This window comes from Ancylobacter sp. VNQ12 (assembly GCF_049445835.1).
Lineage (GTDB): Bacteria > Pseudomonadota > Alphaproteobacteria > Rhizobiales > Xanthobacteraceae > Ancylobacter.
Window position 1 is genome coordinate 1 of sequence record NZ_JBMSDU010000023.1, and the last position, 57,157, is coordinate 57,157.

52 protein-coding genes (1 of these 52 cut by a window edge) are annotated in these 57,157 nt (G+C 64.1%); 24 read left to right on the top strand and 28 right to left on the bottom strand.

Going from position 1 to position 57,157, the window contains the following annotated elements:
* Positions 1-939 precede the first annotated feature (939 nt).
* The 3 genes from ACO2RV_RS21535 (at position 940) to ACO2RV_RS21545 (ending at position 3,301) form a co-directional block, all read left to right on the top strand.
* Complete coding sequence (locus ACO2RV_RS21535) at positions 940-1,212, top strand: DUF2933 domain-containing protein (protein WP_423296292.1); 273 nt, start codon at positions 940-942, stop codon at positions 1,210-1,212.
* 21 nt (positions 1,213-1,233) lie between these two features.
* The gene (locus ACO2RV_RS21540) at positions 1,234-1,890 is read left to right on the top strand and encodes a methyltransferase family protein (RefSeq protein ID WP_423296293.1); all 657 of its coding nucleotides are present in this window, start codon (positions 1,234-1,236) and stop codon (positions 1,888-1,890) included.
* A gap of 136 nt (positions 1,891-2,026) precedes the next feature.
* Positions 2,027-3,301, top strand: coding sequence for a class I SAM-dependent methyltransferase (locus tag ACO2RV_RS21545; RefSeq protein WP_423296294.1), 1,275 nt, complete (start codon positions 2,027-2,029; stop codon positions 3,299-3,301).
* A gap of 77 nt (positions 3,302-3,378) precedes the next feature.
* On the opposite strand, the gene ACO2RV_RS21550 is transcribed toward ACO2RV_RS21545, so the two are convergent.
* The 3 genes from ACO2RV_RS21550 to copM all read right to left on the bottom strand — a co-directional run bounded on the left by ACO2RV_RS21550 (position 3,379) and on the right by copM (position 5,294).
* Entirely contained in the window at positions 3,379-4,056 is a 678-nt protein-coding gene (locus tag ACO2RV_RS21550; RefSeq protein WP_423296295.1) for an NrsF family protein, read from the bottom strand.
* 232 nt (positions 4,057-4,288) lie between these two features.
* Complete coding sequence (locus ACO2RV_RS21555; protein WP_423296296.1) at positions 4,289-4,711, bottom strand: hypothetical protein; 423 nt, start codon at positions 4,709-4,711, stop codon at positions 4,289-4,291.
* 112 nt (positions 4,712-4,823) lie between these two features.
* On the bottom strand, positions 4,824-5,294 hold the full coding sequence (gene copM / locus ACO2RV_RS21560) for a CopM family metallochaperone (RefSeq protein ID WP_423296297.1): 471 nt from the start codon (positions 5,292-5,294) through the stop codon (positions 4,824-4,826).
* Between the two features lie 427 nt (positions 5,295-5,721).
* Between copM and ACO2RV_RS21565 the strand changes: the two genes are divergently transcribed.
* From ACO2RV_RS21565 to ACO2RV_RS21580, 4 genes are all read left to right on the top strand, one after another.
* Entirely contained in the window at positions 5,722-5,916 is a 195-nt protein-coding gene (locus tag ACO2RV_RS21565) for a hypothetical protein (RefSeq protein ID WP_423296298.1), read from the top strand.
* A 573-nt stretch (positions 5,917-6,489) separates the two neighbouring features.
* Positions 6,490-8,442, top strand: a complete 1,953-nt coding sequence (locus tag ACO2RV_RS21570) for a heavy metal translocating P-type ATPase (RefSeq protein WP_423296299.1) — start codon at positions 6,490-6,492, stop codon at positions 8,440-8,442.
* Between the two features lie 229 nt (positions 8,443-8,671).
* Entirely contained in the window at positions 8,672-10,450 is a 1,779-nt protein-coding gene (locus tag ACO2RV_RS21575; RefSeq protein ID WP_423296300.1) for a DUF3141 domain-containing protein, read from the top strand.
* Between the two features lie 382 nt (positions 10,451-10,832).
* A complete protein-coding gene (locus ACO2RV_RS21580; protein WP_423296301.1) occupies positions 10,833-12,071 on the top strand; it encodes an MFS transporter in 1,239 nt (412 codons plus the stop codon).
* Positions 12,072-12,134: 63 nt separating this feature from the next.
* On the opposite strand, the gene ACO2RV_RS21585 is transcribed toward ACO2RV_RS21580, so the two are convergent.
* The 4 genes from ACO2RV_RS21585 to ftsH form a co-directional block, all read right to left on the bottom strand.
* Positions 12,135-13,262 (bottom strand): ABC transporter permease, encoded by a 1,128-nt coding sequence (locus tag ACO2RV_RS21585; protein WP_423296302.1) that lies wholly within the window; start codon positions 13,260-13,262, stop codon positions 12,135-12,137.
* A gap of 2 nt (positions 13,263-13,264) precedes the next feature.
* On the bottom strand, positions 13,265-16,030 hold the full coding sequence (gene rbbA, locus ACO2RV_RS21590; protein ID WP_423296303.1) for a ribosome-associated ATPase/putative transporter RbbA: 2,766 nt from the start codon (positions 16,028-16,030) through the stop codon (positions 13,265-13,267).
* Complete coding sequence (locus ACO2RV_RS21595; RefSeq protein ID WP_423296304.1) at positions 16,020-16,916, bottom strand: HlyD family secretion protein; 897 nt, start codon at positions 16,914-16,916, stop codon at positions 16,020-16,022. Before ACO2RV_RS21595 ends, rbbA begins: the two co-directional genes overlap by 11 nt.
* A gap of 153 nt (positions 16,917-17,069) precedes the next feature.
* Positions 17,070-18,944: an ATP-dependent zinc metalloprotease FtsH gene (ftsH, locus tag ACO2RV_RS21600; protein WP_423296305.1), complete on the bottom strand. Its 1,875-nt coding sequence runs from the start codon at positions 18,942-18,944 to the stop codon at positions 17,070-17,072.
* Between the two features lie 425 nt (positions 18,945-19,369).
* Between ftsH and ACO2RV_RS21605 the strand changes: the two genes are divergently transcribed.
* The 8 genes from ACO2RV_RS21605 (at position 19,370) to ACO2RV_RS21640 (ending at position 29,644) form a co-directional block, all read left to right on the top strand.
* Complete coding sequence (locus ACO2RV_RS21605; protein WP_051443749.1) at positions 19,370-20,398, top strand: ribose-phosphate pyrophosphokinase; 1,029 nt, start codon at positions 19,370-19,372, stop codon at positions 20,396-20,398.
* 48 nt (positions 20,399-20,446) lie between these two features.
* Positions 20,447-22,816, top strand: a complete 2,370-nt coding sequence (locus tag ACO2RV_RS21610; RefSeq protein ID WP_423296306.1) for a xylulose 5-phosphate 3-epimerase — start codon at positions 20,447-20,449, stop codon at positions 22,814-22,816.
* 8 nt (positions 22,817-22,824) lie between these two features.
* Positions 22,825-24,183 (top strand): MBL fold metallo-hydrolase RNA specificity domain-containing protein, encoded by a 1,359-nt coding sequence (locus tag ACO2RV_RS21615; RefSeq protein ID WP_423296307.1) that lies wholly within the window; start codon positions 22,825-22,827, stop codon positions 24,181-24,183.
* Positions 24,180-25,706 carry a thymidine phosphorylase family protein gene (locus ACO2RV_RS21620; protein WP_423296308.1) on the top strand — a complete coding sequence of 509 codons (1,527 nt, stop codon included), beginning with the start codon at positions 24,180-24,182 and terminating at the stop codon, positions 25,704-25,706. Before ACO2RV_RS21615 ends, ACO2RV_RS21620 begins: the two co-directional genes overlap by 4 nt.
* Before the next feature lie 20 nt (positions 25,707-25,726).
* The gene (locus ACO2RV_RS21625; protein ID WP_423296309.1) at positions 25,727-26,227 is read left to right on the top strand and encodes a cytochrome b; all 501 of its coding nucleotides are present in this window, start codon (positions 25,727-25,729) and stop codon (positions 26,225-26,227) included.
* A 43-nt stretch (positions 26,228-26,270) separates the two neighbouring features.
* Positions 26,271-27,548 (top strand): MgtC/SapB family protein, encoded by a 1,278-nt coding sequence (locus ACO2RV_RS21630; RefSeq protein WP_423296310.1) that lies wholly within the window; start codon positions 26,271-26,273, stop codon positions 27,546-27,548.
* 129 nt (positions 27,549-27,677) lie between these two features.
* Positions 27,678-28,055 carry a hypothetical protein gene (locus tag ACO2RV_RS21635; RefSeq protein WP_423296311.1) on the top strand — a complete coding sequence of 126 codons (378 nt, stop codon included), beginning with the start codon at positions 27,678-27,680 and terminating at the stop codon, positions 28,053-28,055.
* A 104-nt stretch (positions 28,056-28,159) separates the two neighbouring features.
* Positions 28,160-29,644: a multicopper oxidase family protein gene (locus ACO2RV_RS21640; RefSeq protein WP_423296312.1), complete on the top strand. Its 1,485-nt coding sequence runs from the start codon at positions 28,160-28,162 to the stop codon at positions 29,642-29,644.
* On the opposite strand, the gene ACO2RV_RS21645 is transcribed toward ACO2RV_RS21640, so the two are convergent.
* A complete protein-coding gene (locus ACO2RV_RS21645) occupies positions 29,626-29,817 on the bottom strand; it encodes a hypothetical protein (protein ID WP_423296313.1) in 192 nt (63 codons plus the stop codon). The two genes, ACO2RV_RS21640 and ACO2RV_RS21645, sit on opposite strands and share 19 nt — an antisense overlap.
* Before the next feature lie 148 nt (positions 29,818-29,965).
* On the opposite strand from ACO2RV_RS21645, the gene ACO2RV_RS21650 reads away from it, so the two are divergent.
* Both ACO2RV_RS21650 and ACO2RV_RS21655 read left to right on the top strand, forming a co-directional pair.
* Positions 29,966-31,006, top strand: a complete 1,041-nt coding sequence (locus tag ACO2RV_RS21650; protein WP_423296314.1) for a type II glyceraldehyde-3-phosphate dehydrogenase — start codon at positions 29,966-29,968, stop codon at positions 31,004-31,006.
* 39 nt (positions 31,007-31,045) lie between these two features.
* Positions 31,046-32,644, top strand: a complete 1,599-nt coding sequence (locus ACO2RV_RS21655; RefSeq protein ID WP_423296315.1) for an ABC1 kinase family protein — start codon at positions 31,046-31,048, stop codon at positions 32,642-32,644.
* Positions 32,645-32,656: 12 nt separating this feature from the next.
* Here the strand turns inward: ACO2RV_RS21655 and ACO2RV_RS21660 are convergent, their stop codons facing one another.
* The 9 genes from ACO2RV_RS21660 to ACO2RV_RS21700 all read right to left on the bottom strand — a co-directional run bounded on the left by ACO2RV_RS21660 (position 32,657) and on the right by ACO2RV_RS21700 (position 40,553).
* Positions 32,657-33,325: a DUF6629 family protein gene (locus ACO2RV_RS21660; protein WP_423296316.1), complete on the bottom strand. Its 669-nt coding sequence runs from the start codon at positions 33,323-33,325 to the stop codon at positions 32,657-32,659.
* Between the two features lies 1 nt (position 33,326).
* Complete coding sequence (locus ACO2RV_RS21665; protein WP_423296317.1) at positions 33,327-34,115, bottom strand: NAD(P)-dependent oxidoreductase; 789 nt, start codon at positions 34,113-34,115, stop codon at positions 33,327-33,329.
* Entirely contained in the window at positions 34,051-34,260 is a 210-nt protein-coding gene (locus ACO2RV_RS21670) for a hypothetical protein (RefSeq protein ID WP_423296318.1), read from the bottom strand. The genes ACO2RV_RS21665 and ACO2RV_RS21670 overlap by 65 nt, the downstream gene beginning before the upstream one ends.
* A gap of 73 nt (positions 34,261-34,333) precedes the next feature.
* On the bottom strand, positions 34,334-34,969 hold the full coding sequence (locus ACO2RV_RS21675; RefSeq protein WP_423296319.1) for a CBS domain-containing protein: 636 nt from the start codon (positions 34,967-34,969) through the stop codon (positions 34,334-34,336).
* 32 nt (positions 34,970-35,001) lie between these two features.
* Complete coding sequence (glgP, locus tag ACO2RV_RS21680; protein ID WP_423296320.1) at positions 35,002-36,696, bottom strand: alpha-glucan family phosphorylase; 1,695 nt, start codon at positions 36,694-36,696, stop codon at positions 35,002-35,004.
* Positions 36,697-36,755: 59 nt separating this feature from the next.
* A complete protein-coding gene (locus tag ACO2RV_RS21685) occupies positions 36,756-36,959 on the bottom strand; it encodes a DUF2934 domain-containing protein (protein ID WP_423296321.1) in 204 nt (67 codons plus the stop codon).
* Positions 36,960-37,069: 110 nt separating this feature from the next.
* Complete coding sequence (locus tag ACO2RV_RS21690; protein WP_423296322.1) at positions 37,070-37,570, bottom strand: DUF411 domain-containing protein; 501 nt, start codon at positions 37,568-37,570, stop codon at positions 37,070-37,072.
* Positions 37,567-38,004, bottom strand: a complete 438-nt coding sequence (gene cueR, locus ACO2RV_RS21695; protein WP_423296323.1) for a Cu(I)-responsive transcriptional regulator — start codon at positions 38,002-38,004, stop codon at positions 37,567-37,569. The genes ACO2RV_RS21690 and cueR overlap by 4 nt, the downstream gene beginning before the upstream one ends.
* Complete coding sequence (locus tag ACO2RV_RS21700; protein WP_423296324.1) at positions 38,001-40,553, bottom strand: heavy metal translocating P-type ATPase; 2,553 nt, start codon at positions 40,551-40,553, stop codon at positions 38,001-38,003. Before ACO2RV_RS21700 ends, cueR begins: the two co-directional genes overlap by 4 nt.
* 154 nt (positions 40,554-40,707) lie before the next feature.
* Here ACO2RV_RS21700 and ACO2RV_RS21705 point away from each other — a divergent pair, with 154 nt between their 5' ends.
* The 3 genes from ACO2RV_RS21705 to ACO2RV_RS21715 all read left to right on the top strand — a co-directional run bounded on the left by ACO2RV_RS21705 (position 40,708) and on the right by ACO2RV_RS21715 (position 42,479).
* Positions 40,708-40,902, top strand: a complete 195-nt coding sequence (locus tag ACO2RV_RS21705; RefSeq protein ID WP_423296325.1) for a heavy-metal-associated domain-containing protein — start codon at positions 40,708-40,710, stop codon at positions 40,900-40,902.
* Between the two features lie 169 nt (positions 40,903-41,071).
* Entirely contained in the window at positions 41,072-41,557 is a 486-nt protein-coding gene (locus ACO2RV_RS21710; RefSeq protein ID WP_423296326.1) for a DUF305 domain-containing protein, read from the top strand.
* A gap of 193 nt (positions 41,558-41,750) precedes the next feature.
* The gene (locus ACO2RV_RS21715) at positions 41,751-42,479 is read left to right on the top strand and encodes an autoinducer binding domain-containing protein (protein WP_423296327.1); all 729 of its coding nucleotides are present in this window, start codon (positions 41,751-41,753) and stop codon (positions 42,477-42,479) included.
* Between the two features lie 46 nt (positions 42,480-42,525).
* Here the strand turns inward: ACO2RV_RS21715 and ACO2RV_RS21720 are convergent, their stop codons facing one another.
* Together ACO2RV_RS21720 and ACO2RV_RS21725 are read right to left on the bottom strand one after the other, a co-directional pair.
* Positions 42,526-44,856 carry a relaxase/mobilization nuclease domain-containing protein gene (locus tag ACO2RV_RS21720; RefSeq protein ID WP_423296328.1) on the bottom strand — a complete coding sequence of 777 codons (2,331 nt, stop codon included), beginning with the start codon at positions 44,854-44,856 and terminating at the stop codon, positions 42,526-42,528.
* Complete coding sequence (locus tag ACO2RV_RS21725) at positions 44,853-45,281, bottom strand: hypothetical protein (protein WP_423296329.1); 429 nt, start codon at positions 45,279-45,281, stop codon at positions 44,853-44,855. The genes ACO2RV_RS21720 and ACO2RV_RS21725 overlap by 4 nt, the downstream gene beginning before the upstream one ends.
* A 540-nt stretch (positions 45,282-45,821) precedes the next feature.
* Between ACO2RV_RS21725 and ACO2RV_RS21730 the strand changes: the two genes are divergently transcribed.
* Together ACO2RV_RS21730 and ACO2RV_RS21735 are read left to right on the top strand one after the other, a co-directional pair.
* Positions 45,822-46,523, top strand: coding sequence for a ParA family protein (locus ACO2RV_RS21730; protein ID WP_423296330.1), 702 nt, complete (start codon positions 45,822-45,824; stop codon positions 46,521-46,523).
* The gene (locus ACO2RV_RS21735) at positions 46,520-46,936 is read left to right on the top strand and encodes a hypothetical protein (protein WP_423296331.1); all 417 of its coding nucleotides are present in this window, start codon (positions 46,520-46,522) and stop codon (positions 46,934-46,936) included. The genes ACO2RV_RS21730 and ACO2RV_RS21735 overlap by 4 nt, the downstream gene beginning before the upstream one ends.
* A gap of 44 nt (positions 46,937-46,980) precedes the next feature.
* Here the strand turns inward: ACO2RV_RS21735 and repC (ACO2RV_RS21740) are convergent, their stop codons facing one another.
* Positions 46,981-48,192, bottom strand: coding sequence for a plasmid replication protein RepC (repC, locus tag ACO2RV_RS21740; RefSeq protein ID WP_423296332.1), 1,212 nt, complete (start codon positions 48,190-48,192; stop codon positions 46,981-46,983).
* Positions 48,193-48,503: 311 nt separating this feature from the next.
* Here repC (ACO2RV_RS21740) and ACO2RV_RS21745 point away from each other — a divergent pair, with 311 nt between their 5' ends.
* Together ACO2RV_RS21745 and ACO2RV_RS21750 are read left to right on the top strand one after the other, a co-directional pair.
* Positions 48,504-48,791, top strand: coding sequence for a helix-turn-helix domain-containing protein (locus ACO2RV_RS21745; RefSeq protein WP_423296333.1), 288 nt, complete (start codon positions 48,504-48,506; stop codon positions 48,789-48,791).
* Positions 48,792-48,910: 119 nt separating this feature from the next.
* Positions 48,911-49,297, top strand: a complete 387-nt coding sequence (locus ACO2RV_RS21750; protein ID WP_423296334.1) for an XRE family transcriptional regulator — start codon at positions 48,911-48,913, stop codon at positions 49,295-49,297.
* A gap of 121 nt (positions 49,298-49,418) precedes the next feature.
* On the opposite strand, the gene repC (ACO2RV_RS21755) is transcribed toward ACO2RV_RS21750, so the two are convergent.
* The 8 genes from repC (ACO2RV_RS21755) to ACO2RV_RS21790 all read right to left on the bottom strand — a co-directional run.
* Positions 49,419-50,651 (bottom strand): plasmid replication protein RepC, encoded by a 1,233-nt coding sequence (gene repC, locus ACO2RV_RS21755; RefSeq protein WP_423296335.1) that lies wholly within the window; start codon positions 50,649-50,651, stop codon positions 49,419-49,421.
* 194 nt (positions 50,652-50,845) lie between these two features.
* Positions 50,846-51,832, bottom strand: coding sequence for a plasmid partitioning protein RepB (repB, locus tag ACO2RV_RS21760; protein ID WP_423296336.1), 987 nt, complete (start codon positions 51,830-51,832; stop codon positions 50,846-50,848).
* A complete protein-coding gene (gene repA / locus ACO2RV_RS21765) occupies positions 51,829-53,052 on the bottom strand; it encodes a plasmid partitioning protein RepA (RefSeq protein WP_423296337.1) in 1,224 nt (407 codons plus the stop codon). The genes repB and repA overlap by 4 nt, the downstream gene beginning before the upstream one ends.
* 602 nt (positions 53,053-53,654) lie before the next feature.
* Complete coding sequence (locus ACO2RV_RS21770; RefSeq protein ID WP_423296338.1) at positions 53,655-53,963, bottom strand: DUF736 domain-containing protein; 309 nt, start codon at positions 53,961-53,963, stop codon at positions 53,655-53,657.
* A gap of 916 nt (positions 53,964-54,879) precedes the next feature.
* Entirely contained in the window at positions 54,880-55,968 is a 1,089-nt protein-coding gene (locus ACO2RV_RS21775) for a hypothetical protein (protein ID WP_423296339.1), read from the bottom strand.
* On the bottom strand, positions 55,965-56,402 hold the full coding sequence (locus ACO2RV_RS21780; protein WP_423296340.1) for a type II toxin-antitoxin system VapC family toxin: 438 nt from the start codon (positions 56,400-56,402) through the stop codon (positions 55,965-55,967). Before ACO2RV_RS21780 ends, ACO2RV_RS21775 begins: the two co-directional genes overlap by 4 nt.
* Complete coding sequence (locus ACO2RV_RS21785; protein ID WP_423296341.1) at positions 56,399-56,677, bottom strand: type II toxin-antitoxin system Phd/YefM family antitoxin; 279 nt, start codon at positions 56,675-56,677, stop codon at positions 56,399-56,401. Before ACO2RV_RS21785 ends, ACO2RV_RS21780 begins: the two co-directional genes overlap by 4 nt.
* 254 nt (positions 56,678-56,931) lie before the next feature.
* On the bottom strand, positions 56,932-57,157 hold the 3' portion of the coding sequence (locus ACO2RV_RS21790) for a hypothetical protein (protein ID WP_423296342.1). 146 nt of this gene lie beyond the right edge of the window; the window shows 226 of its 372 coding nt (coding positions 147-372); the start codon falls outside the window, past its right edge — the gene reads right to left on this strand; it ends in the stop codon at positions 56,932-56,934.

Genomic DNA, 57,157 nt, shown 5'->3' on the forward strand with positions numbered 1-57,157 from the left:
CTTGGTCACCCGAAGCGGCCCCGAAAGGCCCATGCCATTCAATGTCATTGTGTCCACAGTCTCCGTTGTGGACACAGAATCCCTCAATGCTCCGCCAATGAATAGGTGCAGGGATTTTCGCGCTTACGATCAATGAGGCGAGTTCCGCCGATAGTTGGCTTCTGCTCAACCTGCACCGTCCTCATGTGACCTCGACGTCATTGTCGCTGTCCGATCTATGTTTGATCGAGATTAAAGTGCGGATCGCCCGGCTATGCGATTATGGAACATTTGATGACGTGTCCTGCGGATCAGGAATGCCAACGATAGAGTCGACACCGATAGAACGATCGCGCTGGGTCGCGCTGCTCGTCTCGCGCAGTCGGCGCAGAACCCTGTTGAGTCCGTTCTTCGCAAAGTGCGATGGCTTGCTCTTGATTGACCCACTCGCGCCGGTTCGGGAGTTTTGGCCGAACGGCGAGCGAACTAGAGAGTTCACCTGCTCACTCGTCCTCTCGAGTGGCGCCAAAAGGCTGGTCTGCGGCTTTATCGCCTGCGCTGAGCAGAAGCGCCTCGCCGCGGCCGGCATCGATGTGCGCGTCGGTTCGTGTGCGCAGTCGGTGGCTAGCCTGGTCCGCGTATTTGATGCCTTGCCATCGGCCGACTCACTTCAAGGGGACGACGTCCTCCACCACCCGGAGGCGCCTTCGCGCGGCGCGTCAAACCTCCGCCGGTCCGCGCCGCACTGACAGACACTAGCCCGGTCCAAGCCACTTCACGCGGTTTCCTCGACACGGCAACGACAGCACTTTAACCGAGATTAAAGACGCCCGGTTTGCGAGGGTCGAGCATTCGCGGGTGAGCAGAAGCCCGATTTGCCAAGCCTCTTACGGCAGCGGCCCTTCGGGAAGGACAATGCCTGTCGTCATTTGGCAAGGTCACCAACCCGGCGAGCCCGTCATGGAACCGCACACCGACCACATCGACCACCAGCAACAACGGCCGAGCCGCTTCAGCGCAGCGAACATTGTGCTATATGGCTTCCTGGCAATTGCCGCCTTCTATCTGATCGCCGAACATCGTGCGCATCTTCTGGGCTGGCTGCCCTGGCTTCTCATCCTTGCTTGTCCGCTCTTGCATGTGTTCATGCATGGAAAACATGGCGGACACGGTGGGCAAGGCGGCGATAGAAATTCATCGCCGCCGTCTGGTCAATCCTCGCACCAGCATTGATGATTCCACCGGAGCGCACTCATGTCCGAAAGTACTCCAGCTTATGGTCTATGGTCCCTCGTTATTCTGAACTCGATCGTCTTCATTTTTTTCGCCTTCAGCTTCTTCAAGCCGACAACGCCGCGAGACTGGCGTTCCTTCAGCGCCTTCAGCGCTTTCATCATTGCGCTCTTCACCGAAATGTACGGCTTCCCTCTGACGATCTACCTGTTCTCCGGCTGGCTGCAATCGCGCTATCCGGGTGTCGACTGGTTCTCGCATGACGCGGGCCATTTGCTTGAAGAACTGTTCGGCTGGCGCGCCAATCCTCATTTCGGGCCGTTCCACATTCTCAGCTTTATCTTCATCGGCGGCGGCTTCATCCTGATCTCCGCCGGCTGGAACGCACTCTATCAGGCGCAACGACAACACGAGCTCGCAACAACTGGCATCTACGCGCGAATCCGGCATCCGCAATATGTCGGCTTCGTGCTGGTCATGTTCGGCTTCCTGCTGCAATGGCCGACCGTGCTCACCCTCGCCATGTTCCCCGTCCTGGTGTTCATGTATTGGCGGCTTTCCAAGCATGAAGAGCGGGAATCTCTCGGCGAATTCGGCGACACTTATGCACGCTATATGCGAGAAGTACCGGCCTTCATTCCGCGCCTGTCGGCGCAGCGCGCCAATGCGAGCGGGTGATCGTAAGTCGAGGTCATCGTTCGGCCGATACGTCGGTGACCTCGCTGCCCCGTCTACTCAATCCACGTTAAAGTCTGCCGCCGGTTCGCACGCATTCTAGTAGGGCTTCGCGTCAATCGATTGAGAAAGCCCGATCATGGATGCCCTTGTTTTCAGAACCCTTCGTCGCCTTATCAAAACGGGAACTCTCACAATAACGACGGCCAATGGCATCGCCAGGACCTTCGGCGACGGAGCCGGATTGGTCGTCAAGGTCCGCTTCAGAACAGCGACGGCGCAGCGGCGAGTTCTGCTCGATCCGGAGCTGCGTCTTGGCGAAGCCTTCGTTGACGGCGACCTCGTCATCGAACAAGGCACCATCACGCAGCTCCTCGAGCTGCTTCTGTCCCAAGACCACAACGGCTCGGCGCCGATAACGAATAAAATGCTGGCTGGCCTGCGCTTCTTTCTCCGGCGGTTTGCGCAGAATAACGGCCGCAGGCGATCGAGGCGAAACGTCGCTCATCACTATAATCTCAGCGGGAAGCTCTACGAGCTCTTCCTCGACGAGGACATGCAGTATAGCTGCGCCTACTTCGAACGCGCAGACATGTCATTGGACGAGGCCCAGCAGGCAAAGAAGCAGCACATCGCTGCAAAACTGCTTCCCAACGGTCATGCGCGTGTGCTCGACATCGGCTGCGGCTGGGGCGGTCTTGCGCTCTACCTGGCTGAGACCTTCGACGTCCACGTCACCGGGATCACCCTTTCGACGGAACAACTCGAGTTTGCCAAGGCGCGTGCCGCCAGCGCTGCGGATCCCGGACGTCTAGACTTTCGGTCTCAGGACTATAGGGATGTCAGCGAATGTTTCGATCGGATCGTGTCCGTGGGCATGTTCGAACATGTCGGGGTCAATCACTATGACGCGTTCTTCCGGAAATGCCGCGACCTGCTCGATGACGAAGGTGTGCTTCTCCTTCACTCGATCGGCCGCTCAGACGAGCCTGGTTTCACGAATCCGTGGATCGCCAAGTATATCTTCCCGGGCGGATACATTCCGTCGCTTTCAGAGGTTCTGCCGGCGATCGAGCGGTCCGGGCTCGTCGTCACCGACATTGAAATTCTACGCCTGCACTATGCTGAAACGCTTAGACACTGGCGCGAGCGGTTCCTCGCCCGCCGCGCCGAAGCGGTCGAACTCTTCGATGAACGTTTCGCGCGCCTGTGGGAGCACTATCTCAGCGTCTCCGAACTTGCCTTCCGCTATCAGGGGATGATGGTGTTCCAGATCCAGATCGCCAGACGGCATGATGTCATACCCGTGACGCGGGGCTACATCGAGCGAGAAGAAAGCCGGTTGCGGGGCGTCCCCGTCACCAAGCCAGAGTGCGAAGCGCCCCATCAGACGTCGTGCGTCACGGTCAGCTGAACAATCGTGTGTCAATCAGCAATGGCTGCGCACAAATTCAAGTAAATCGATCTTTTTGTCGGCGCCAGCCCAGCTGCTCATAACGCGAGCCAGTCGCACAGAATGCGCGGAATACGCTGCTTGAAAAGGAACGCGGCCGCGCTGGCGAAGACAACGATCGCGCTGAGATGCCAGAGCAGCACCATCGCGCCGGTGTCCAGGCCGTGAAACAGATTGAGTGTCGTGGCGGGGACGGAAAAGGCCGACAGAGCGGCGACGACAACGATCGGTTCCCTCCACACAACGAGACCAAAGCGACTCAGGCTAAGGATAGCCAGAAAGATAGGAACTCCGACAATTCCGATGATAAGGGGGCATTGCGGGCTGCTTTCGAAGGCAAGGGCCCGCCAACCGTCCCGGAGGAACTCGAGAGCGACACTAGCAAATTCCACGACGAGCCAGAACCCGAAGGCGATCAGCGGTGCAAGGAGCCAAAGCCAAGAGCGCCCTGGGACGCGTAGCAGGAGGACCGTCACCAGACCTGTGACAAAGATCATCGCCGAGGTCGTGATCGAAACGACGAACGTAGGATCCGCCATTCGAGAGGCGATGTCCACGCGAAGCGGTCGCGCGAACGCGAGCAAAGGCAAGGGGATCGCGACAATAACAACCGTCCAAAGCCGGCGCGAGCGGATACGCCGTTCGACGTGGCGAGGCCTGAGATCCGCCACAAGCCTACTGATCAACTCTTCCGTTCGCACGCGTGGCCAGGTCACGGTCACCTCCAGCCGAATGTCAGCCCGCAGAACTTCAGCTGGCCTGGACCGACAACAAGAGCCTGTCGTCACGCCGGCGTTCGGCCGATTTGCCCAAGCGCTTGCGACTGGCGACAATATCGAGTTCGCAGATCGACCGCACATTGTTACAGCTGCCGTGTTTCGCCGTTCGATTCAAGCGAATGCGAAGAGGTGGCGTCTGTCGCCGAGGATGGCGCGCTCACGCCCGCTCTCATTGGACTTGATCGCTGGAGAATGTCACAGAAACCGGGCGTGAGCGTCCCGGAATGGTTATTACGACCACGATCTTGTAGCGATCGTTTCCGGGGAGAGTGACGAATCCGCCATAGGTGATCGTGTTCGCGATCTTCATGGGATCAAGCTGAACGGATTGTTCACCGACGTGACCCAGTCCGCCGACCCTGGCGGAGACTTGGGCATTCTCCACGCGCGCACCTGATTGCGCATTGAACACGGCCACGACGATATGCTGCTGGTGGCGTGCCGTGCCGGCGCTGCCATGCATGGTGCTCTCGGCGTGACTGATTGGATGGCCCCGGACGACGGATGCTGGCACGATGCCGAGATAAACCGCCAGGCCGTCCGCACTGCGATAGCCATCGTCCGCGGACGCGACGCCGAGCGCGAACATCATTGCGATGAGAACACCAGCGCAGCGCCGCCATATCCGGCCAACCATCTCCGATCTCCACCATGTCTCAGTCTCGCGACGGTCCTGGGACCCGACGCAAGAACGCACGCCCGACCTATTCGCCGCGCTGCTTCAACCAAGCGCGCATGCGATCGATTTCGGCCTGCTGGCTCGCAATGATCTCCCGCGCCAGGGCTTTGGCCAGTTGGTCCGATCCGAATTGAAAGACGGCCCGCGCCATGTCGATGGCGGCTTGGTGATGCGAGATCATACCCTTGACGAAAGCGACATCCGGGTCCTTCACCTGCATAGCTTCCAACATTGGCGTGTGCTTGCCCATCATTGCCCGCATATAAGCCTGCGAGGCCTGCGGCAAGGCCGCTAGGCACGCCGACATGTGCTCGCCCATCTTGTCCATCGTCGGGTCGCATTGCCGCTGTGGCGGCGGCGGCGGCGGCGCCGCAGCGGCGGGCGGTGCGGGCTTGCCTGCCGCTCCGCTGTCATGGTGCGCGTCTTGCTGCGCAACAGCGAGGGTCGGCGAGAGCAGGAACGCAAACGCCAGGATCGCTTTCATCTTGGGGGGCATTTGCATGTCCTCATCTAATTTTCCGTCAACCTGTCGCGGGCGCGGGGCCGTCGGATCTGATCTGCCGACAAAGCGCTGGTCGTTGCCGACCTCGCTTCCAGCAGGCGTTTCAAAGTAGAACGAGGCATGGTCCGACGAACTTAACTTCGATCAAGAATCGACCCGATCCGGACCTCGACATTGGACTTCTCGTCGGCAAGCCCGAGCGACCTGCGGTCGACGCTTGCGCATCGTCTCAACCTTCGCGCTTTTCGAGCTACGGTGACGCACATCGAGTTGGAGCGCGACGACCCCACATTTGGCCATCCAGAGAGGCCGAGAAGGCCCACGCCCATGGCTGGCCCAGGGTTAAAGAGGCGCCGGGCCGCTGGCGACGCGTTGTCGCCTCCCCCTGCCCCGGCGGATTGTCCAGATCGAGGTGATCTGCATGTTGGTCTCCGCCAAGATCATCATGATCTGCGGCAGCGGCAGCGGCAGCCCAGTTGTCCGTGATCCTTCTGGCGACCTTCAGAGGGTGGAGTCCATCATCGACAAGGATCGCGCCGCCAGACTGCTCGCCGCAGACCTTGCCGCTGACGCATTCCTCATGCTGACGGGCGTCGTTGCCGTCCATCTCGACTGAGGCATGCCCCAACTACGACCGGCTTGACGAGCGCAACCCGCCGAATTCGCGGCGCACCAGTTGCCACCGGGCTCCATGGGTCCGAACGTGGAGGCGGCCTGTCAGTTCGCCGAAACGTCCGAGCGAACGGCGGGCATTGGACGGCTGGAAGACGCCCGTGCGATTCTTGAGGGCAACGCCGGGACGCTGATCGAATCCGGACAAACGTCTGCGAAATGTCCGCCTCGGACCTATCTGGGTGCGGGACCGACGCGCCGCGCCGCCCCGTGGCCAGAACTTGATCTGCATTAAAGATTTCGAGGCACGCGACAGCGAGGTTTGTGATCAGGACGTTGTCGCTTCCAGTCTATGGTCAGCGCGGCACAGAACTCTATCGCCCGCCGTATCAAACCTCAGGCCGGGCCACCTGACGGACAAGGAAGAATGAGCTCACCGCACCCCCTTCACGACCACCACGATCATCATCAGCACGCGGGCGCCGTAACGTCGCACGAAGCCGGTCATGGCGGCGCCAAGATCGTCGCGGCAGCCGGGTCCAGCCATTCGGAACATGCCGGTCATGACCACGGAGCCATGGTCGCGGACTTCCGCCGCCGGTTCTGGGTCACCTTGGTTCTGACGCCTCCGGTCCTGCTCCTCTCGCCGATGATCCGGCATTACCTCGGGCTGACTGACGTCCTGTCCTTCCAGGGTGACGGTCTCGTCCTCTTCGCGCTCTCGACCATCGCCTATCTCTACGGCGGGTGGCCATTCCTCACCGGCTTCTTCTCCGAGCTGCGCAAAGGGCAGCCTGGTATGATGACGCTCATCGCGATGGCAATCTCGGCCGCCTATTTCTTCTCGGCGGCGGTGACCTTTGGTTTCCCGGGCGAACCGTTCTACTGGGAACTCGTCACCCTCATCGCCATCATGCTGCTCGGTCACTGGGTCGAAATGCGCTCGGTGATGGGCGCTTCACGCGCGCTGGAAGAGCTGGTGCGCCTCTTGCCCGATAGCGCGACCCGCATCGACATTGACGGCACGACGCACGACGTGCCCATCGCCGATCTCAAGCCGGGCGACCGCGTCATCGTTCGTCCGGGCGCCAAGGTGCCGGTCGACGGCGAGATCGTCGAGGGATCGTCAGGCTTCAACGAGGCGATGTTGACTGGCGAGTCGCGACCCGTCACCAAGACGGTCGGTGCAACGGCGATCGGCGGTGCGATCAACGGCGCCAACGCTGTCACCATCAAAGTAACCAAGACCGGCGATGCGACCTATCTCGCCCAGGTCATCGATCTCGTAAAGAAGGCGCAGGCGACGCGCTCGCGCACGCAGGACATCGCCAACAGGGCTGCCGCCTGGCTGACCTACATCGCCCTGGTCGTTGGCTTCGGAACGCTATTCGTCTGGTGGCTCTGGCTTGGCGCGCCCCTCGAATTCGCGCTCGAGCGTATGGTCACCGTCATGGTTGTGGCGTGCCCGCATGCGCTTGGCCTCGCTGTTCCTCTGGTGGTTGCCGTCAGCACATCGCTCAGCGCCAGCAATGGTCTTCTTATCCGCGATCGGGCCGCGTTCGAGCGGGCGCGCAATCTCGACGCTGTCGTGCTGGACAAGACCGGCACGCTAACGGAAGGACGCTTCGGGGTCAGCGACGTCGTGCTGCTTGCGGGCGGCAACGAGAACGCGGAACTCGCTCTTGCCGCGGCAGCCGAAAACCAGTCCGAGCACCCCATCGCTCACGGCATCGTCGCCGAGGCAAAGCGCAGGAATCTGACCATTCCGAAAGCCAGCGAGGTGAGCAACATCACGGGCGAGGGCATCGTCGCGAAGCTCGATGGCCAAGACATCCGCATCGTCAGCCCCGGCCATCTCGCCCGGCAAGGCAAGCCCATCACGAACGAGAAGCTCAAGCAGCTCGAGGCTCAGGGCAAGACGGTGGTGGCGCTCGTGCGCGATGGCGAACCGCGCGCTCTCTTCGCGCTCGCCGACATCGTCCGACCGGAATCCAAGGACGCGATCGCCGAACTGACGCGGCTTGGCATCAGGCCGGTCATGTTGACGGGCGATGCGAAGGGCGTCGCCGAGAGCGTGTCCAAGGAACTCGGCATCGCGGAGTATTTCGCGGAGGTCCTGCCCGACCAGAAGTCGGACAAGATCAAGGAGCTGCAGGCCCGCGGGCTTTCGGTGGCGATGGTGGGCGACGGCGTCAACGACGCGCCGGCCCTCGTTCAGGCGGACCTCGGTGTTGCCATCGGCGCCGGCACCGATGTTGCTGTCGAGTCGGCGGATGTCGTGCTCGTCAAGAGCGATCCGCGCGACGTCGCGGCCATCCTTGGCCTGTCTCGGGCCACCTATCGCAAGATGGTGCAGAACCTCATCTGGGCGACGGGTTACAACACCGTGGCGATCCCGATGGCCGCCGGCATTACCTTCGGCACCGGCTTCCTGATGACGCCTGCGGTGGCTGCTGTCTTCATGTCGGCTAGCACGATCATCGTTGCGATCAATGCGCAGTTCCTGCGCTTCTACCGCAGGCACGGGTAAGGGGCTTCGGCAGACTGGCCTCCGAAAGGGACGGCTGGCCTCTCGGCTATCAATCGGGCGCAACCGGAGGGGGACGGGCCAACGCTCGGCCCCAGGAAGCGCGCGCACTGAAGAGGCGGCGCTGCGGCGCCCAACCGGTGAAGTCTTTAACGTCCGTCAAGGACGAGATGCTCAACGCCGCGTGAGATCGGGTGCGCGTGCGGAACACGACATTTCAGAGGAGCCTCCGATGCCGGTCACTATCCCTGCTGAACGCGAGCAAAGCGCGCCAGTGACCCATGCCGGGACGGCGCTGCTTCCCGCATTGCCGTCCCCATCCCCTGACCGGCGTGAACCGGCACCGTCCGCCCCGGCAGCCGGCACGCCGTTCGATCCTGCGGAAATATCGGCCTATTCGATCGACGCCTGGCAGCGATCGGTTTTGTTCTGGGACGTCTTAAGAAAACGGGCGAACATCATGCTGGAGCACGAGGAGGCCGGCATGCCGCCAGTGCTCACCTTCCAGTACGAGATGCTGCTCGATGCGAGGCGATTTGAACGCCCGGCCAATTACGCGCTACTCCGGATCACGACCGCCGGCACCGAGCACGCGGATACGTGCGTCGACGACACCAAGCCCCCTGTCATCATCATGGATCCGCGCGCCGGGCACGGGCCCGGCATCGGCGGCTTCAAGCGCGAGTCCGAAATCGGCATCGCTCTGCATGAGGGGTTCCCGGTCTACTTCGTCAGCTTCTTTCCAGCGCCGAGCCCGCACCAAAGGCTCGTCAATGTCCTGCACGCCATGCATCACTTCGTTGACGAGGTGATCGCAAGACACCCCGGCAAGAAGCCCGTGCTTTACGGAAATTGCCAGGCCGGCTGGGCCGCCATGCTGGTCGCGATCCACTGCCGGGCGCCTGTCGGTCCCATCGTCCTCAACGGTTCGCCCCTCTCCTATTGGGCAGGAAAGTCGGGCGCCAATCCGATGCGCCTCGCTGGTGGCCTGCTCGGTGGAAGCTGGCTCACCCACTTCGTCGGCGATCTCGGAGACGGCCGTTTTGACGGCGCCTGGCTCGTCCAGAACTTCGAAACGTTGAAGCCCGAGGCGGCGATCTGGGACAAATACGCAAACCTCTACCTCGACGTCGATCGCGAGGAGGGGCGGTTCCTCGAGTTCGAGCGCTGGTGGAACGCCTGGTACAGCTTCAGCCGGGAAGAGATGGTCGAGATCGTTGACCATCTCTTCATCGGCAACGAGCTCGAGCAAGGCACGCTCGACCTCGGTGACTCGGTGAAGATTGATCTGCGCAGTCTCAGGAGTCCGCTGGTGATCTTTGCCTCCTATGGCGACAACATCACGCCGCCCCATCAGGCCCTGGCCTGGCTCAAGGCCGTCTACAAGACCACCGATGCCTTGAAGGAGGCGGGCCAGAGGATCGTCTTCATGACCGATCCTCGAGTCGGCCATCTCGGCATCTTCGTCTCAGCGTCGGTCGCGCGCCTGGAGCACCGCGCTATCCTCGAGAGCCTCGATGAGGTCGCGAACCTTGCGTCCGGCCTCTACGAGATGAAGATCTCAAACCCAACCAACGATCCCGATTGCCGCAAACCGCAATACAGCGTCGCCTTCGAAGAGCGGCGCGTCGAAGACCTGGCCTTCGACAATCCGCGCAAAGCCTTCGAACGGGTGCGGCAATTGTCGCAGGCAAACGAAGCGCTCTACAGCAACTTAGTCAGCCCGTGGGTCCAGGCCATGGCCACGCCATGGTCGGCCGAGGCGCTGCGATGGCTTCATCCGATGCGAACCAGCCGTTACCTGCTGTCAGAAAAGTTTTCGCCGTGGATGCATGTCATCGCGCGGCTCGCCGACGAGGTCCGCTTGAAGCGGATGCCAGTGTCGTCCGACAACCCGATGCGATCCGCCGAACGCACCCTCAGCAAGCAGACGGAAACCGCCATCGAAATCGCCCGCGAGGCACGCGATAGCGCGCAGGAGCGCATGTTTCGTCGGCTCTACAGCCATTGAGCTAGTCGGCAGCGCCGACGTTCTGGGATCCTGACGGAGCGCAATCCAGTCTCTCCCGACTGGCGCTGCCCTGCTGATCCGGACAGCTTTCATCTAGAGATCATCGCAAAACTTGATGCGGATTAAAGATTCAAACCTGACTATCGCCTAGCTCTCGCAAGCGGCGTCTTGAGCGAGGGAACGATGATGACGAAGCAACCCCATCAACGTTCGATGCCCACGCCGAGATCGGTGCCGACGTTGCTCGCAGCCCTGATGACGGCCTGTGCGGAATGGTTTCGCGTTTCAGTCGGATCGGGCCAGCCCTTCGTGCCTCCAGATATGCGGATGTCGACCTTGCCTGTTCGATCGCACCGCCGATTGAACGCAGGCTCGAAGCAGCATGGCCGCGGCTGAAGCAACCCATTTGAGCTGGAGCGCACTGTCAACCGTGCTCGTCGCAATGTTTGCGATCACGGTCGGCTATGGCGTTGCCTTGCCGATCCTGCCCTTCCTGATCGAGCAGATCGTCGGCAAGAGCACGCCGCAGGCGCTGTCATGGCATACGGGGTTACTGACGGGCGCGTACATCATTGCCATCTTCGTCGGCGCTCCGGTCTGGGGACGGATCTCCGATCGATACGGTCGCAAGCCGATCATCCTGGTCGGCCTTCTGGGCTTCGCCGCGACGACCGGATTCTTCGCTGTCACCGAAAGCCTGCCGCTTCTCTATCTCGGCCGCTTTCTCGCCGGGCTCTTCGCCGCCGCCATCACCCCGGTCGCCTATGCGCTCATCGGCGATCATGCGCCGTCGAAAGAATGGCGCGCCCATCGCTTCGCGCTGATCAATATCGCCGGCACCGCCGGCTTCTTCATAGGGCCTTTGCTCGGAGGGCTGGCGGTGCGTGTCGCTGGCAGACTCTGGGCCCTCCCGCCCGATCGCTCTCTTGCGATGCCGCTGCTCACGGCGACAGGGCTGGCCGTTATCGCAGCCGTGTTGGTCGCAATCCTGCTTCCCTCCGGGGCACGCCGCGAGAATGTCGATGTGACACCCCACGCCGCGCAGATCGAACGGCGCGCCATGCTGCGGCTCCTGGCGATCGCACTGGTCACGGCGCTCGCCATCGGAGTCTTCGAAGTCGGACTGGCGCTACGCGGAAAGGTCCTCGGTCTCGATGCCGCGCATATCGGCATCATGTTCGCCGAGTGCAGCCTAGTGATGGCGGTCGTGCAGACCTTGGTGTTTTCGCCTCTCATCAAGCCGGAGCTCACGCGCTGGTTCGTTGCGCCCGGTTTGGCGACGCTTGCCATCGGGCTGGTCATCGTCTCGCTCGTCAGTACGTCGGTCTTGATGTCGGTTGCGGTCGCGCTTGTGGCGGCAAGTGCCGGCATGCTGTCTCCGGTGGCGACCTACTGGGCCTCGTTCGGTATCCCGACGAGCCAAGGCGCGCAGCTCGGCCGCATGACAGCCGCTGCGAGTCTTGGTCAGGCCTTGGGATCCGTTGCAGGCGGCGCGCTATTCAACCTGCCGATCCTGCCGGATGCGAGCTTCCTCCTCGCTGCACTGCTCGTCCTGGCAACGCTATTGGCCTGTATCCGCCTGCCCCAGCTTCTCATGCGGGAACCGGCAGCAAGTCGATAGCTGCCCGGCGGGGCGAACGCGCGCAAGCCTCCATCCTTTTGAGACCATCCTTGAAGCCGATCTTCACGACTGGCGCGCCAGCATGGCCTTGAAGCGGTAAAGGGCAATCGCAACGAAGCCGGCCCCGAGCCCGGCCATGATGACAAGATCGCGCCAGACGACATCGATGCCAGCGCCACGGTAGAGCACCGCTTGCGCGAAGCGCACGAAGTGCGTCGACGGTGACAGGTCCATGATTGCCTGCAGAGCGCGCGGCATGCTCTCGAACGGCGTGAACGAGCCAGACAACAGGAACATCAGGACGAAGACCGGGATCGAGAGCAGCGCAAATTGCGGCATGGAGTTCGCGACCGTGGCGAGCAGGATGCCGAGTGAGGTGACGGCGAATAGATAGATCGCGGTCCCTGCGAGGAACAGTTCGATCGAGCCGACGATCGGTGTGCGCAGGATGACCTCGACCACGACGTGAAGGGAGAAGGCAGCGGCCAGAAGGATTACCAATCCGTTCGCCCAGACCTTGCCGGCGATGATCTCGCTGGCGCTCACCGGCATCACCAGAAGATGCTCGATCGTGCCATGCTCTCTTTCGCGCATCACCGCGGCGCCCACCAGAATGATGGCGAGGATGGTGACATTGTTGATGACGCCCATGCTTGCCGTGAAGCTGATGGCTTCGAGGTTGGGATTGAACATGGCGCGGATGACCGCATTGACCGGTGCGACCGCCTCGGCGGGCGCCTGCTTGAGGAAGCTTGTCGTCTCCTGCGCGACGATCTCCTGGATATAGGCTGTGCCGACGCCGGCCTGTGAGATGCTGGTGGCATCGACATTGACCTGGACGGCCGGGTCGCGGCCGGCCAAGAAGTCGGCTTCCAGCCCATGCGGGATGTCGAGAATGAACGTGAAGGCGCCCTTGTCCATCAAGCCGTCGAGGCTCGATCGGTCGATTTCGACCGCCGGCTGAAAATAAGGCGGCCGCAACGCGTCCTTGATCCGGCCGGAGAGAGTCGAGCGATCACCGTCGATAACGGCCACCTTGGCATCGTTGACATCCGTGCGCATCGCGGTCGCCTCGGAATAGACCGCGAAGGTGAAGACGTAGGCGATGAGTACGACCATCACGACGTCGCGCGACAGGCTCGCGAATTCCTTGACGCCGAGACGGAAGGCGTTCTCGATCCAGCGCCGCATCGCTACGCCCCCTGCTTGCGGATCAACAGCCGCGCCAGCAGTAGGAACCCGAGCGCGAACCCCACCAGCACGAGAAGCTCGCGGGCGAAGGCTGGCGTGTCGAGACCCTTGGCAAACACCCCGAGGCTGATCGTCTGGAACCAGAGCGCCGGAAAGGACAGGCCCATAATGCGTCCCGGCCCCTCGAGCGAGGAGGCCGGGATCAGGAATCCCGAATAGTGCGCCGCGGTCATGGCTGTCAGGATCGCTGTGCCGAATATAGCCGCCACTTGCGTCGAGACGAAAGCCGAGACCAGAAGCCCGAAGGCCGTGGCGGCGAAGACATAGACGAGGGCTGCGAGCGACAGCGCCAACAGCGAGCCCTTCGGTACGACGCCGAGCACGCCGCCAGCAAATACCAGCAGACTGAGATAGCTCAACACCCCAATCGCAACATAAGGGAGCTGCTTGCCGAGCAGATATTCGCCGACCGTTGCCGGGGACGCATAGACGTTCGCGATCGACCCCATCTCCTTCTCGCGAACGACGCCGAGGGCTGTCAGCATCGCCGGGAAGATGATCAGCAGCAACATGATCGATCCCGGCGTGATCGCGAAGACGGAGCGGAAATCCTGATTGTAACGAAAGCGCGGTTCGACCCGCAGCGTCTCGGCCGGCAGTCCGTTGGCGCTTCGGGCGGCACGCGCGAGCTCCCCGGCGTAGGTCTGCAGCGTGCCAAGGATGTAGGCGCGCGCGGTCTCGGCGGGGAAGGTGTTGCCGCCGTCGAGCCAGAAGCCGACCTCCGGACGGTGGCCCTGCAGCAGGTCACGGCCGAAGCCGGGCGGGATGTCGACCGCGAATTTCAGCTCGCCGGTGCGCAGGCGCCGGTCGATCTCAACATCGTCGTTCAGGCGTGCCTGCTCGACGAAGTACCGTGAGTTCGAGAACTGGTCGAGGAACGCCCGGCTTTCCAGCGACTGGTCGCGGTCGAGTACCGCGTAGCGCAGACCTTCGATGTCGAAGGAAATCCCGTAGCCGAAGGCCGCCATAAGCAAGAGCGGGCCGATCAGGGCGAAGGCCAACCGGATGCGATCCCTGCTGAGCTCGAGCGTCTCGCGGCGCGCGAACGTCCAGATCCGTTTCATGGAGGCGAGCCTCGGCTTCTGCACCGCCATGGCATCGTTGTTCCGCATCGCTGAGCCAGGCTCGACCGCGCTGCGCGCGTCATCCACGGGCGGCTCCTCGGCCCCGGTCGCCGCCGCATCCTCCAGATAAGCGACGAAGGCATCCTCAAGGCTCGCTGCGCCCCGCGCGGCCTGGAGCTCGCGCGGTGCGCCGACCGCCAGCACGCGGCCCGCATGCATGAGAGAGACGCGGTCGCAACGCTCGGCCTCGTTCATGAAATGCGTCGAGATGAAGATCGTTACCCCGTCGCGACGCGACATCTCCAGTAGCAGGCTCCAGAAGCGGTCACGGGCCGCCGGATCGACGCCCGAGGTGGGTTCGTCCAGGATGAGTACATCCGGACGATGCAGGCATGCCGCAGCCAGCTGAAGGCGCTGGCGCATGCCCAAGGGCAGGGCGTCCGGCAGCGTTTCGGCTACATCACCGAGTTCGAAGCGCGACAAGGCCTCCTCGACCCGCTCACCCAGCCCTTTGCCGCCGATGCCACAGAGCCGCCCGTGCAGTTCGAGATTGCCGCGCACGGTCAGCTCTTCATAGAGCGAGAAGGATTGCGAGACGTAGCCGATCCGCGTCCTCGTCGAAATGTCGCGCGCATCGACCGGTTTGCCCAGGAGCTCGGCCCGACCTTCGGTGGCCGGAAGCAGCCCGGTCAGCATCTTCATCGTCGTCGTCTTCCCGCACCCATTGGAGCCGAGGAAGCCGAAGATCTCACCACGTTCGATGCGAAAGCTCACATGATCGACGGCGGTGAAATCAGCAAAGCGCATCGTCAGGCCTTCGGCCACGATGGCAGGCGGTCCGCCGTCCAGTTCGAGACGTGGTACGGACGGCGCCACCCGCGCCCCGCGCCGCTCCGGGCGCTGCAGCTCGATATAGGCTTGTTCGAGAGTGGCGGCACCGGTCCGCGCAAGCAGCTCCGCCTGGCTCCCGTCGGCGATAATCGCGCCATCGTCGATCGCCACGATGCGATCGAAGACGCCGGCCTCCTCCATATAGGCTGTCGCCACGATCACCGTCATGGTCGGCCGCTCGGCCTGGATGCGCGCGATCAGCGTCCAGAACTGGCGGCGCGACAAGGGATCGATGCCGGTCGTCGGCTCATCGAGGATGAGAAGATCCGGATCATGCACCAGCGCGCAGCACAGCCCGAGCTTCTGCTTCATCCCGCCGGAGAGTTTTCCCGCCGGCCGATCGGCAAAGGGAAACAGCCCGGTGACCCGCATGAGCTCATCGATGCGCCGGCACCGGCGATCGTCCGGCTGGCTGTAGAGCCGGGCGAAGAAGTCGATGTTCTCGTAGACTGACAGGGTCGGATAGAGGTTGCGTCCGAGCCCTTGTGGCATATAGGCGATCCGAGGCGCGGCCTCGCTGCGGTGCGCCGCCGAGGCCATGTCACCGCCCAGCACACCGACCGAACCGCGCTGGATGCGCCGAACTCCTCCGATCAGGCCAAGAAGGGTCGACTTGCCGACCCCGTCTGGGCCGACGACGGCAAGCTTGCAACCCGACGGGATGGACAGGGCCAAATCGCGAAGGGCGACCACCTTCCCATAGGTATGGCGGACGCCCGACAGGCTGACGGCTGCAGCAGGCTTAGCCTCCATCGGGTAGCCTCGGCGCAAGCTCGGTCGGCCAACTCGCGTCTCCCGTCACCTGCACATAGGCGTTGCCGGTCATTCCCGCCTTCACATAGCCGCGCTCGGAGGCGACCAGCGCCGGGTCGATGTGCAGCTTGACGCGATACATCAACTTTTCGCGCTCGTTCGCCGTCTCGACAAATTTCGGCGTGAACTGCGCGTCGGCGGAGACGAAGGACACGGTCGCCGGCAGGACATAGCCGCCTGGGCCGTCCAGCACGAGGCGCGCTTGCGAGCCGACGGCCACGCGACCGGCGGAGGCCGTCGGAAGATAGATCGTCATATGTGCGTCCGAGAGATCGAACACGGTCAGCACTCGACCCCCGGTGCCGACAACCTCGCCGGTTCGCGCCAGACGATACTCGACGCGGCCGGACACCGGCGCTCTCAAGGTCATGTCGGTGATAGCCGCCTCGATTTGATTGACCTGCGCCTCGGCGACTTCGACCGAGGCCTTGGCGTCCTCGACCGCGGCCTTCGCGGTCTGCAGGGAGGCGCGCGAGATGTCGCGTTGCGCCGTCCGGCGATCGAGCTCAGCCTGTGTCGACGTGTTGGTCCGCATGAGCTCAACCACACGCTGGAGCTCGACTTGCGCAAGATTGAGTTCGGCCTCGCGCAGGGCAACGCTCGCCTGCGCGCTGGCAACGTTCTGATGGCTGCGGTGCACCGCGGCGCGCGCCGCCGTCAATTGCGCCTGTATCTCGTTCGTGTCGAGCCGCGCGAGCACATCTCCCTTGCTGACATTGGTGCCCTCGTTGACCAGTACTTCCGCAAGGCGGCCGGCATATTTGCTGGTGATGTCGACCCGCTCGACCTCAATCCTGCCGTTCACCCGCGCCAGGCCCGCCGGCACGCGGTTCTGCGTTCCAAGCCAATAGACATAGGATCCGGCTGCCGCGGTCGCGACCAACACGGCGATGACGACAATGGGCGATCTGCGCACTTTATGGTCCCTCGAACAGCGAGCGCCCGCCAAGCAGGCCGATCCGGCGGTGTTTGATCCCCATCACTCGACCAGAGCCAGGCCCGGCCGTCCCGGCGCTTCGCGCTCGAGACCGGTGGTCAGCTTGGCAAGGTCATCGGGGCCCAGCGTTTCGCGCGCAAGAAGTTCGCGCGCGCTGCTATCCAGCACCGAACGGTTGCGCTCGAGGATCGAGCGGGCCTTCTGGAAGGCGCGGTCGATCAGGTCTTTCACCATGTGGTCGATGGCCTCGGCCGTCTCATCGCTGTAGGTGCGCGGCCGCCAGACCGGGGTCTGGCCGACGAGGAAGCTGCCCGTCTCCGGCTCATAAGCGACCTGTCCGAGCTCCTTCGACATGCCGAACCGGACCACCATGTTGCGCGCGATGTCCGTCGCCTTGACGAGATCGTCCGCCGCGCCTGTCGAAATCTCGTCGAACACCAGGCTTTCGGCGGCCCGACCGCCAAGCAGCACCGCCATGCGATCCTGCAACTCGGACTGACTCATGAGAAAACGATCTTCGGTCGGCCGCTGCAGCGTGTAACCGAGCGCCGCGATGCCGCGCGGGATGATCGAAACCTTCTGTACGACGTCGGTCTGCGGCAGCGCCATGGCGACGAGCGCATGGCCCATTTCGTGATGCGCCACGATCTGGCGCTCGCGCGGAATGAGAATCCGGCTTTTCTTTTCCAGGCCAGCGACGATGCGTTCCACGGCCTGCGTGAAATCGTCGAGCACGGTGGCGCTCGCGCCGCGGCGGGTGGCGACCAGCGCGGCCTCGTTGACGAGATTGGCGAGATCAGCGCCAGTGAAGCCTGGTGTGAGCGCGGCAACCGCCGCGACGTCGAGTTCGGGGGCCACGCTGATCTTTTTCAAGTGCACGTTGAGGATGTCGATGCGGCCTTGACGGTCGGGGCGGTCGACCAGGACCTGTCGATCGAAGCGGCCGGCCCGCAGCAGCGCCGGATCGAGAATTTCGGGCCGGTTCGTCGCCGCCAGCACGACGATGCCGACACTCGGATCGAAGCCGTCCATCTCGGCGAGCAGCTGGTTGAGCGTCTGCTCCTTCTCGTCATGTCCGCCGCCGGGCATATCGACGCCGCGGGCGCGGCCGAGCGCGTCGAGTTCGTCGATAAACACGATCGCCGGGGCCTGCTCGCGCGCCTGCTGGAACAGGTCGCGCACGCGCGAAGCGCCGACGCCGACGAACATCTCGACGAATTCGGAGCCCGTGATCGAGAAGAAGCGGACGCCCGATTCGCCGGCGACGGCGCGCGCCAAGAGGGTCTTGCCCGTCCCCGGCGGTCCAACGAGAAGCAAGCCCTTGGGGATGCGCGCGCCGAGGCGGCCATAGGTCGCCGGGTCCTTGAGGAAGCCCACGACTTCGGCCAGCTCCTGCTTGGCTTCATCGACGCCCGCCACATCGGCGAACGTCACCTTCACGGACTTATCGGCATAGACCTTGGCACGGCTGCGGCCGATGCTCATCAGGCCGCCATGCTGCCCGGCCATCATCGGGCGCAACAGGAACATCCAGATCAGCACGAACATCGCCGCCGGCATCAGCCACGACAGCAGGTTTTCGAAGAGGCCCGGCGCCGGTTGTCCCGAGAAGGAAATGTTGCGCTTGGTCAGCACGTCGGCGATCTGCGGATCGACGCGAACCGTGGAGAAATGCTGCGGTGCGTCCTTCTCGAGCGGCGGCTTGTACGCGCCGGTGATCTCCGTCGGTCCGACCACCAGGTCGGTGACGCCATCCTTTTCGATCAGGCCCTGGAATTCGCTGTACGGGATGACCTTGATGTGGCCCTGGCCGACAAGCAGGTCCCGGATCAGCAGAACGGCGAAGAAGACCGCGACAAAGTACAGGATGTCGAACTTGAAGACCCGCTTGGCGGGCGCTTTATTGTCACTCTCCATCGACCGCATTCCCGTACTTCTTTGCCGCGCGACGGGCCAATGCGGTTGATACCATCAGCCAGGCACGGCATCGTTCGACGCATCTGTGAGCGTCAGGGCCCACGGAAGTTCGCTGCTGAAGGCGAACCGGGCCCCGCTCGGCCCTGAAAATGCGCGCCCGGGACGGCCGAAACTTTAACTCAGATCAAGATTGCGTCCGGAAAGTCGCTGACCATCAAGCGATATGCACGCCCTCGCGCACCAGCGGAAATGCCGCTCAGACGCGTCGGCGGGGCCGGCACACAACGGCGAGAACTTAATCTCGATTAAAGAATCGGGCGGCCGCGCGGGCTTTATCGGGAGCCTGTCTTCGCCTTTGCGCAAGAAATCATGAAGCCGCGCCCGCGTTCTGATGCAGGCCGAGACGAGACGACGAAAGACGAAGAATGGCCCCTGCCCCCGCCCAGAAGACGTCCGCCCACGTCATCATTGCTCTCCCCGGCAACGAGGCTTTTGCGCAAGCGCTTGTGAACGCCGGCGCCGGCGAGCTAGGCGCAATCGAAACGCGCAACTTTCCCGATGGCGAAACCTATCTGCGCCTCGCCACGGAGGTGGCGGGGAAGGCGGTCCTGCTGGTTTCGACGCTGGCGCGTCCCGACGACGGCTTCCTCCGGCTCGTCTTTCTTGCTGACGCGGCGCGATCGCTCGGCGCGGCCACGGTCACGTTGGTCGCTCCCTATCTTGCCTATATGCGGCAGGATCGCCGCTTCCGGCCGGGCGAGGCCATCACCTCGCGAACCTTCGCACGCCTGATTTCGTCCAGCTTCGATCGGCTCGTCACCGTCGATCCGCATCTGCACCGCTATCCCGCGCTTTCGGCGCTCTATGAGATCCCGGCGCTGACGCTTCATGCCGCACCACTCCTGGCCGACTGGATCGCCGCGTCGGTCGCCAAGCCGCTCATCATCGGTCCGGACGAGGAAAGCGAGCAGTGGGTCTCCGCGATTGCGGCACGGATCGGGGCGCCGCATGCCGTGCTACGCAAGATCCGGCATGGCGACCGCGACGTCGAGATCGCGTTGCCGGACCTTTCGCAATGGAACGGATTGCAGCCGGTTCTGGTCGACGACATCGCTTCGTCCGGCAACACCCTCATCGAAGCGGCAAGCAAGCTGCCCCCGCTCGGATTTGCCCGCCCCGACGTCGCCGTCGTGCACGGCATTTTCGCCGGCGACTCGTATGAGCGGCTGGCGCCGCTTTGCGGCAGGATCGTCTCCTCCGATTCCGTCAGCCACCCGACCAACGCGATCGGGCTCTCGCGGCTGATCGCCGACGCGCTTGCGGCCGCCGATGCGCCCGATCCCGAATTCATTCGTCACCGCCGCCCACCCGAGCCGGTCGATGACGTCGAACGCGCCGGCATCGATTCCTTCCCTGCAAGCGACCCTCCGCCCTGGACCGGCGGGGTCGCGTAAGTCGGCCAACATCCAGAAAACAAATCCACCCAGGAAAGGCAGCAGCGCATGGCCGCGACGACGTCCCCAGCCTTCGAACACTGGCGCGCCGGTTACGGCCCGATCAGGCACAGCGACGAGACGGTCGCGCGCATTCGCGCGCTCGCGCAATCGCCCAAGCTGAACCCGGACGCGCTTTACCGCCTGCTCGCCGCCGCCGACCGGCTGACCGCTGCTGCGATGTGGACGGTCGTCCACATGACCTATGCCAAGCGCGTCGACCTCTCCGGCGCGCCGCTACCGGCCGAAGCCTTCAAGGCGGCCCCGGAAGGGCATACCGGTGGATCGCTGAACATGGTGCCCGCCTTTGTCGGTTACCTCACCGCGAACGCGCTCTCGGCCACCACCCGCTCCTGGGTGATGGGACAGGGCCATTGCGTCGCCGCGATCGAGGCGATCAATGCGCTGACCGGCGATGTCTCCGATGCGCAGAAGGGACGATACGACCGCAGCGAGAAGGGCCTGTCCCAGCTTGCCGCCGATTTCTATTCCTACGCCATCGATGCCGGCGGCCGCCCGGCGGTGCCGATCGGTAGCCATGCCGGACCGAACACGGCCGGAGCGATCTCCGAGGGCGGCTATCTCGGCTTCGCCGAGGTCCAGTATGTCCATGCGCCGCTGCCGGGAGAGAGCCTGGTCGCCTTTCTGAGCGATGGCGCCTTCGAGGAGCAGCGCGGCTCTGACTGGACGGCGCGCTGGTGGCGCGCGGAGGATAGCGGCCTCGTGGTGCCGATCATGATCCTGAATGGGCGACGCATCGAGGAGCGAGCGCAGATCGCGCAGCAGGGCGGCGCTGAGTGGCTCGCCGAACATCTCAGGCTCAACGGCTTCGATCCCTTCGGCATCGACGGCAAAGACCCGGCGGCCTTCGTCTGGGCGATCCTGACAGCCGAGGAACGCCTCGGCCGGTTTATCGCCGAGCCAGGCCGTGCCTATCCCGCCCCCATTCCCTATGTCATTGCCGAGACGGTGAAGGGCTTCGGCTTTCCCGGCGCCGGCACGAACGCCGCGCACAACCTGCCACTGGCTGCGAACCCCTCGCGCGACGCAGCTGCCCGTAAGACCTTCAACGACGCGGCGCGGGCCCTGTTCGTAACGCCTGACGACATCGAGGAGGCGGTCGCCGCGATCGCCGTCCATGGAAAACAGAACCGGCCAGCGGAGAGCAGCCACCCGCTCGCGGTCCGCCATCCGTCAGCGCCGGACCTGCCTGCGTCCGGCTGGACCGAGATCGGCGCGCCGGCCGATTGCGCCATGCACGCGCTCGACCGCTGGTTCGTGCGTCTCGTCGACGCCAATCCCGCCCTTCGGGTACGCGTCGGCAATCCCGATGAGCTGAGTTCTAATCATATGGGTGCGACCCTTGAGCGGTTGCGCCATCGCGTCAACGCGCCGGAGATCGGCGTCGCCGAAGCACGCGACGGCGGCGTGATCACAGCGCTGAACGAGGAGGCGGTTGCCGCCGCGGCCCTTGCGAATAAGGGCGGTCTCAGCCTCATCGTCAGCTACGAAGCCTTTGCGATGAAGATGCTCGGCGGCTTGCGGCAAGAGATCGTGTTCGCTCGCCGCCAGCGTGAGGAAGGCAAGGAGCCGGGCTGGATTTCGGTGCCGCTCGTCGTCACCTCGCACACCTGGGAAAATTCGAAGAACGAGCAGTCCCACCAGGATCCGACGCTTGGCGAGGCGCTTCTCGGCGAGATGTCCGATACGGCGCGCGTGCTCTTTCCCGTCGACGCCAACAGCGCCGTCGCCACCATGGCCTCGGTCTTCGGCGGCCGCGGACAGGTCGCCGGCGTGATCGTCTCCAAACGTGACATGCCGCATCGTTTCGACGGCGAGGCCGCGACCCGCTTCGTCGCCGATGGTGCCGCCCCGATCGAAGGGCAGGCCGAGGACGCGGAGTTGCAGATCGTTGCGATCGGCGCCTACCAGCTAGAAGAGGCGCTCAAGGCCGCGCGCCGTCTGAAAGAGCACGGACGGCGGGTTCTGGTGACGGCGATCAACGAACCGGGCCGCTTCCGCATCCCACGCGACCCGATCGAGGCGCGTTTCGTGGCGACGGACGACGCGCTCAACCGCCTCTTCCGTGTCGGAGTCCCTCGGCTGATCGTATCGCACACGAGACCCGAGCCGATGCTCGGCCTCTTGCGACGGCTCGACGGCGGGCCGAAGCACACCGCGGCCCGTGGCTATATTAGCCGCGGCGGCACGCTCGATGTCGCCGGCATGCTGTTCGCCAACCGCTGCTCATGGGCGCATCTGATCGACGCGGCTGCCCCTTTGGCCGGCTGGTCGCGTGAGGACTTTCTGACGATCGTCGAACGCAACGCCATCGATGGAAAAGGTTCACCCGCCGATCTGTCCACCCCCACGCATTGAAGGACAACATGCTGACACTCACTTCCCTCGGCGGCGCAGGTACGGTCACCGGTTCGAAACATCTCCTTGCCAACGGTGACAAGCGCATCCTGATCGACTGCGGTCTGTTCCAGGGCCTCAAAAACCTGCGCGAGCTGAACTGGGAGCCGCTGCCGATCGCGCCGGCGAGCATTGACGCCGTCATCCTGACGCACGCCCATCTCGACCATTCGGGCTATCTTCCAAAGCTGGTGCGTGACGGCTTTCGCGGGAGAATCTACGCGACGTCCGCTACGCGCGATGTGTCGGAGCTCATCCTAAATGACAGCGGGCACCTTCAGGAGAAGGACGCCGAATACGCCAACCGCAAGGGCTTCTCGAAGCACAAGCCGGCGCTCGCTCTCTATGGCATCTACGATGCTGAGCGCACCCTGGAATTCTTTTCGACCGTGCCCTTCGACAAGCCGGTCAAGCTGCCGTTTGGCGCGACGCTCACGTTCCGTCATGCCGGGCACATCCTAGGCGCTGCGACCGCCGAGGTCGAATGGGGCGGACGCCGTGTCGCATTCTCCGGCGATCTCGGCCGCTATGACGATCCGGTTCTCCCCGATCCGGTCCCGGTGCCGGAGGCGGACTACGTTCTGATCGAATCGACCTATGGCAATCGTCTGCATGATCGGGTGGACGCGACAGAAGCGCTTGGTTCCGTCGTTGAGCGGACGATCGCGCGCGGCGGGACAGTCGTCGTTCCCGCCTTCGCCGTAGGTCGCGCCCAGTCGCTGCTTTATCATCTGTGGAAGCTCAAGACGGCCGGGCGCTTGGCGAAAGTGCCAGTCTATCTCGACAGCCCGATGGCGATCGACGCCACCGACCTCCTGCACGCCCATCGAGAGGATCACCGCCTGACGCCAGAGCAATGCAAGGAAATCTGCGCGATCGCAACCTACACACGCGATGTAGAGGGCTCCAAGGCGATCACGGCGAGCCCCTACCCCAAGGTCGTGATCTCGGCGAGCGGCATGGCGACCGGAGGGCGCGTCCTTCATCATCTGAAAGCCTTCGCTCCCCACGCCCGCAACACGATCCTGTTCTCCGGTTTCCAGGCGGCCGGCACGCGCGGCCGCGCCATGCTGCAAGGCGCGCAAGAGACCAAGATCCATGGTGAGTGGATTCCGGTCCGCGCCGCGGTCGAAGAACTATCGATGCTGTCAGCACATGCCGATTCCAACGAGCTCATGCGATGGCTCTCGGGCTTCCGGCGGCCGCCGTCTCGTGTCTTCATCGTGCACGGCGAGGATGAGGGCTCCGAAGCCCTGCGCATTCGCATCGACCGGGAGCTTAAATGGAACGCCGTAGTTCCCCGGCAGAACCAGAAGTTCGATCTATGATGCTGGCCGACACGACCAATGCCGCCCAACCGACGCTGCGGGTCCGCCGCATCCGCCTGCACACGCAGCACCAGGCAGTGGTCGTTATGCGAACCGATTGCCACGTCTGCCGATCAGAGGGCTTGTCGGCCCGCTCGCAGGTGCTGGTTTCAAACGGCAAAGATGAAGTCCAGGCGACCCTGTTTCAGATCGACGGCGACGGCCTCATCGCCATCGACGAGGTCGGTCTGTCCGAGACCGCGTGGGAACGGCTCGGCCTCAGCGACGGCGATGCGGTCAATGTCAGCCATGCGCCCGCGATCGACTCGCTAGCCAGCGTGCGTCAGCGCATCTATGGCAACCGGCTGGACGCGGGCGCCTTTGCCGCGATCCTGCGCGACGTGGTTGCCGGCCGTTACACGGAAGTCCATCTCGCGGCGTTCCTCACCGCCAGCGCCGCCCTCCCCCTCGACGAGAACGAGACCGCCGATCTGACCGGCGCCATGGTGGATGTCGGGGAACGGATGCGGTGGGACGCGCCGATAGTCGTCGACAAGCACTGCGTTGGCGGCCTTCCCGGCAATCGGACAACGCCGATCGTGGTCGCGATCGTTGCCGCGAACGGCTTGGTCATGCCCAAGACCTCGTCACGCGCCATCACCTCCCCGGCTGGAACAGCCGATACCATGGAGACGCTGGCGCCGGTGGAGCTCGACATCGCCACGCTGAGGCGCGTCGTGGAAACCGAAGGGGGCTGCGTCGCCTGGGGCGGCGCCGTGCATCTGAGCCCGGCCGACGATATCTTCGTGCGCGTCGAGCGCGAGCTCGACATCGACACCGAAGGCCAGCTCGTCGCTTCCGTGCTGTCCAAGAAAATCGCGGCGGGGTCGACCCATGTCGTGATCGACATTCCGGTCGGCCCCACGGCCAAGGTGCGCAGCGAGGAGGCGGCCATGCGCTTGGCGGAGCGCTTGAGCGCAGTCGCGACCCGCTTCAACCTCGCGACGACCTGCGTCCAGACCGACGGCTCTCAACCTGTCGGGCGCGGCATCGGCCCCGCGCTCGAAGCGTTGGACGTGCTTGCCGTCCTGAACAACGCAGCCGAGGCGCCCGAAGATCTGCGTCGCCGCGCCGCCGCTTTGGCCGGAGCCGCGCTCGAGATCGGCGGCAAGGCCGCGAAAGGGGAAGGCGTCAACCTCGCGCTCGCAACGCTCGCCAGCGGCCGGGCCTGGACGAAATTCGAGGCGATCTGCCAAGCCCAGGGCGGCCTTCGTGTGCCGACGAAAGCGTCCTACGTCCATCCGTTGACGGCAGCCCGTGCGGGCCGCGTGGTTCATATCAACAACCGCAAGCTCTCTCGGCTCGCCAAGCTCGCGGGTGCGCCGGAAGCAAAGGCGGCGGGCGTTCACATGGAGGTCAGGCTCGGCGACGAGATCGATCGCGGCCAGCCCCTCCTCCACATCCATACTGAGACGACAGGCGAGCTCGCGTATGCGCTCGATTATGCCGGGCGCGCCGGCAACATCGTCGAGGTCGAGGCTTGAGGCGGCTCTGGCCAGCGTCGATGCGTACCGCGCATCGCCCGGACGGATTCCCCCTCGCTCATCGCCTCATGCATTGGATGGTGCTGGTCCTGTGCCTCATCCAGGTGCCGACGGCGTGGGCCATTCAGCGCACCCACATGGTGCACCTGCTCATGAAACCACGTCCCATCGACCTGTTTCTGCATCAGGTGCATTCCTGGAGCGGTTGGGCGATCCTCGGCCTTGTGCTGGCGCAACTTGTGCTGCGCTTCACTTACGGTCGGCCGGCGCCAGTGCCGGGCCTGTCCCCACTCGAGCGCATGATCGCCGCAGCCATGCATGCGACCCTCTATGCCGTGCTGATCGCGCTACCGGTCACCGGCACGATCGCCACGTATCTGACGTTCGGGATCGCGCCGGTCCACAGCCTGCTCAGCTGGACGCTCCTCGTTCTTGTCCTCCTACATGCGGGCGCCGCGCTTTGGCATCATTTCTGGCGCCACGATCAGGTTCTGCGGCGCATGATCCGAAAATCGCGATGACGCACTCCTTGCGGCATGGCCGCCAGTCGTCCGGAGGTCGGCGATGGAATCACTGATCGCCAGGCTGGGGCTCGCCCTTGCCATTGGCCTGGTCGTTGGCCTCGAGCGCGGGTGGCGCGAGCGCGATGCGCCGGACGGGGCGCGCACGGCCGGTATCCGCACTTATGCCATTACGGGGCTGCTGGGCGGCCTGTTCGCGGCGCTCGCCCGCAGCCTCGAAGCGCCTTCGGTGCTCATTGCGGGCCTCATCGCCTTCACAGCTGTCTTCTCCTGGTACAAGAGCCGCGAAGCCATTCATGATGCCGACTTCAGCGTAACCGGGGTCGTCGCGGGGCTCGGCGTGTTCGTGCTCGGCGCCCTAGCGGTCGTGGGCGACCACCGCGCGGCAGCCGCCGGGGGCACCGCGCTTGCCGTCCTGCTCGCCAGTCGCGATCTCCTCCATGGCCTGCTCAAACGCATTTCATGGGTCGAGCTGCGCGCCGCGCTGGTGCTCGCGGTCATGACAGCGATCGTGCTGCCCCTGCTTCCCGCAGAGCCGATCGATCCCTGGGGCGGCTTCAACCCCCGCCAAGTGTGGCTCTTTACGGTGCTCACCGCCGCGATCTCCTTCCTCGGCTATATCGCCGTGCGAATCCTTGGCACCACGCGGGGCGTGCTGGTTGGTGGCCTGGCGGGCGCGGTCGTCTCGTCCACTGCTGTTACCCTTGCATTGGCACGCACGTCGGCGGCGGGGGAAAATCCCTGGCCACTTGCCGGAGCCGCGACACTCGCTTCTGCTGTCTCGATGCTGCGCGTCGCCGGCATCGTGGCCATCATCGCACCCGCGGTCCTCGGCGTCGCCGGCCTCGCTATTCTCGCAGCGGTGGCCGGCTTGGCGATATGCGGCGCCGTTTTCCTCACCCGTGGTCGCCTTGCGGCGACCAGTGACAGTTCTCCCCGCAATCCCTTCGAGCTTGGACCGCTTCTGGCTTTCGCGGTGCTGTTCGCCGTCGTCTCGACCATCAGCGCTGCTGCGTCGGGATATGCAGCAGGGACGGTTGCGACTTCGGCGGTCTCGGGGGCCTTCGATGTCGACGTCGCGGTTCTGAGCGCGCTGCGGCTTCTTGGATCGACGGCTGATCTCGAAACGGTCGGGCACGCTGTCCTGATTGCGCTTGCAACCAATGCCGCCGGCCGCCTCCTCGTCGCCGGCGCGACGGGGCCGGTTCGCTTTTGGCTTCCTCTCGCGATCGCCTCCGTGCTGGCGGGTGCGGCCGGCTTCGCAGCTTTCATGGCCCTACCGCACTTCGGTTGGCCCGCAGCGACGCCAGTCGTCGGGTGAAAAAATGGCTCGGGCATCAGCACGCCTATCGGTGGCAATGGAATAGGCAAATGCCCCGACAGATTGATCCCGATCAATCATGATTGAAGCGTGCTGAGATATTCTTTTATAAACAGGTCCTCAAGGCAGATGCGTTTACTGGCCAGCGTTGTCGGTTGCATGAGAACGGCGCTGGTTGCCGTGCTTGCGCTCGCCTTGCTCGGCATGTCGGCGGCAAGCGCGCACGTCATGCCCTGCCCAAATACGACGCATTTGGTCGAAAACAATTTGAGCAACGATGGCGCGAGCGATCCTGCGGACGTCCATTCTCAGACCAACGCCATCGACAAGCTGATCGGAACGCACGCGGACCGCTGTTGCACATCGGCGTGCAGCCTTTGCAACGCGCCCGCTGCCACAGGATCGGACGAGAAGCCGCAGCCGATGCTTGTCAAGCATCGGCTCGACCGCGGCGACCCGATTGCCGGCATCTTTATCGGTCAGCCCCACAAACCTCCTCGACGCTGATTCAGCTCAACTACCGCCCCGATGCTTCGGGGTTCGGCGCCCGCCCTCGCGGTGCGCTCAATCAGCACGCCTGGCCCATTCAGGCACGATGAGGACTTACGATCATGAACAGACGCGGTTTTCTTAACACCATACTGAGCGGCACGGCGGCCCTCAGCGCCGGCGCGCTTGCTCGTCCCGCGATCGGCTGGGCGCAGGCGCCCGCTGGCCGCTCGCCCACCAAGCTCGCGGCGGCGAGCCGCACCATCGAGGTCAATGGCCGCGCCGCACGCGTCTTCGGCCTGCTGCAGCCCAATGGCACGCATGGCCTGACATTGGACGCGGAGGCGCTCTTCGATGTTGAGCTATCGAACGAGATCGACCAACCGACACTGATCCACTGGCACGGGCTCACGCCGCCGTGGGAGGCAGACGGCGTGCCCGACAATCCTTTGCCGTTGCTCAAACCGGCAACCAACTATCGCTACACGTTCCCCGTCGGCAACGGCGGCACGCATTGGATGCACGCCCACACGCTGCAGGAGCAGAACCTGCTTGCAGCCCCGCTGATCGTCCGTCGGGCGGCTGATCGGGCGCGCGACGAGCAGGAGGTCGTCATCCTCCTGCACGATTTCTCCTTCACGCCCGTCGAAGAACTGCTCGCGCGATTGAAGCAAGGCCAAGGCCATGACGCGGCGAAGGGATCAGGTGATATCGCCGGCATGCCGATGATGAACCATTCCGGCATGGGGCAGGGCAACATGGGCAAGATGTCGATGGAGGCAATGCCCGGCATGCAGATGGCCGGAATGGACCTCAACGACATCGACTACGACGCCTATCTCGCCAATGAGCGGACGCTCGACGACCCCGAGATTGTGCGCGTTGAGAAAGGCGGCCGCGTCCGCCTTCGCATCATCAACGGCGCAACCGCGACGGGCTTTACCATCGATACCGGCGCGCTCAAGGGCACGCTTCTCGCTGTCGACGGCCAGGACGTTGAACCGATCGTGGGTTCGAGCTTCCCGGTCAGCATGGGGCAGCGCCTCGACATCTCTCTCGAGCTGCCGACCGGCGAAGGCGCCTATCCCGTCCTTGCGCTGCGTGAGGGCGCGGCCGAACGAACGGGTGTGATCCTGGCCACCTCCCGATCCACTGTAAAGCGCGTCGCCAAGGCGGGTGACGAGGCCGGGCCAATTGTCGGGGCCGACCTTGAGCAGCGACTGCGCGCGCGCCATCCTCTGGAAGTGAAGCCGGCGGATCGCAGTTTCACGCTGACACTGACTGGCCAGATGCAGGGCTATGCGTGGGCGATCGATGGCGGCGACGCGCTGCGTGCGCGGCGCCGGCAGCGCATCGAGATCACCATGCGCAACGCATCGATGATGTCGCATCCGATGCACCTGCACGGCCATCATTTCCAGGTCGCCGCCATCAACGGCGCGAAGCTGGCCGGCGCAGTTCGCGATACCGTGCTCGTTCCGCCGGGGGCCTCGATGACGATCGTCTTCGACGCCAACAACCCCGGGACATGGCCACTCCATTGCCATCATCTCTATCACATGGCGACTGGCATGATGGCCTACGTCACCTATGAGGACCTCGGCTGAGCTGCGCGAAGCCCGATGCCGACATCGTCGTCGGCATCGGGCATGTAGCCAGCATGCAGCGCGATCAATTCGACCTGGGTTTGGCTGGCGCGGGCTTCCAGCATTGAGTGCTGAACCAGGCCTGCAAGGGCGCGAGAAGGCCAGCCGAAAAGCAATTGCTGGCTGATTTTCACCCAGCATCAACGGCTTTATCGGAGAGCGGCAACCTTAACTTCGATCAAAGTTCATCGGCGCACACGCTGGCAAACAGTTGACGTCCGCCGCCCGGGTCGAGAGCGTCCCGCCGGGACTATTGCCGCAACCTGTCGAGGAATGCCTGCAATGACACAGGAGAGCTCCGTCCGCGTCGCGGTGAACGGATTCGGCATCATCGGCAAGCGCGTGGCCGACGCCGTGCGCCTTCAGGATGATATGGAACTCGTCGGTGTCTGCGACGTCGCCAACGACTGGCGCCTACGTTCGCTGGATCAGAAGAAAGTTGCGCTCTATGCGGCCACTGATGAGGCTCACGGGGCGATGACGGCAGCCGGCCTCAAGGTCGCCGGCACCCTCGATGCGCTTCTCGATCAGGCCGACATCGTCATCGATTGCACGCCCAAGCGTATCGGCGCCGCCAATGTCGAGCGCTATCGTTCTCGGCGTATCAAATTCATTCTGCATGGTGGCGAAAAGCACGCCGTGACCGGACATTCGTTCACTGCCGAAAGCTCCTTCGCAAGTGCCATCGGTCGCGAGTCCACGCGGGTCGTGTCCTGCAACACCACATCCATTGTCCGCACGCTCTCGGCGCTCAAGCGAGCTGGTCTCCTGAAGCAAGCGCGCGGAACGCTGCTGAGGCGCGCCACCGATCCCTGGGAAAGCGATGCCGGCGGTATCATGAACACGCTCGTGCCCGAGCCGAAGATCCCAAGCCATCAGGGGCCCGACGCGCAAAGCGTGGATCCCGAGCTCGATGTCGTCACCATGGCTGTGAGGGTACCTGAGACGCTCGCTCATCTCCATTACTGGGCGGTCCAACTGACCCGCCCTGCCGATAAGGAGGAGGTGCTTCAGGCCTTCCGGTCGTCGTCGCGCATTGCTTTGATTCGGACCACGGACGGGCTCGCCGCCATCAACACTGTCAAGGAACTGATGGCCGATCTCGACCGGCCACGCGACAATCTCTACGAAGTGGCGCTGTGGGAGGATATGCTTCGCGCCGAAGGTGAAGAGCTGTTCTACGCCTATATGGTGGACAATCAGGCGATCGTCATTCCCGAGACGATCGACGCGATTCGCGCCCTGACTGGCCTTGAACGGGACGCTCACGCGTCCATCGCGCGCACGAACGCTTCGCTCGGCATCCGCCAACGGTTCTTCTGAGGCCATGGGCGGCGTCGGTCATCAAGCAGGGCCGCCTACGTGATCTTCCGGTTCGTCAAGATCGTTGCCGCGGCCACCTCCCTAGTCCTGCTCTATTGGACCGAGCGTCGACATGGCGTCGGTGCCGAGGCTTCGGCCTTGCCAGCCCGTTTACGGCGGACGCTCGATGATCTCGGCGGCAGCTTCATCAAGATCGGACAGGCCCTCAGCATGCGGCCCGATCTGTTCCCGGAGGCATATCTGCGGCAGTTACGCGACCTGCGCGAACACGCGCGGCCATTCTCCGCGCAAGAGGCGAAAGCGGAACTCGAACACGCGCTGGCTCACCCGCCCGATGGCGTGTTCCGGTCCTTCGACAGCGAGCCGTTTGCCGCTGCGTCGATCGCGCAGGTTCATCACGCCACCTTGCACGACGGCAGGGATGTGATCGTCAAGATCAGACGTCCGCACATGCGCGAGCGCATCGATGCCGACATGCGCATTCTCGTTGCCGTCGCCCGGCTCGCTGGGACGGCGATCCCCGGCCTCCGGCGCTTCCAGCTCGAACGCCTCGCCCGCGAGATCTGGACCAATCTCAGGCGCGAAACCGATCTTCTGCAGGAAGCGCGCAATATCCGGCGCTTCTGCAAGGCCTATAAGCAGCGCACCGACGTCTATGTACCGGAAGCGATCGAAGCGCTGTGCAGGGAGTCCATCCTAGTCCAGGTTATGAGCCATGGCCGATCGATCGAGGATCCGGCTGTGGTGCAGGACGGTCCCCGCATCGCGGGCGTTCTCGTTGATTTCTATCTAGAGCAGTTGCTGAAGAGCGGGCTCTTTCATGGCGACCCTCATCCCGGCAACCTCTTCCTGATGGAAGACGGTCGGATCTGCTTTCACGACTTTGGCCTTGTCGGCAATCTCGACCGCACCACAAGGCGCAATCTCGGAATATTCCTTCAGGCCTTCGTTCAGCAGGACGCCGGGTGGATGCTCGACGCCGCCATCGAGCTCTCGCTGATCGACCGCACAGCCGATCGAACGCTTTTCGTACCGGGCCTTGAAGAGATTTTCAGCGACTATTCATCGCTTCCCCTCAAGGATTGGTCGATCGCCGACGCTTTCCTGCGAGTGATTCGGCTCGGCGACGGCGCCCATGTCGCGGTGCCCTACAACCTCATGGTCCTCGTCCGCACGCTCTTTCTCATCGAAGGCTGCCTGCGCCGGCTGGATCCTGACTTCAACGTCCTCGACAATCTCATCGCCAAGGGTGAAGCCGCGATCGCCGATACGCTCGGCGGTGAGCCCGAGCGGGCTGCCATGGCGCGTCTCAAGACCGAGCTCGCGCTTTTGGCCCAGGATCTGCCTGCGTTGCTTGCTTCGCTGCTGCATCGCGCCCATCGGGACGGGAAAGAACCTGCTCTCGGGGTGCGCATCGCGCATTCGGAGGAACTCGAGCGGAGGCTGGATCGCCGCGCGGCGCTCCTGGCGCTCGCACTCCTGTCGGTCGGCCTGCTGGTGGCTTCCGCCCTGCTCGCGCAGGTAAATACCGGACCTCACGTGCTGGGGGTGCCGACGGTGGCCCTGATCGGCTTCGCCATCGCGATCTGGCTTTGCCTGCGCGTCGCGCGCTCGGCGCGTTCGCTCTGGCGAGATTGAGTTCCCAGGCGATTACGCCACGCCGAGCGTGGCGCCCTTGCGCCAGATCAGCGCCAGCAGATAGGCGGAGATCACCGCGCCGCCAAAGCAGAACACCGAGATGTAGGCGTAGGAGAAGAACACGTAGGTGACGATGAGGACGCCGGCGACGAGCAAACCGAATATTTTGATCTCCCAGTCGCGCACCAGCAGGAACGGCACGATGACGACGGTGGCGTAGATCGCATAGGTCACGATCCGCGAGACCAGACCGTCGAGCAGATTGATGTCCTGGTAGCGGACCGCCCAGCGCAGGAACGTCGTCGTCAGCCAGCCGTCATGGACAAAGTACGGAACGAACTGCAGGCCTCCCAGCATCGCGCCGGCGATGACGAACAGAAGGATGATGTTGCGGCGTGCGCTGCGCTCGAGAAAATACGCCGAAACGGGCACCCAGATTGGCCAGACAATCCATGTGAAGAACATATAGAGCAGCGAATACTGAGCGATATGGTGCGCATTGCCGGCGTGGCCCTCGATCCACACCAGTCCTTCCACCAATTGTTGTAGGCCGAACAGGAAAGGCAGCGTCGCGATCATCAGGTAGCGGCGATCCCGCCGCCAGGCCGACGCGGCGGCGACGGCTCCAGCCGGGATGAGGATGGCTGCGGCGTCGAGACTGACCTCTGCGGACAGGCACATCTCAGGCGGCCGCCTGCACCTGATTGACTGCGCGTCCGGCCGCAAAACCTTCGACGTTAGTAATCGTAGTCTCCATGATGCGCGCCAGGGCCGTGTCGGTGTTGTAAGCATTGTGCGGCGTGACTAGGACGTCAGGGAACCGCAACAGCACGTGATTGGCGACCAGCGCCTTGAGATCGGACGCATGGACCGTTTTGTCCTGGCGAAAGATTTCGGCTTCCTCCCGGATCAGCGGCTCCTGCGGCAGCACGTCGAGACCGGCCGCGCGCAGCTTGCCGTTCGCCAGCGCCCGGACCAGCGCTTCGGAGTCGACCACATTGCAGCGCGCCGCGTTGATAAGGATGGCGCGATCCTTCATCGCCGCGAATTGCCGCTCGCCGAGCAATCCCACCGTCGACGGCGATGACAGCAAAAGCCGCGTCATCACATCCGCCTGCGCCAAGACCTCGTCGAGCGGCCCATAGGTGAAGCCCAGCCGTGTTGCGGCGGCCGCGTCCTGAACTTGATCGAAGGCGACGACGCGCATGCCGAACTCGCGCGCGATCTCGATCGTGCGGCGCCCGATGCGCCCTGTCCCGACACCCGCGATGATCCTGTCACGCAATCCGAGGCCCGTATGCCAGCCATCGAGAAGCCGCCGCGCCGTGTAAGCGCGACGCTCTTCACGATGTTGCGCGCCAGCGCCAATAGCAGCGCGAAGGCGTGTTCGGCGACTGTCGCGTCCCCTAATCCGGCACATTGGCAATGGCGACGCCGTGCTCGCGGCAGGCGGCCAGGTCGATATGGTCATATCCCGCCGAACGGGTTGCGGTGAGTTTCAGCTCGGGTAATCGATCGATGATGCCGGCATCGAGGCGGAGGCCACGAAAGGACTGATCACCTCCGCGTCCTTGAATTCGCCGACCGTGGTGATGTTGAGCGGAACCTTCGTGCAACGGACCTCGTGCCGGCGCATCAGTTTAGCGCAGGCTTTCTTCTCTCAATCTCCCGCCTCGAACAGAACAACTCTCATCCAGGCTCCTTCTCGACTGTCAAGTCATCCTTAAACCCCGATCCCACCACGCTGTCGACCACCATCCGCACGACGTCGATTTCCTCCTGGGAGTGCATGGCGCCTGCAACGTGCACCCGGCCCGCTGCTACATGGAGCTCCGGCTGCCGGCGCAACACGGTGCCGGCCTCCTTAAGCCGCGCATGCAGGGCGCGCAAGACAGCGTCATCGCCCCGGATCTCGGCATCCGGCCTGCCCACTGAAATGACCTTGAGCAGGTCGACCCGGCTGACGATGCCCACCAGCCGCGCGCCGCGCAGCACCGGCAGACGCTTGATCCGATGAACGCCGAGGAGCTGTGCCACCTGAGACAGCGGGGCATCCTCCTCGATCGTCAGGACCGGCGACGACATGAGCGCGCCGACCTTCCAGCTCCGGCTCCGGACATAGGCGCGGGCGCGCGCCTCCACCCCGCCGTCCCCGAGGGGCGTTCCAAGCTCGGAGCGCCGCAGCAGGTCGCCTTCCGTGACCAGGCCGACTAGGGCCTGGGCGTCATCGAGCACCGGCAGGCCGCTGACATGTTCACTGAGCATGATCTGCGCGGCGTGCCAGACGCTGTGCTCGCGGCTGATCGTGACCAGCCGCGTCGACATCACATCCCTCACGCGCATCGCTCGTCTCCCTGTCAACGCAAGTAGGCTTCGGTGACGTAGCGGCGCATCATCCGATGAGAATTGAAGGACGGGCCAATCTTGCTGATCGCCTGCTTCATCATCCAAATCCAGCGTCCCCGATCACCGTGGTAAAGCGGAAGCACCATGTCCCTAAGCTTGTCGTACAGAGCGCCCGCGTCATTCGCGTCGGCGCCATTGCTGGGGATCGACCAGCCCGTCACGCCATCGACGCAGCCTTCGATCCACCAGCCATCAAGGACGCTGAGATTGAGCACACCGTTGAGCGCGGCCTTCATCCCGCTGGTGCCGGAGGCCTCGAGCGGCGGCAGCGGCGTGTTCAGCCAGACGTCGCAGCCGGCCACCAGCGCCGCGGCGATGTCGAGATTGTAGCCGGGCACAAACACCACCGGGACCGCCCCGTCCAGCGCGTCGATATGCGCGGCGAGCGCTCGGATCGCCTCGTGCCCGCCGCGGTCACTCGGATGCGCGAGGCCGGCCAGCACAATCTGAAAAGGTTGCCCGTTTGCGATCTCACGCAGCCGATCCAGGTCGGAGAAGATCAGCTCGGGGCGCTTGTAGGCGGTCATACGCCGCGCATACCCGATCAGCAGCAAATCGGGACGCAACTGCTTGCCCGTTGCCTGGGCGATGCGCGCCAGCAGATCGCGCTTGGCGGTCTCGTGCGCCGACCAGAGCGCACCGTCGTCGATCTGGTCGGCGAAGGCGAGGACTTCGGGCTCATGCGCCCAATTCGAAAATTGCTGCTCGAAGAGCTTGGCGATGGCGCCATGCGTCCATCGATGGACATGGACGCCGTTGGTGATCGAGGCGATCCTATAGCCTGGAAAGAGCTTGCGCGTCGTCTCCGCATGTCGGCGGGCGACGCCATTGACATAGCCGCTGAGATTCAGCGCTAACCGCGTCATGTTGAGCTGATCGGCGCCGGCGAGATGCGTCAGGACATCGCGTTCGATGTAGTCGCCGAGCACACGCTGGACGAGATCATAATCGAATTTGTCGAATCCGGCCTCCACGGGCGTGTGCGTCGTGAACACGCAGCGCTCGCGAACCGCCGAGACGTCGTAGCCGCGAGTCGGATCCGACGCACCATCAGCGTCTGGCCGCTGGGTCTCCCGCAGCAAGGGCAGCGTCAACAGCGCAGCGTGGCCTTCGTTGAGATGATACTTCTCGACGCGGAAGCCGAGCGCGCGCAACACGCTCTTGCCGCCAATGCCGAGCACGATCTCCTGCTTCAGCCGATAGGCTTGGTCGCCGCCATAGAGCGCATCGGTGATCCGGCGATCCTCGACGGCGTTTTGCTCGAGATCGGTGTCGAGCAGCACGACCGGAACGATATGCCCGAGCGGGCATTCCAGCCCATAGAGCCAGGGCCGCACCCACATGGCGCGCCCCTCGATCGACATCGCCACCATCTGTGGCAGGGCTGTCGCGAAATCCTGCGGCGCCCACGGGTCGGCCTGGCTGATCTGCCCATGACGGTCATCGATCGCTTGCCGCACATAACCCTGCCGGCTCACGAGCGTGACGAACACCATCGGCAGATCGAGATCGGCGGCCGAGCGCGCCGAGTCGCCGGCGAGCACGCCAAGCCCCCCGCTGTAGGTATGCATCTCGGCGCGAAGCGCGATCTCCATCGAGAAATAGGCAAAGCGCGTCCGCCGGACAGACCGATCCAGAAAATCCAACAATGCTCTCCCGGCGTGAGGCCAGTCCGCTCGTTGGCGCCGCTCGCGCGGCCGCCCGATTATTTCTTCTTCTTGGCAGCTGTTGCGGCCTCACCCGCCGCTTCGGGCTCGGCGCCCTCCCGGACGATCTCGGTTTCGGCCCGCAGCCAGTGCTCTACGTCGTGGCCCTCGGGGCAACCCTCGTGCACCCAGATCTCATACGCCCGCAGCTCGATATTCGGCCGAAGGACATTCTGCTCCGGGGTGGCCTGCGCTTCTGACATGATCCTGCTCCTTCATCGATGTCGGACTGGGTTGGGTGCCCGGGAGCTTCTGCTCGCGCCGCGCCGTCATCGTTGATGGATGTTAAAGATAGCTGCGGCCGCTGCTTCTTTTAGTAACGCGCGAAGACCTGTCGCCCCCGCGGACCAAACAGCACCACGTCATAGCGCTCCGCTTGACCGGCGATCTCCATGCCGGGAGACCCCGCGGGCATGCCGGCGACCGCAAGGCCTGTCGCCGTAGGCCGTTCGGCCAGGATACGGAGGATCTCCTTCGCCGGCACATGGCCTTCGATCACATAGCCTGACAGCATCGCCGTGTGACACGATTGCAGATCGGACGGCACGCCGAGCCGTGCCTTCAGAGGCGCAAGATCGTCCAGTAGCTTGTCCTCGACCGAAAAGCCTGCCTGACGCAGATGGGCGGTCCAGGCCGAGCAGCAGCCGCAGCTCGGCGAGCGCGTCACCTCGATCGGCGTGCCGGCGGCCGAGACGGACGTGATGCCGATGGCGACAAGCGAAGCACCAAGCCCTCCGGCAAGGCCCATGACTTTTCTGCGGCTGAAATTCACGATGATCTCCTTTGATATGAAAATGCCGTAGGGCTCGATCATGGCGCGCGATCGATGGCGCCACGCGAGCGGCGCGGCTTTGTCGCCTCGCCCTGTTCCAGATCGGCAAGGATCGGGCAGTCGGGACGACTGTCTCCGGAGCAGCAGGACGCCAGATGCTCCAGCGTCGCCGCCATCTCCTCCATTTCCAGGATACGTCGGCGCAGGTCAGCGATGCGGGCCAGCGCGATCCGCTTCACATCAGCGCTTTGCCGGCCGCGGTCCCGCCAGAGCTGCAGCAGTTCCTCGATCTCCGCCATCGAGAAGCCGAGATCGCGCGAGCGCCGCACGAAACGCAGCATGTGCACGTCGGTCGTCGAGTAATCCCGATAGCCGGCGGTCGTCCGGCCAGCCTTCGGGATCAGACAGCTCTGCTCATAGTACCGGATCATCTTGGCACTGACGCCCGAAGCGCGCGCAGCCTCACCAATATTCACGCCGCGCTCCTTTCCAATGCTGCAGACGCGCCAGCCGATCCTTTCACCCCTTGGTGTGAAGAGTCATGCACGCCCGGCGCAACCCGCAAACGGAAGCGCCGCAGGCGCAGCGCATTGCCGAGCACGAAGACGCTCGAAAGCGACATGGCCCCGGCAGCCAGCACGGGCGACAGCAAGATGCCGAACCCCGGATAGAGCACGCCCGCGGCGACCGGAATGAGCACGACGTTGTAAGCGAAGGCCCAGAACAGGTTCTGCCGGATATTGCCGATCGTGGCCTTCGACAGCGCGAGCGCATCGGCGACGCCCTTGATGCTGCCCGACATCAACACCACGTCGGCCGCCTCGATGGCAATGTCCGTGCCAGTGCCGACCGCAAGGCCGACATCCGCTTCTGCCAGCGCCGGCGCATCATTGATGCCATCGCCGACGAAGGCGAGCTGCCCATAGGCTTGCTTGAGGCGGCGGACCGCCTCAACCTTGCCTTCCGGCGGCACTTCGGCGACGACCTCGTCTATGCCGAGCTGACGCGCGATGGCGCTGGCGGTGCGGGCATTGTCGCCGGTGATCATGGCGACCTTCAGCCCCAGAGCGTGCAACGCCGCGATCGCGTCGTGGCTCGTGGCCTTGATAGGATCGGCGACCGCGATGACGGCGGCGAGCTTGCCGTCGATCGCGGCATAGAGCGGCGACTTACCCTCGTCGGCGAGCCGGCTGGCGGTCGCCGCGAACGACGACACATCGAGGCCGAGCGAGCGCATGTAGCGATCGGCGCCGATTTCCAGGCGTGCGCCGCCCGCATCCGCGGTGACGCCGAAGCCGGTAATCGACTCGAACCGGCTGACCTCCGGCAGGCGCAGGCCCTCATTCGCTGCTGCGTCCACTATCGCCCGCGCGATCGGATGCTCGGACTTCGCCTCAACGGCGGCGACGCGGGCCAGAACGCCGCCGCGGTCGAACCCCTCGGCCACGTCGAGATCGGTGAGCACCGGCCGGCCTTCCGTCACGGTGCCGGTCTTGTCGATCGCCACAACCTTGGCGTCCTTCAGCACCTGCAATGCCTCGCCCTTGCGGAACAGAACGCCCATCTCGGCGCCGCGCCCGGAGCCGACCATGATCGACGTCGGTGTGGCGAGCCCCATCGCGCAGGGGCAGGCGATGATGAGCACGGCGACCGCATTGACGACGGCGAAGGTAAGTGCCGGGTCCGGCCCGAAGACCAGCCAGATCACGAATGTCGCCGCCGCCACGGCCATGACCGCCGGCACGAACCACATCGTGACCCGATCCACCAGGGCCTGGATCGGCAGCTTCGACCCCTGCGCCTCCTCGATCATGCGGATAATCTGCGCGAGCACCGTCGCATCACCGATAGCGGTCGCCCGAACACTTAGCGCGCCTTTCTGGTTGACCGTGCCCCCAACGACGGTGCTCCCCGCCGCCTTGGCCACCGGGATCGGCTCGCCGGTGATCATTGATTCATCAATGTAGCTCTCGCCCTCAAGCACGTCGCCGTCGATCGGTACGCGCTCGCCCGGCCGAACCTCAACCACGTCACCCGCCCCCACCTCGCCGATGTCGAGGTCGACGACGCTGTCGCCACGGCGTACATGCGCGATCCTCGGCTGCAAGCCGACCAAGCGCTTGATTGCCTCGGAGGTCCGCCCCTTGGCGCGCGCCTCGAGGAAGCGGCCGAGCAGGATCAAGGTGACGATCACCGCCGCGGCTTCGTAATAGACGTTGACCGTGCCGAGCGGCAGGAGCTGCGGCGTAGAGGTGGCAACCAGTGAATAAAGATAGGCTGCAAGCGTGCCGACAGCGACGAGCGAGCTCATATCAGGCGCGAACCGCGCCAGCGCCGGCAGGCCCTTCGTATAGAAACGCCGCCCCGGCACGAAGAGGACCAGCGTCGTCAGCGCAAACTGGATGTACCAGTTCGCCTGCATGCCGATGGTTTGCATGATCAGGTCATGGATCGCCGGCACGAGATGCGAACCCATCTCTAGCACGACGATCGGCGCGGTGAGCAGCACCGCCACGGTGAGATCGCGCTTCAACCCGGCAGTCTCCGCCTCCTTGCGCGCGACCGCCGACGCATCCGGCGACCCGGCAGCGACGACGCGAGCGTCGTAGCCGGCATCCTCGACGGCATTGACGAGCAAGGCCGCGTCGATCGATCCTTCGACCGTCGCGCGCTCGGTGGCAAGGTTCACCCGCGCAGCTGCGACACCCGGAACGGAGGCCAGCGCCCGCTCGACCCGCGCCACGCAGGAGGCGCAGGTCATGCCTTCGATGGCGAGCTCCGTTCGTGTCGATGGAACGGTGTAGCCGGCACCCTCGACCGCGGCAACCAGCGCCCCATAGGCGATCGGGCCAGAACCCGTCACCTCCGCCCTTTCGGTAGCAAGGTTGACACTGGCGGTCTCGACGCCTGGCACTGCCTTCAACGTCTTCTCGACACGTCCCACGCAGGACGCGCAGCTCATGCCTTCGATAGGCAAGATCACCGCGTTTCGGGCGATAGAGACGTCCCTGACTGGCGCATTCATGGCCATAACCTTCCGCACCTGATGCAGATCTTGAATGAAAGGTGGGGCTTCCAGCCGTGGGAAGGTCAAGGCCAAAAAAGGTGTCGCCGCCTCTTGACCTTCCCACGCTGGAAACCGCCATCTCGATGATCACGAGAGACAAAAGGAGATCCTCATGAAGTTCCACATCAAGAACATGACCTGCGGCGGCTGCGCCCGCAGCGTGACCAAGGCGATCCAGAGCGTGGACGCCCAGGCCGAAGTCACGATCGATCCCAACACCCGCAAGGTCGAAGTCGCCTCGCAGCACCCGCGCGCCGATTTCGAGGCAGCATTGCAGCGCGCCGGTTATCCGGCCGCCGCCGCGTGACATCTTCTCGAATTTTAGGGTCTGACAGATCCGGGATGGGTCGCACAGTACTCTCTGAACAGTAACGGGTAGCCGGTCACCCGAAACATTCGTACTTCTGGCGCGTTCCCTTGCTGCGCCGCAGTCACGGTGGCCGACCGAATACTTAACCAAGGAGAGGAAGCGGCCGATGAATGAGACAGCTCATCATCAAGGACACAGCCACTCCGGAGCGCGCGCATACTGGATGCTCGGCCTCAATCTGTTGTTGAGCCTGATCGTCATGTACCTCGTGATGTACACGATGATCGACGGCTGGCCGGACTATCGCAACAACATCAATATGCTCTACATGGCGCTTACCATGTGGGCCCCGATGGGCATCCTCATGCTCATCACTATGGGTGGCATGTACCAGGACGGGCGAACGAATTTTTTTCTCTATGTTATGTTCGCTTTAGTGACGCTCGGCTCGTTTTGGGCGACGCGCAACCAAGCCCTTGTCGATGACCGCCAATTCATCCAGTCTATGGTTCCGCATCATTCGGGCGCCATCCTGATGTGCCGGGGGGCCAAACTTCAAGACCCAGAACTAGTCAAGCTTTGCCAGGACATCTCCCAAGGGCAGCGCCGCGAAATCGTGCAGATGAATGCGATCGCCGCGCGCCTGCGCTGAGCCACTATTCGTGCCCCTTAGACCTCAGTTCGTTGAGCCAAGCGCTATGTGACTGGCTAGTTCCTGTCCCTATTGTCAGCTTTGATAGTGAGATTCTCCGTCGATTGGACACAGCGTTAGCTTTTCCACAAGTATTCCATACGGCGGACAGTCGCTCCACATGGCGAGCATCTAAAATCACTCGAGTCACAAGATGACCCAGCATCTTCTGAAAACCTGGGACTTCATCGAGAGGATGGAGCAGGCACCGGACACCAGAGGCGTCGAGCGCTGCCTGATGGATCTGGCCGAGTTGTTTGGATTCACTACAGTCTTCGGTGGAGTGGTACCGGGTCACGATGCCACGCGCGACGAAATCCCATCCCGCATCCTCGTTCAGCGAATGCCGGTCGAATGGACGAGGCGCTACAACGATCGCGACTACGTCTTCCGGGACCCAATCGTTAGTCATCTGCAGAGCGCGCGAGCGCCCTTCTCGTGGGACGAGGCGTACGCAGCGTCCCCCAACGCTGCCGATGTGAAACTGATCCGCGGCGAGGCCGGTGAATTTGGCCTCCGCGCCGGCCACGTCGTGCCGGTGCCGACGCTTGACGGAAGCCTCGCGACCATTTCGTTTGGGGGCGACACACCGGAAGTGAGCGCCGATGCGAAGGACGCGCTGTCCTTCGCAGCCGCCTATGCCGTCGGCCGACTCCTGCACGTGCCGCGCCGGGCCGTCGACATCGAGGTCGCCATGACCCCGCGCGAAACCGACGTCCTGCTCTGGGCGGCGGAGGGCAAGAGTGATTGGGATATTGCAACGATCCTCGGCATCTCCCGTCCGACCGTGCTCAAGCACATGCGCTCGGCGCGAGACAAGCTCGACGCGATGAACCGTACCCACGCGGTCGTCAAGGCCATTCGCGGCCGGCTCATTCCGTGACCTTTCTCCCAGAGCCCTCCCATGCTCGACCCGGCCGTCGGCAGCGTCAGCGGTTCGACCGCGACGACGTGCCCATGCTTTGGCCCTTCTGGGACTGAGCCTCCGCCTTCTGGCTCGCCTCGATGTCGCGGATGATCTGCTCCTGCTCGGCGCGCAGGCGCGCAAGCGCATCGGTTTGCACGACGGCCGGAGACAGCGGCTGGCCAGGATGCTGAGCCAACGACCGCGCAGCTTCGGTAGCGGCCGCCGCCTCCCGCGCCTCCTGCGCCGCCGACCTCTCCATCCCCGCCACCACGGCGCGCTCTGCGCGGAGCTCGCGCTGGGTGGTGGCATTGAGCCCGGCCGTCGCCTCTTCCTGGCGCTCCGCCTCAACGGCTCGGTCGGCCAGGCGAGCCGCAACGACGGCCTCTTGCACTTCCCGGACCTGCATCTCGCGCGCGCGCTCGACGAGCCGGGCGCTATTGGCGCCAGTGACGGCTTCGACCTCCGCCGGGGTCATGCGTTCGACACCGCGCTCGGAGGCACGCTGGAGATCGACGCGGTTGGCAAGTGTCTCCAGATAGCGGGCGGACGCTTCGCGGAACTGCTGCTTCGTCTCGCCGTCGAGAAGGTCGCCGGTGCGCGACACCGCCTCGTTCATGAGGCGCAGGTCTCGGACCATCTGCTCTGATGACACGGCCATTGCAGGTTCCTCCTTTGTGAGCTGGTCAACCCGTCGTTCGATAGTGTGCAAGATGGCTCCGACGGTCTGTGCCATCAGCAGGCGTTCGAGCATGTCCCTCGCGATGGGATTGCCAGGCTGATCCGCCGACACCGTCTTCCACGCGACGATGCTCTCGTTGACGACCTTCCGGTCGTCATCCGATCTTGGGAGCCGAATGGGATTGGTGCGAGCCGTCTCGATGCGCTGCCGCGCATTGTCGATCAGTCGCCGGTTGGCCGGATCGGCAGCATAAGCGCGATCGCGCGCCTCACGCGAGGCGCGTGGCCGCTCCGCCGTATCGACGATAGCCTTGTCTCTTGGCCCATAGCTTTGCGAGGAGGCGCGCTCACGTGCCGATGTCGCCACGATCCTGAGGCCCTCGACCTGGGCGTGCTGCGCATAGGCCTGGCGCCACTCACGGAAGGTTTCCGGACCGGGGTGGATCTTCTGGCCCGACTCGCTTTTCACAGCGATGACCGCGTGCACATGGATGTGGCCGGCGGATTCCTTGTCGACATGAACACCGAACATGAACTTATGGTCGGCGAACCGGTCCTGCAGGAAAGCCCGGGCGGCTCGACGCAGGGCCTCTATTTCGGTGCCAGCCTTTGCCGACAGCATGAGGTGCATCGTATCGCGGACCGACTGCGAGCGCAGTGCGGGTCCCCACTCCCTGCCGGCAATCCGGGTCTCGGCGACGTCGGAGATGGTCTTGCCGCGATCGTCGCGCGCCGCTCCATGCTCGATGAGCTTGTTCAAGCGAAAGGTGACGCCGTCGCGGCCATGATTGCTCATGCCGGGCGTCACATGGACGGCATCCGCTCCTATTCCGGTCGCGGCCTGAACCCGCTCGCTGATCCGGGCCTCCGAGGCCATATCGAAGCGCTTCTGCGCGACGCCGCGCTCGTCATCGCCCGCCGGCGCGCTGCGAACACGGAACCGCTCCTTGGCGGTACCGGCCAGTGCCACCACCAGACATGCCTCGAGCTCTCCTGAGGCGGTCGTATCGAGCCGATAGGCGTAGCGATGGCCCGCAAACCCCGCGGCGATCGCCTTCTCGTAGATCTCGCGTCCCTCGTCGGTATCTCGCACGCCGTGCAGCTTCATCCGGACCGCGGCGACATCCTGGCTTTCGGCGCGCTTCGAAAACGACGTTGCCCAGGCCTGGATCTCGTCGGCCACGGCCTCGCGGTCGGTGAGCATCCGTCCATCATGCGTCTCAAGAGGCACGTCCTCACGCTGAACATATCGACCCGTCCTGGTCGCGCGGGTCGCACCATGTGCATAGGACAGGACTTTGACGACCGCGGGCTGGTAGCCCGCCGCGAGCTGACGCGCTCGGCCGACAGCCCCCTGCCCTGCCCCGCCGCTCCCGCCGCCGATCGGCGCCGAGCGCGATGGACGGGCGGAACCCAGCTGCGCGCCAGCCCCGCCGCCTGATGCCTCCTCCAGGGAGCGCGAGCGCTCGTCATCCCGGCCGCCGGTAATGGTCTCCCCGCGGATGATCCTGTCGGCCGACGGCGTGTTCGCGGGCGGCGCACTGCGCGCGGAGCGCCGCCTCTGCTCGTCGTCCAGCAGACCCACTCCCTGCCGCGCCCGCGCGTCCGCACTGATTGCGGTGCGCGTCGCCTCGACCCGCGCGATCCACCCCGCGATCGCGCCCGCGCGGTTCACGCTAGATCCTCACCGTGGATCTCATTCGGCAAGGCAAGCTTCGCCTCCCGTCGCAGCTTCGAGCCGTAGGCGACGGTCATCTCGGTCAGCTCGTCATTCACCGCGGCGACAATCTCGTACAGGCCACGCCAAACCGGCTCAGTGTCTTCGATCCGCACCGCCTGGCCACGGTGGATCGCACGCAGCACCTGCGAAAGGTTACGGCCGACCATCCGAACCTGACGGGCGAGCTCGACAACGGCGCGCGTGTTCTCGGCCGACAAGGCCGGCCCGGCCTGCACCGACGCGCGGATCAGCCGGCGCACGACTTCAGCCTTGGGCAGCCCGAACAGCACCACCGCTTCCTGCAGGCGAGCCTCGTCGGCCTCCGACAGCTCGGTCCGAAGCCTCGGCTTGTGTCGCGGACCTTTCACGGAGCTGGTCATACGCGCTCCCCTGCCCTTCCCGGTCGCCCGGCATCCGGCCGCCTGGCCGGAGCCGCATGCGCCGGCATCGACACGATGCCGACCCTGGCGCACCCGCGCCCTCTTCGGCTGCGTCCAGCAGCCGTCCCCCGGTTTGGCCCACAAACCGGTATCTTGTCAACCAACATCTAATAAACTGTATGTAACACCGACAATCCAAGACACTCGCACCTTCAATCCCCTCCACCTGGAACTCCACTGGCCACCTGGCACGGAGCGCCACCGAACTGCGGTATTGCTGCAATACGTTAGTTCGCGGTGCCGGCAATTCCGCATCGCGCGAGTTCGGAAATCTCTCAATGCCGCAACCCGGCAGAGCTATATATCGCCTGTACCGCAGTGCTGGACACCCGCAACACCGCATCGCCGACATGCCGCCTCGCCGCACTCCCATTTCACGGCAATGCCGCACAACCGGAGAAACGGAACGACACATTGCAGAAGAGACATTATATTGTATGTTCGTCTTCATCTCACATCCGTCTTGAATCGGAGGCAGCCGTGCCAAGCGTCTTTGCAGTGGCGAACCCGAAGGGAGGCAGCGGGAAGACCACCGTCGCGATCATTCTCGCCGGCGAGTTCGCCAAGCATGGCTATGCGGCCGCCATCGTCGATGCCGACCCGCAGGGCTCGTCCTATCAGTGGCATGCCTCCTCGGTCGCCCGTGGCCTCAGCCCTGCCGGCGTCGACCTGGTGCGCGCGCCTGACGAAGGCGCCCTCGTGCAGGCGGTCGAGCGGCTCGGCGGCTACGACGTCATCGTCATCGACACGCCCGGCTATTATGGCGACGTTCTGGTGCAGTCGGCGCTACGGGCCGACCTCGTGGTGCTTCCTTGCAAAGTCCACACCTTCGATGCCTCGCAGGTGGTACGCACCATCCGCAATCTCGAACAGCATGCGGCAGCCGCGCAGCTCCCGATGAGCCAGCATCGCGTGCTGTTCAATGAGTATGACAGCCTGGATCGCAACACCCGGCCCCTGCGCGAGGTCGTCGCCTATCTTGATGCAGAGCAGGTGCAGGTCTGCTCAAACGCGCTCTACCGGCGCGTGACCTTCCGCACCATGACGAGCGGGTTCGGCACGCTCTACCAGATGCCGGACAAGGATGAATCGGTACGAAAGGCCCGCTACAATGCCGACCAGGTGGTGCGGGAGCTGCTCGCCGCGAGCCAGCCGGCCTCCGACGGCGAGACGGCGGCATGAGCGAGGACGCCACCAACCCGAAACTGGACCGCCCTGCCCTGCCCCGCGACGCCTATCGTACCCAGCGAGCGGCAACCCCGGCGTCTAGGACCTCGGCCATTCAGCCGGTCGTGGTCACACCTCACTATGAAGACCCCGTCGCACCGCGACCTCGGCCTGATGCGCCAAAGCCCGCGACGGCTGTCCATAAGGAGTCGCGAAATCCACCGCGGGAAGGCTGGCGGCGCAATCCTTTCGAGGGCTATGGTGAGCGCACGTCGCAACGTCCCTATGCGCTGCGCCTGCCCGATCCGATCGATCTTCTGCTGCGCCAGCATGCAGCCGAGGAGCGCACCCAACCGCTCCGCATCGTGGATCGAGCCCTGTACGACTACTTCAAGCGGCTCGGCCGCCTGCCACCGACGACGGAATGAAAGCGGCGGCAGCGTGCCAAGGCGCCGGCGCGCAGAAGCCTTCGTCAGGTTTTTCGACTGGGAAGAAAGGATGGAAGTTGTGAGCGTGCCGGACCGGCGCCGTCGTCGCGGCGGGCGCCGTGCACCGCCATTACCATCCGCCAGACCGAGAACTGGCCGGCCTGCGCCCGACGAGTGAGGTTCCTGAGATATCCGCCCGGGCTCCTGATCGCGACACCACGCTGGAGGATTGCGGCTAGGACCATCGCGGCGGTCTCCCGCCCGAGCGACTCGCAGGCCTCGGCCCAAGCGCTCGGGCTGATTCCGAGCATCGGTCGCACAATCGTTGCCGCGGCGATGAGGTCTCGACGCGTGTGAATGTCACCACGAACATAGTCCATGATGTCGGGGCAGGCCTCCAGTACCAGGGGCAGAGGGACGTCGCGCTCGCCTGTAGCTCTCTCGGGATCCCCCGCCGGATCGCCCGTCACCGAGCTCTGTTCTGGATCGCGAAGCGGCGTCTCGTCCGTACTGGGCGGTGTCGATGGGAAGGCCGCGTCCAACAATGCATGGACCTTATGCCCGAGCTCGTTGAGCTCAGCCACGATCAATTCGAGCTCGCGCGGTGACGACGTGCGCGCAATCGCGGCAACGATGGTCTGGTAGCGCCGGTGATAGGAGGCCCAGTCTCCGGGTAGCCCGGCATCGAGACCGGCGGCGATCATCTTCACAATGTCGCGCCGGGCCAGCGATATCTTCATCCTGTGCGCGTCGAGCGCTCGCAGACGTTCGCGCACAGTGTGCGCGAGCGCCGCGAACTCCTCCGCACGAGCGACAAGGGGGCTTAGGTCGAAGCCGAACGCCTGCTCGATCTCGCCGGCTGGCGTCTTTCGCGCGAACCTCTTGCCGTTGGCGCTATCCCGTCGCAGGACAATCCCCCGTGCCACAAGCGCCGCGAGGTGCCGGCGCAGCGTCGACGGGGCCATGCCGTTCGCGCGCAGGGCGAGCTGCCGGTTCGAAGGGAACACGACGAGATCGGTGCTTCCAGAGGTGAGGACCGTGTCGGGATGAAACGTCAGAAGGGCGTTGAGGACCGCGAGTGCGCGGTCCGAAAGGCCCAGCATCGACTTCACCTCGCAGAGCTGACGGAAGATCTGCCATTTGTGCACCGGTTTGCCGGGCTCGCACTGGCTCACCAGTCGCTGGACCTTCAGCACCGAGGGCGCGAAGGCGCCGCTCCCGAAGGGGCTCATCGGATTCTGGCCGAACACCTGCATTCGCAACCTCTCCTCTTCGGAGAGCGCGGCAAAGAAAAGCCGTGGCGTGAAAAACGCACGTCCCTTGAACTGTCGGGGAGGGCCCTCTAGGATGCCGTTATCAGATGCGTGGCACCGCTGGCGATTGCCGTCGCCAGACTGCCTACCCTCTCGGAGAGACCCGGCGCTGCCGGGTTTTTCTTTGTCTGACGCTCTTCACCTCGTTGAATCGAATCCGTACATTATATTGAATGTTGACGAGTCGTCCAACGGGTCGCGAACATCCGCCGACCCGCGACAATCGAGGTCCTTCCAAGCGTCGAGATAGAGCCATGAAGACGAACGCAAGCAGCGCAAAGACCAGCCGTCCGCAGCGCAAGAGCTCACTTCTTCACGGCTTCCAGGCGCAGTTGGAGGCCTTTCGCGCGCAAGCCGGTCTGAGCCGTCGCGCCTTCGCGGATCGCCTGGGGATTCCGCGCTCGAGCTACTTTCACCTGATGAGCGAGGCGGGAAATCCGAGCCTCGATACGGTCGAGCTCATAGCGGAGCGGGTCGGCGTCGAACCCGCTTCGCTGTTGCGCGCTTCCGGAACCAAGCCGAGGAGCTCGAAAGAGAGCTAAAGGCAACGATCGGGGCAAGTGGAGTCGGATCAACGCTTTAGGCCGGCGTTTCGACGACGTCCAATATACTAGACCTTGGAAATCGTGTATGGGTGAGAGGTAATCATCTCCATCCTCATATGTCCAAGGGCGTCATGTCTCCCGTTCGAAAACCTCTGCCCGTCGATCACTCGATCCTGAACGAAATGCTCGCGATCAGGCTGCAGCAGCTCGAGATCGAGAACGGCGGCATGGAGGCGTTCTTTCCCAAGACGGGCCTGGCGCGCGGTACCTACTACACGATCGTCCGGGGCATCGGGAATCCGACCCTGAAGACGATGGAGCGTATCGCCTCGAGCCTGAACATGACGGTGTTCGAGCTCCTCGGCTTCGAGGTGGCCGACGCTCGCCGGGCGCTGAAGAAACACGGCGTCGACTATGACGAGCTGACCACGGCCATCGCCAAGAAGAACCGCGCCGATCGCACCCTGGCGCGCCAGACGAGGTCCCGCAAGCTCCCCGCATAATCCCCGGTTCTGCCGGTCCGGCGCCGCGATGTATCAGATCCCCCTGCCCCGCCGGGCAGACGATCGATCATCGAGACCCTTCCTCGACGTACGGGCATCCGGCACGGCCGCGCGGCTGTCATCACGCAATCCGCTTCGCGCGCAGCTGGGTATTGATTTGCGACATGAGGATCGGCCCCAGCGAGAATTCGTCGGCGCGGGCTTTCTCCGTCAGGTCGCGCAAATAGCCGCCGGCCGAACGGATGGCCTCCCCGCGCTGCAGAATGCACGCCACCACGACGGCGGCCTGCTGTTCGCCCATGATCGCTTGCGCCTCCTCCCAGGCGCTGGGACTGATCCCGAGCATCGACCTCACCACCGCGGCGGTCGCCAGCAGATCCCGCCAATTGGAGATCCCGCCCTTGGCATAGTTGGCGATATCGGGGCAGGCGTTCATCACCATCCCCAGTGGATAGATCGCTTCCGCTCGTCTCGCCGGCTGGGTGTCTGGCTCAGCCCTCCCCGCCCCGCTTTCTCGAAAAGCAGGTTCAAGATCAGTAAGGGGATCTGGTTTTGAATTCTGTATGTGGCGCTCATTTATAGCATCACTGGCGCTCGTTTTCGTGGATTTGATGTGACTTTCCAGCGTGTTGAGAATGTCGTCGGCGAGTTGCGTCAATTCCTCGGCCACACGATCGAGCTCGGCGCGCGTCGGCGTGCGCGGAATGCCATCGACGATGCCGCGGAACGCAGCGTAGATATCCGGCCAGGTTGATCTCGAACGCCCGTCCCCCGGCGCTGGAACGCCCTCCTCGATAGCTGTAGCGATCATCTTGGCGATGTCGCGCCGGCACAGGGTGATGCGCTCACGCGCCAGTTTCACGGCGCGCGCCTCCGCTTCGAGCTCGGCCGCGAGCGCCTCGAACTCTTCGGCTCGAACCAGGAGCGGCGACAGATCAAAACCGAACGCCAGTTCGACATCCCCCGACGCTCCCTTGCGGGCGTAGCGCTTGCCATTCGGGCTGTCGCGCCGGATCACCAGCCCGGCGTCGACCAGGACCGCGAGATACTTGCGCAACGTCGATGCCGGCATCCCGTGGGCGCGCAGCGAGAGCTGTTGGTTCGACGGGAACACGACCAGGCCGTCGGCGCCGCTGAGCGCCGTTTCAGGATGGAAGGTGAGAAGAGCATTGAGGACCGCCAAAGCCCGCTCGCTGACGCCGAGGCGCGGACGAGCGGTGCAGATCGTTCTGAAGATCTGCCACTTGTGGACGACCTTCTCCGGTGGCCGAGCGGTTGACGCGATTTGCGTTGCCACATGGGCAAGTGTCAGCGATCGCCGCCCAAAGGGCGTCGTTGATTGATAGGGTTCCATGTCTTTGCCTCAGCTGGGCAAAGAAAATCCGCTCGCCAAAACGGCGCCGTCTCGCATCGAGACTCTTGACTGCGATTCGCGGAAGTGATTCTCTATCAATCGCCAAAAAGATGAGAGGGCTTCCGGGACGGTGACGTTTCGGGGGCCTTTTCTTTTGCCGCTACGGTTCCTTTCGTGTTGTCAGGGTACGCGGTTCACGCATCTGCGCGGCGTTTAAAGGCCGCATAGATCTCGGGCAGTTGATCGACGAGATATGCTCCGAAGTCCGGGGCGTGGCGGTTATCGATCATGAAACGGGTTTGATCCTTGGCGTGCTCGATGCGCGCAAGCTGCTTTCCATCGTCAGATTTGACGACATGCATCGCGGGCTTCTTCGGACGACGAACCAAGGCCTTCAACACTCTCTCAAAGCGCGCATCGGTCGGAATAGCCCGAAAATTCGAATCAGAAACGGCTTCGCGCCATTTCGTATCGTCTTCCTTCACGAGCGACGCCAACTGCTCCCAACGCGGTCTTCCGATCTTCGGAGCCGCGCCGATAGCGACGATGAGGTCCTCGGGAAGCGCCCTGACAAGGGAAATCATCGTTGAAAGGTTTCCCTTTGGCACCGAAAGCGCAGACATGATTGCCGCACGCGGCAATCCTCGGTCCTCGAGTCTGGCGGCGAATAGCGCACGCTCGATGAACGAGAGGTCCTTACGATCTGTATTTTCTTTTCCTTGAGCGACGACCAGTTGTTCGTCGCTGAGCTCCCGCACGATCGCCTTTACGGGCCGCCCGAGGGCACGAAGAGCTGCGACCCGGCGATGTCCGTAAGCGGCCTGATAACGTCCGGGAGCATCCGTGCGAGGACGAACGAGGATCGGGACCTGTTGCCCGTCCTCCGACAGCCGGGCCTTGAACGCCTCGAACTCGTCGCCCTCGCCGACATTTAGACGATCGCGTATGAAGGCCGGGTCGACGAAGTTGGGATCAATTTCGACGACTTGTGCGCCTGATGCGAGCTGCGCTCGGAGCGCCTGCGCCTCGTCCGCATCATCAGACAGGCTTTTGAGCGAAAGACCCATAGCTTTGAGCGAGCCCGACGACACCGAAGGGCGCGTCGGCCGATCCTCGCTTGGGGGGGGTGGCGCGGTGATCGGCGCCATCATGGCCTTAAGCTGGTCGCGGCGCTTGTTCATGTCGCCCTCCCCCAAGACTCGAGGACAAGGCTCTCAATTTCGGCATGGACCATGTCGAGGGCCTCGATCGCCCGATCGTAGGTGCTGCGAGTGAAATTCTCGCGGCCGATTTCGTAAAGGGTCTGCTTCGTCAATCCGGCGTCTGCTATCGCGGTCGACTTGAGGATGGGGGTCGTAAGAACGCGCTCGCCGAATAGGCTTCGCATCAATCCAACGATCTGGCCCTGGGGCCCGTCGGAAGGCTCATATCGCGTGATCGCATACCGGAAGAAGTCATAGTCAGCGTCACCACCGGCCTGCTCGACGACGTCGAGAAGGCTGGAGGTCATGTGCAGAAACTGTGACATCGATGCGACGTCCAGCATCTGGGGATGGATGGTGACCAGAACACTCCGAGCTGCGCACAGCGCCGACAAGGTGAGGAAACCGAGCGAAGGCGGGCAATCCAAGACGACGATATCGTAGCGATCATCAACCGATGCCAAGGCTGTAGCGATTCGGGAGAAAAACATCCGATCGGAGCCTCTCCTGCCTTCTGCGAGCACACGCGGAGTGTCGTGCTCGAATTCTTGGAGCTCGAGGTTCCCAGGAACGATGTCGAGGCCGGCGAAATAGGTAGTGCGGATGATGTCGCTGAGCGACCGTTGCTGATCGTCGTAGCGTATCGCCCCATAAATCGTATCGTTGTCCTGCAGATCGAACTCGGGCTGCAGCCCGAACAACGCGGACAGAGACGCTTGCGGATCTAGATCAACAGCGAGCGTCCGGAATCCGCGCATTGCAAAATACTGTGCGACGTGAGCAGCCGTCGTAGTTTTGCCTGATCCACCCTTGAAGTTCGTCACGGCAATAACCTGGAGATGGTCGTCGCCTCGCCTTGTAGGCAGATAGCTCGGTTTCGATCGGGCGAGTATGCGACGCAGCTCATGGATCTGGTCCAGCGTGAATAGACGTCGACCGCGCGCAGTCTTCTCCGCCTCCGGAACCTCGCCCGCGATGGACAATTGCCGGATGTAAGCATCGGTTACGCCGATAAGCTTGGCCGCCTCACCAGAAGAGAACTTTCGCAGCTCCTTCTGCGCGGCCGGCGGAAAGGCGCGGGTGCGGAGCTCCTGGAGCTGGGCACTTAGCAGCGCGGCGTCTGACTCGATCAGGCGCGTTAGCGAGCGCACCTTCTTCCCGGTGCGATGACTTGCGTCAATCTGGTTCGGTTTCGTCATCTACGCCCAATGCCGCAATTTTCCGTGGTGAGCGTAAATTCTCTCGTCCTGCCGAGTCGGTCAAGCAATTAAGGGTTAATGGGCATTAACCTATATGGCGGGCTGCCATCGGCGCGAATCGGTCGATCTCCGACAAATCGGCACGGCGCTGGAACCGCGCTTCCCCAACAGCCATCCTCGATTTGAGTATAGTTGATTCGATCAATCCCGAGGCATTCCGCCCCACCCCTTGCCCGAGCTGACGAAGCCGAAATATCAGTGAGCGCTACGAGGCGTCGAGCGTCCAGAGATCGCGATGCAGACAGTTCTCAGCTGAGAACTTTTCGTCGGCCGCACTCCGGTGGCAGCTTTAGTCGACAGGTCCCCAGGTGAGAATAGGCTCCCGGTCAACAGAAGAGGACGCTTATGGCCGTCGACTCCGCCTCGGCCATCAGGCGGGAGTAGGTCCGAGTTCTCAGCTGAGAACTCGGGTCTCCGCGCTTCGCTTCCGTTCGAAGGAAAGGTGATCTCAACAGGCCACCGCCAAACCAAAATGGCTGAACTTGCGAACCTCTCCCAGAGCAGCGAAGGCCCCGCCTTTTGGGCGGGGCCGTTTGGGGAGGTCAGTCCCGGTTGGGGCGGGACCAGATGAGCTGCAGGTCGCTCTCGCCTTCGACCTCGACCAGGGTGGCGTAGATCGGAGCGGGGAAGCTCGGATCGTCCAGCTTCACCGAGAGGTAGTCGCGGCCCTCGTTCGAGGTCTTCTGCCACGCCGCGCCGAGCTCGACGGCGCCGGCGTAGATGCGGAAGTGCGGGCCCTTCTCGGTGGGGTTCTCGACCCGGACGATCCGAGCCTTGGCGTTCAGGGCGAGCGTGCGAACCGTGCCGGTGAAGCCGTTGCTGCTGGAGGTGAAGGTGCCGATGGTCGCCATTGTCGTGTCCTCTTGAGGTTTGCGAGCCGCGCCCATCGCGGCCTCGATGGCGCTCGACAGACCGGAGGCGATCGGCCTGCACCCCACCGGGGCCGGAACAGCGTGGAGGGCGGCCGAGGCGTGGCTTTGTTGCCTCGCGAGGAATGGGCGAAGCCCAGGGGAAGAAAGTCGCGACCGGCCGTTGCCGGCGAAAGAACGAGGCGGTGCGCGGCGCCGCCGGCCTTCGGTCAGACATGCCCTATCGAGGACGGCGTGGGCGGCCCGGCCAACCCGATCTCAAGACACGCCAGCACCGCTCGCAACCCCAACCTCTCGCAACAGGCCGCTCTCCGGCACAGCCGCCGCCCCCTCCGGCGCCAAGGCTCCCCCGACCACCGCAGAACCCCGGGCGTCAGGCCCGCCACCACGCGTCTCTACGTGCCGCACTGCCCTGTGCACGCTTAGCCTCCGTCGGATGGCCCGCTCGACGACGCGCACCGAGAAATGCCCTCGCCCCCCTCCCCCTCCCCCTCCAGATACGGCGCAGCGGCGATTGTCGCGCGGGCAGATCAATTGCAGCGCGAGCCCCCTCCCCTCTGACCTCTCACACAAAGGGCTCCGGGAAGCGCCCGGCCGGCTCCCGACATCACCTCATCAAGCAATCCCCTCGGGACAGGGGTTCGGGTGGGAGCCCTCCCCCTCATCCGTGTCGGAGGTCTTGGACTGCCGTGCCGGATCGAGCCGCAAGAACGCGGCTGCGACTGAGGTCCTGGCGGCCTAGCCGTTCCACCCGTGGCCTGCGCGATCCGCCGCCCAGCCACCACACGCCCGCCCCGGCCACCGGCTCAAGGGCCATCGGCGGGATCGTCAGGTCCGCGGTGCCGGCAAAGCCAACCGATCTACAGACCAAGCTCAGCTTGTCGTCCAGGGCATCTCACTAGAACCCGTAGGTCCGACCTACCCAGCGCAACAACACGGCAGCGTCGCAATCGGGCAATCGCACACGGTTGGCCTTGAGGCCCTGGGCGATCGCGTTGCCGACATCGGGATCGACCCAGTTGCCGTGCGTCATCAGGAAGAACCAGCCGAACGGCAAGCCGATCTCACGGTCGATCGCCTCGATCCTGTCCATCAGATTATGAACGGACGTACCGTCAGAGACCTGGAGCCGCTCGTTCGGAACGCGCAGCGGCCGGGGAATGAAGCCCACTTCGCGCTCGCCGCGATGCTCGTAGTCGCGAATATCGAGCGCCCAATGCGTGAACACGCGCGATGCTGACGCGCTGGACTCCTCCCAGTCCTGGAAGAACCGCACCTCGCGCGGCACATGCTCGAACCAATCGGGCACCGCTTCCAGGAAGGGCGTCTCGCGGGCGCCGTCCGGACGCACCTCACGGATCACGCGCTGCTCCACCTCGCGGCGCCGAGCTTCGCGGGTCTCACGTTCGAGGCGGGCACAGCGACCGAGGAAGCTGCGTACATGGACGACGGCGCCGCCGGCGCGGCCACGCAGTCGATAGACCGGCCCAGCAATCTGGCTGGCAGGGGAGGGCGCGTCGCGCTTGATCCACGATGGGTCGACCAACTCATCCTCGCTCCAGGGCCGATAGTCCGGGTTGACGATCGGGCCGGCGCGCCACTCCGTCTCGCGATCAAGCGCGACCTGGATGTAATCGGCGGCGCCGGGCCCTGTCGGCGCGAAGACGAAGACGCCGGTCCCTCGCCACTCTGCAATCTGTAGATCGGTCTCCTTCAGGCGGCGCCACAGCGCAGCAATGTCGCGCCCGTCTTTGGCGAGCTCCGCCGCCATCCAAGGTCGAAGCTCGCCGACACGGGTGCCGTCGGGACGAATGACCGTGCGGGTGTCGCGCCAATAGTCGCCGTCGACATGCGCGAGGCCGAAGGAGAAACCCGGAAAGGCCGACGCGAGGGCTGGCAGCAAGTCCATGTCGGCCGAGGCGGGCTCCAGCTCCGCCAGGATGGAGTCGAGCGTTGCGGCATCCGGAAGGCGGGAAGGGGTGGTCATTCCGGCGCTCCCTCCTCGCTCCACGGATCCAGCACCGGGACCCCGAGCGACACGAAGTCCTTAGTGTTGCGCGTGGCGAGCACCAGTCCCCGCTCGAGAGCGGTGGCGGCGAAAAACCCACCCATAACCGAGAGCGCAAATCCGCTCCGGCGCGATTGCGCCATCAGGTCGCCCCATAGCAGGGCGATCGCCGGATCGATCGGAACGATGCGGCCGGCGAAGCGCGCCGGCAAGTCCTCCGTCAGCCACAGGGCGAGTGCATTGCACCGCCGGCTGCCATCCATGAGGGCAATGCCTCGATGAAGCTCGGCGATCGAGGCCACGCTGATGAAGGCGCGGTCTTCGTCCAGCGTATCGAGCCAGGCGAGCACTTTCGGATCGGGGGTCGGGCGGCGAACCTCCGACAGTACGCTAGTGTCGAGCAGAAGGTTCATAGGTCGACGTCGCGCGGGAGGTCGCGGACCCGTTCGAGGTCGAGATCGGCGTCACGCAGGGGTGAGGCCAACAGGAACTCCGCCAGCGTCCCTTTGCGGATAGTCTTGCGCGCCCATTCCTCGGCCGAGACCATGACGACACTCGGCTTGCCGTGGCGGGTGATGATCTGGGGTTCGGACTGAGCGCGGTCGATCACTTCGGACAGCCGCGCCTTGGCGCCGGCCACCGTCCAGCGATCCGATTCCCGCACTGGCGACGTTCGGGAGGCCGTCATAACCTGCTCCAATGACTAGTTTGACCATTCTGACTATAAGGGCAATCTTGCCCGCGTTCAACGGGCGGCGAGCGTGACGCTGCCGTGCTGCCGTGCGATCGGTGCCGGGAGAACCGAAACACGACGGCACTCCACCCAAGGCGGATTGGTCCGCCGGCGGCGTCCGAACTGGCTCCTCCGCTAAGCGAGGCCACCGTTCGCCAGCATGGCGCCGAGCGCAATGTCGATCTGACGGCCAAAGCCTCCGAGGCGGCTCAGCCCGTGATTTCATCCGCGCGGCTGGTGAGCCTGACGCCGCTCGCAATGTAGATATCCCGGAGCGTCTCAAGCGGCGACGCAAAGCGGACGAAGTTCCCCTTGGGCATCGTCAATTCCGGGCCGAGGCGATCGAGGAGTGCCGCCTGGGCGGCACAGACTTCAGCGATGGGATCGGTCGGCAGATCCGGATAGCGGGCGAGAATGAGATCGGCGGCAACCTCG

Bases quoted from the DNA above. Each gene is read 5' to 3' on its own strand.
- ACO2RV_RS21535 (WP_423296292.1), top strand. From the start codon at position 940: ATGGAACCGCACACCGACCACATCGACCACCAGCAACAACGGCCGAGC.
- ACO2RV_RS21540 (WP_423296293.1), top strand. From the start codon at position 1,234: ATGTCCGAAAGTACTCCAGCTTATGGTCTATGGTCCCTCGTTATTCTG.
- ACO2RV_RS21545 (WP_423296294.1), top strand. From the start codon at position 2,027: ATGGATGCCCTTGTTTTCAGAACCCTTCGTCGCCTTATCAAAACGGGA.
- ACO2RV_RS21555 (WP_423296296.1), bottom strand. From the start codon at position 4,711: ATGATGTTCGCGCTCGGCGTCGCGTCCGCGGACGATGGCTATCGCAGT.
- copM (WP_423296297.1), bottom strand. From the start codon at position 5,294: ATGCCCCCCAAGATGAAAGCGATCCTGGCGTTTGCGTTCCTGCTCTCG.
- ACO2RV_RS21565 (WP_423296298.1), top strand. From the start codon at position 5,722: ATGTTGGTCTCCGCCAAGATCATCATGATCTGCGGCAGCGGCAGCGGC.
- ACO2RV_RS21570 (WP_423296299.1), top strand. From the start codon at position 6,490: ATGGTCGCGGACTTCCGCCGCCGGTTCTGGGTCACCTTGGTTCTGACG.
- ACO2RV_RS21575 (WP_423296300.1), top strand. From the start codon at position 8,672: ATGCCGGTCACTATCCCTGCTGAACGCGAGCAAAGCGCGCCAGTGACC.
- ACO2RV_RS21580 (WP_423296301.1), top strand. From the start codon at position 10,833: ATGGCCGCGGCTGAAGCAACCCATTTGAGCTGGAGCGCACTGTCAACC.
- ACO2RV_RS21585 (WP_423296302.1), bottom strand. From the start codon at position 13,262: ATGCGGCGCTGGATCGAGAACGCCTTCCGTCTCGGCGTCAAGGAATTC.
- rbbA (WP_423296303.1), bottom strand. From the start codon at position 16,030: ATGGAGGCTAAGCCTGCTGCAGCCGTCAGCCTGTCGGGCGTCCGCCAT.
- ftsH (WP_423296305.1), bottom strand. From the start codon at position 18,944: ATGGAGAGTGACAATAAAGCGCCCGCCAAGCGGGTCTTCAAGTTCGAC.
- ACO2RV_RS21605 (WP_051443749.1), top strand. From the start codon at position 19,370: ATGGCCCCTGCCCCCGCCCAGAAGACGTCCGCCCACGTCATCATTGCT.
- ACO2RV_RS21610 (WP_423296306.1), top strand. From the start codon at position 20,447: ATGGCCGCGACGACGTCCCCAGCCTTCGAACACTGGCGCGCCGGTTAC.
- ACO2RV_RS21615 (WP_423296307.1), top strand. From the start codon at position 22,825: ATGCTGACACTCACTTCCCTCGGCGGCGCAGGTACGGTCACCGGTTCG.
- ACO2RV_RS21620 (WP_423296308.1), top strand. From the start codon at position 24,180: ATGATGCTGGCCGACACGACCAATGCCGCCCAACCGACGCTGCGGGTC.
- ACO2RV_RS21625 (WP_423296309.1), top strand. From the start codon at position 25,727: ATGCGTACCGCGCATCGCCCGGACGGATTCCCCCTCGCTCATCGCCTC.
- ACO2RV_RS21630 (WP_423296310.1), top strand. From the start codon at position 26,271: ATGGAATCACTGATCGCCAGGCTGGGGCTCGCCCTTGCCATTGGCCTG.
- ACO2RV_RS21635 (WP_423296311.1), top strand. From the start codon at position 27,678: ATGCGTTTACTGGCCAGCGTTGTCGGTTGCATGAGAACGGCGCTGGTT.
- ACO2RV_RS21640 (WP_423296312.1), top strand. From the start codon at position 28,160: ATGAACAGACGCGGTTTTCTTAACACCATACTGAGCGGCACGGCGGCC.
- ACO2RV_RS21650 (WP_423296314.1), top strand. From the start codon at position 29,966: ATGACACAGGAGAGCTCCGTCCGCGTCGCGGTGAACGGATTCGGCATC.
- ACO2RV_RS21660 (WP_423296316.1), bottom strand. From the start codon at position 33,325: ATGTGCCTGTCCGCAGAGGTCAGTCTCGACGCCGCAGCCATCCTCATC.
- ACO2RV_RS21665 (WP_423296317.1), bottom strand. From the start codon at position 34,115: ATGACCATATCGACCTGGCCGCCTGCCGCGAGCACGGCGTCGCCATTG.
- ACO2RV_RS21675 (WP_423296319.1), bottom strand. From the start codon at position 34,969: ATGTCGACGCGGCTGGTCACGATCAGCCGCGAGCACAGCGTCTGGCAC.
- ACO2RV_RS21685 (WP_423296321.1), bottom strand. From the start codon at position 36,959: ATGTCAGAAGCGCAGGCCACCCCGGAGCAGAATGTCCTTCGGCCGAAT.
- ACO2RV_RS21690 (WP_423296322.1), bottom strand. From the start codon at position 37,570: ATGATCGAGCCCTACGGCATTTTCATATCAAAGGAGATCATCGTGAAT.
- ACO2RV_RS21700 (WP_423296324.1), bottom strand. From the start codon at position 40,553: ATGAATGCGCCAGTCAGGGACGTCTCTATCGCCCGAAACGCGGTGATC.
- ACO2RV_RS21705 (WP_423296325.1), top strand. From the start codon at position 40,708: ATGAAGTTCCACATCAAGAACATGACCTGCGGCGGCTGCGCCCGCAGC.
- ACO2RV_RS21710 (WP_423296326.1), top strand. From the start codon at position 41,072: ATGAATGAGACAGCTCATCATCAAGGACACAGCCACTCCGGAGCGCGC.
- ACO2RV_RS21715 (WP_423296327.1), top strand. From the start codon at position 41,751: ATGACCCAGCATCTTCTGAAAACCTGGGACTTCATCGAGAGGATGGAG.
- ACO2RV_RS21725 (WP_423296329.1), bottom strand. From the start codon at position 45,281: ATGACCAGCTCCGTGAAAGGTCCGCGACACAAGCCGAGGCTTCGGACC.
- ACO2RV_RS21735 (WP_423296331.1), top strand. From the start codon at position 46,520: ATGAGCGAGGACGCCACCAACCCGAAACTGGACCGCCCTGCCCTGCCC.
- repC (WP_423296332.1), bottom strand. From the start codon at position 48,192: ATGCAGGTGTTCGGCCAGAATCCGATGAGCCCCTTCGGGAGCGGCGCC.
- ACO2RV_RS21745 (WP_423296333.1), top strand. From the start codon at position 48,504: ATGAAGACGAACGCAAGCAGCGCAAAGACCAGCCGTCCGCAGCGCAAG.
- ACO2RV_RS21750 (WP_423296334.1), top strand. From the start codon at position 48,911: ATGTCCAAGGGCGTCATGTCTCCCGTTCGAAAACCTCTGCCCGTCGAT.
- repC (WP_423296335.1), bottom strand. From the start codon at position 50,651: ATGGAACCCTATCAATCAACGACGCCCTTTGGGCGGCGATCGCTGACA.
- repB (WP_423296336.1), bottom strand. From the start codon at position 51,832: ATGAACAAGCGCCGCGACCAGCTTAAGGCCATGATGGCGCCGATCACC.
- repA (WP_423296337.1), bottom strand. From the start codon at position 53,052: ATGACGAAACCGAACCAGATTGACGCAAGTCATCGCACCGGGAAGAAG.
- ACO2RV_RS21770 (WP_423296338.1), bottom strand. From the start codon at position 53,963: ATGGCGACCATCGGCACCTTCACCTCCAGCAGCAACGGCTTCACCGGC.
- ACO2RV_RS21775 (WP_423296339.1), bottom strand. From the start codon at position 55,968: ATGACCACCCCTTCCCGCCTTCCGGATGCCGCAACGCTCGACTCCATC.
- ACO2RV_RS21780 (WP_423296340.1), bottom strand. From the start codon at position 56,402: ATGAACCTTCTGCTCGACACTAGCGTACTGTCGGAGGTTCGCCGCCCG.
- ACO2RV_RS21785 (WP_423296341.1), bottom strand. From the start codon at position 56,677: ATGACGGCCTCCCGAACGTCGCCAGTGCGGGAATCGGATCGCTGGACG.